Below are 40,568 nucleotides of genomic sequence, written 5' to 3'. Positions count from 1 at the left end.
CTTTGACTCCCTCATGCGTTGGTTCGAATCCAGCTACCCCAGTTCTTAGGTAATAGATCTGATAAAATAATAAAATGTCTTCTGGTGTTTTATTTCTTTATAGGATGAAAATCGTTAACGATAGATCAATGTCATTTGCGGGTGCTTAGGAAAATAAATAAGTAGTATGTCAAGCGAAAGCTTGATTGTTGGAGGATTTTTTTAGATGAATGAATTTGAAGATTTGCTAAACAGTGTTAGCCAAGTTGAGCCAGGTGACGTCGTTACTGCTGAAGTATTGACTGTTGACGCTAACCAAGCTAATGTTGCAATCGCTGGAACTGGTGTTGAAGGTGTTTTGACTCTTCGTGAGTTGACAAACGACCGCGACGCTGATATCAACGACCTTGTAAAACCAGGTGAAACACTTGAATTGCTTGTTCTTCGTCAAGTAGTGGGTAAAGATACAGACACAGTAACTTACCTGGTATCTAAAAAACGTTTGGAAGCTCGCAAAGCTTGGGACAAATTGGTTGGTCGTGAAGAAGAAGTTGTCACTGTTAAGGGCACTCGTGCTGTTAAAGGTGGACTTTCAGTTGAGTTTGAAGGACTTCGTGGATTTATCCCTGCTTCAATGCTTGATACTCGTTTCGTTCGCAACACTGAGCGTTTTGTAGGTCAAGAGTTTGATGCTAAAATCAAAGAAGTAGATCCAAAAGAAAACCGCTTCATCCTTTCACGTCGTGAAGTTGTAGAAGCTGAAGCTGCAGCAGCGCGTGCTGAAGTCTTTGGTAAGTTGAATGTTGGCGATGTTGTAACTGGTAAAGTTGCTCGCATCACTAGCTTCGGTGCTTTCATCGACCTTGGCGGAGTTGACGGATTGGTTCACTTGACTGAATTGTCACATGAACGCAACGTATCACCTAAGTCTGTTGTATCAGTTGGTGATGAAATCGAAGTGAAAGTTCTTGACTTGAACGAAGAAGAAGGACGCGTGTCCCTCTCTCTTAAAGCAACAACACCTGGGCCATGGGATGGCGTTGAGCAAAAACTTGCTGCAGGCGATGTGATTGAAGGAACTGTAAAACGTTTGACTGATTTCGGTGCTTTCGTTGAAGTATTGCCAGGTATCGATGGATTGGTTCACATCTCACAAATTTCACACAAACGTGTTGAAAGCCCTAAGGATGCCCTTAAGGTTGGTCAAGAAGTAACTGTTAAGGTTCTTGAAGTGAATGCTGCTGATGAGCGTGTATCACTTTCTATCAAGGCTCTTGAAGAACGTCCAGCTCAAGAAGAAGGACAAAAAGATGAGAAACGCCAATCACGTCCTCGTCGTCCAAAACGTCAAGAAAAACGTGACTTTGAACTTCCAGAAACTCAAACTGGATTCTCAATGGCTGATTTGTTTGGCGATATTGAATTGTAATTAGTTAAAAGAAGTTGAGAAATCTCAACTTCTTTTTCTGATTTTCACTTGTATTTTCAGAGAAAATCAGTTATAATGAATTAGTTGCCACCCTTAGTGTAATGGATATCACGCAAGATTCCGGTTCTTGAGATGGGAGTTCGATTCTCTCAGGGTGGATGACTTAAAATTGGACTCTTCGGAGTCTTTTTTGCTCTTTCTTGGAGGAACATGCAATGACAGTAAAATTAATCGCCCATATCTTGATCGAGAAAGACGGGAAGTATTTGCTTATCAAACGCTCGAAAATAAAGCGAGGTCGTCCTAATGTCTATCCATATTATTGGGACATTCCTGGTGGGAGTGTAGGAGAGAATGAACTGCCTAGAGAGGCAGCTCTACGTGAGGCTATGGAGGAGGTTAATCAAAAGATTCGGATTGATAAGATTATACATGAAGATAGCCAGTTTGATTCTGAAAATAATACTGTTTTTACACGCTTAGTTTATGCAGGTAGGATTACGGAGCAGCGTGATATTATATTAGTTCCAGAAGAGCACACAGACTTTGTCTGGATTACTTCTTTAAAAGACTTAGAGAAAGAGCTCATCATACCTTATTTGATAGATATTTTTGCTGACAAATCTGTATAAAGCAACAAAAAACATCCCCTTTTATCAGGAGATGTTTTTTATAATTAGTTTTTAGATGCTTCTTGGAATTCTGGATTCTTCCATGCTTCATCAATAATTGCTTGCAATTCTTTAGCAGAAGCTTGCATTTTTTGAGTCTCAGCATCGTTCAGTGGGATGTTTACTGGACGTACGATACCGTGAGCACCAACGATAGCAGGTTGACCAATGAAGACATTTTCAACACCGTATTGTCCTTCTTGGAAGACTGATAATGGCAATACAGCATTTTCATCGTCAAGGATAGCTTTTGTGATACGAGCTAAAGCAACCGCGATACCGTAGTAAGTAGCACCTTTTTTGTTGATGATTGAGTATGCTGCGTCACGAACGGAGATGAAAAGATCAACCAAGTCTTGTTCGTTCAAGTCACGGTTAGCTTGTAACCATTGCTCCAATTTCACACCTGCAACGTTAGCGTGTGACCAAACAGCAAACTCAGAGTCACCGTGCTCACCCATGATGTAGGCATGGACAGAACGAGCATCGATACCAATCTTTTCAGCAAGAGCTTGACGGAAGCGAGCTGAGTCAAGTGAAGTACCTGAACCAATAACGCGCTCTTTAGGGAAACCAGAGAATTTCCAAGTTGAGTAAGTCAAAACGTCAACGGGGTTAGCAGCAACAAGGAAGATACCGTTAAAGCCTGATTCTACGACTTGAGTAACGATAGATTTGTTGATAGCCAAGTTTTTGCCAACAAGGTCAAGGCGAGTTTCACCTGGTTTTTGAGGTGCACCTGCAGTGATAACAACGAGGTCAGCATCCGCACAGTCTGCATAAGTAGCTGCATAGATTTTTTTAGGTGAAGTGAAAGCAAGGGCGTGGCTAAGGTCTTCAGCATCACCGACAGCCTTTTCAAATAATTGAGGGATTTCAATGATACCAAGTTCTTGAGCAATACCTTGGTTTACAAGAGCAAATGCGTAAGATGAACCTACAGCACCGTCACCAACAAGGATGACTTTTTTATGTTGTTTAGTAGCAGTCATTTCTAAACATCTCCTTATTTTTTTAGGGAATATTTCCCGTACACATTCATTCTACCACTTTTGACATATTTTGTCACGGTCAACTTGTATATCTAGTGATGTAAACGTTTTTACAAACGGTTCAAAATACTGAAAAATTAAAGAAAATGTGGTATAATAAAGGGTAGTTTAATATGAAAGAAAGGCATTTTTTAATGCAAGACAGAAACTTAGTAAATGTTAATCTGACTAGTGAAATGAAGACTAGTTTCATTGATTACGCGATGAGCGTTATCGTGGCTCGGGCACTTCCAGATGTTCGTGATGGTCTAAAGCCCGTTCACCGTCGGATTCTCTATGGTATGAATGAGCTGGGCGTGACACCTGAGAAGCCTCACAAGAAATCAGCTCGTATCACAGGGGATGTCATGGGTAAGTATCACCCGCATGGTGACTCTTCTATTTATGAAGCGATGGTGCGGATGGCTCAATGGTGGAGCTATCGCTATATGCTCGTAGATGGCCATGGGAACTTCGGTTCTATGGACGGAGATGGGGCTGCTGCTCAACGTTATACAGAAGCACGTATGAGCAAGATTGCTCTGGAGATGCTTCGTGATATTAATAAAAACACTGTTGATTATATTGACAACTATGATGCTAGCGAGAGAGAGCCCGTAGTTCTTCCTGCTCGCTTCCCTAACTTGCTTGTAAACGGTGCGACAGGGATTGCGGTTGGGATGGCGACAAATATTCCACCTCATAATCTTGGTGAGTCTATTGATGCAGTTAAGCTTGTCATGGACAATCCAGAGGCAACAACTCGCGATATCATGGAAGTCCTGCCTGGACCAGATTTTCCGACAGGAGCACTGGTTATGGGCAAGTCCGGTATTCACCGGGCTTATGAAACTGGAAAGGGTTCGATTGTTCTTCGTTCTCGCACTGAAATTGAAGAGATGAAAAATGGCCGAGAGCGAATTGTCGTAACCGAGTTTCCATACATGGTTAATAAGACTAAGGTCCATGAGCATATTGTTCGCCTAGTGCAGGAAAAACGCATTGACGGTATCACAGCTGTTCGTGATGAGTCCAACCGTGAAGGGGTCCGTTTTGTCATTGAGGTTCGTCGTGATGCCTCTGCACATGTCATTCTAAATAACCTTTTCAAGCTGACTCAGATGCAGACCAATTTCAGCTTCAATATGCTAGCTATTCAAAATGGTGTGCCTAAGATTCTGTCTCTTCGTGAGATTTTGTTATCCTACATTGAACACCAAAAAGAAGTGGTGACTCGACGGACGGCCTTTGATAAAGAAAAGGCGGAAGCGCGAGCTCACATCTTGGCTGGTTTGCTGATTGCGTTGGATCACATTGATGAAGTGATTCGCATTATCCGTAATAGCGAGACGGACGCAGAAGCCCAAGCTGAATTGATGGCTAAGTTTGAGCTGTCTGAGCGCCAGAGTCAGGCTATCCTCGATATGCGTCTGCGTCGTCTGACTGGTTTGGAACGTGATAAGATTCAGTCAGAGTATGACGAGCTGATTGCCTTGATTGCAGACTTGGCTGATATTTTGGCTAAGCCAGAGCGCGTTATCGCTATTATCAAGGAAGAGTTAGACGAGGTCAAACGTAAATTTGCGGATGACCGCCGAACTGAGCTGATGGTTGGAGAAGTTCTTTCTCTTGAAGATGAAGATTTGATTGAGGAAGCGGATGTTTTGATTACCCTGTCTAATAAAGGCTATATCAAACGTCTGAATCAGGCTGAATTCACTGCTCAAAAACGTGGTGGCCGCGGTGTTCAAGGAACTGGTGTCAAAGACGATGACTTCGTCAAAGAGCTTGTTTCAACGAGTACCCACGATAGACTGCTCTTCTTTACAAATAAAGGCCGAGTCTATCGTCTCAAAGGATATGAAATCCCTGAGTATGGTCGGACAGCCAAGGGCTTGCCAGTAGTCAATCTCTTGAAACTGGATGAAGGAGAGACTATTCAGACTATTATTAATGTCCAGCAAGACCGCAGTGATGATTCTTATCTCTTCTTTACTACCCGTCATGGGGTGGTCAAACGGACCAGTGTGACAGAATTTGCTAATATTCGTCAGAACGGTCTCAAGGCTTTGAATTTGAAGGATGAAGACGAGTTAATCAATGTCTTTCTGACGGACGGTGCTGCAGACGTTATCATTGGTACTAAGTTTGGTTATTCTGTCCGCTTCAATGAGACAGCTGTCCGGAGCATGAGCCGTATAGCGACTGGTGTTCGCGGAGTCAATCTTCGAGAGGGTGACCAGGTCGTTGGAGCTGGAGTGATTTCCGAGGGAGACGAAGTGCTTGTCATCACCGAAAAAGGCTATGGTAAGCGAACTCTTGCTAGTGAGTATCCAACCAAGGGCCGTGGTGGTAAAGGGATTAAAACAGCCAATATCACTGATAAGAACGGACCTCTTGCTGGTCTGATGACTGTTACTGGCGAGGAAGATTTGATGATTATCACTAATACAGGTGTCATCATTCGGACAAGTGTGGCGAATATTTCTCAGACAGGCCGCTCAACCATGGGAGTTAAGGTCATGCGTCTGGACCAAAATGCACAGATTGTCACCTTTACAAGCGTCGAAGCAGACGATAAAGAAGATGTAGCAGAGGAAGAAAACGAATCGTAAAAGAGGACCTCTATATGGTACAAGGAAAAAGAAGTCGAAAAAGAAAACAAAAAAGCAAAAGAAATATTTTTATCAATATTGTTGCGTCATTATTAATTATTGTGGCTCTTGGCTTAATCTTTAATGCGCAAATTCGAAACATGATTATGGTTTGGCATACCAACCAATATCAGGTCAGCAAGGTTTCCAAAGACTCTATTAATAAAAATAAAAATGCTGAGACTAGCTTTGATTTTAATAAGGTAGAGTCGCTTTCTACAGAAGCAGTTATCAATGCTCAGTGGAAAGCTCAGCAACTGCCTGTTATCGGAGGCATCTCTATTCCAGAAGTATCCATGAATTTGCCAATCTTCAAAGGACTGGATAATGCTGGATTGTATTATGGTGCTGGTACGATGAAAGAGACCCAGCAGATGGGGCAGGGGAATTATGCCTTGGCTAGCCACCATGTCTTTGGCATCACAGGGGCTAGCAACATGCTCTTTTCCCCACTGGATCGTGCTAAGGCTGGCATGAAGATCTATATCACTGATAAAGAGCATGTCTATACTTATGTAATCACTAGTGTTGAAACGGTAACTCCAGATCGAACGGATTTGATTGAGGATACCGAAGGCGTTACAGAGATTACTTTGGTTACTTGTGAGGATGCTGCGGCAACCAATCGAACGATTGTCAAGGGAACCTTAGAAGGCTCTGTCGAGTATGACAAGGCTCCTAAGGAAGTTCTTGAATCTTTCAGTAAGTCCTATAATCAAATGCAGATTTAAAGGCGAAAACTAAAAAAATTCACTCCAAAGGTTAGGAAGAACTCTAATTTTTGGAGTTTTTTTATATCAATTCTTGCTGATTTTGACTCTTTTTCCGAATAATAAGGTAAGGAGGTTTCTATGTATAGCATTTCATTTCAAGATGATATTAGCATGATGCCACGGGAGCGTTTGATGAGAGAAGGGGCTGAAAAACTCAGTAACCAAGAGCTTCTATCAATTTTCCTCAGGACAGGTAACAAAAAAGAAACTGTTTTTCAAGTTTCTCAAAGAATTTTATCATCAATTTCCAGTTTGAACGATCTCAAGTATTTAACTTTGCAGGAATTGCAGACTATTTCTGGAATCGGTCCGATTAAGGCTGTGGAGCTACAGGCCATTATCGAATTAGGTCGTCGGATTAATCGAGCAGAGGTTCTGCAGAAAGAACAGATTATGGGCAGTCAAAAATTAGCCCAGAAGATGCAGCAGGAATTGGGAGATATGAGGCAGGAGTGCTTGGTTGCTATTTATCTTAATAGTCAAAATCAAATTCTGCACCAGCAGACTATTTTTATGGGGACTGTCAGCAGAAGCATTGCTGAGCCGAGAGAAATTCTCCACTACGCTCTTAAGCATCTGGCGACATCTATCATACTGGTACACAATCATCCATCAGGTTCAGTCGTTCCTAGTAGAAACGACGATGAGGTGACCCAGCATATGAAAGAAGCATGTGAGATGATGGGCTTGGTCCTTTTGGATCATTTGATTGTGTCCAAGTCCAACTACTATAGCTATCGAGAGGAGACAGATATGATATAATTTGGTTTACTTGAATATAAAAAAACTTCTATTCGTGTAGAACAGAAGTTTATCTAGGAATAGAGGTTTTTAAAGAATATTGACAACATAATCAAACAGAGCTAGGTCTCCTTCTCTGGAGCCAAACAAGAACTCTGGGTGCCATTGGACACCAAGGAATGGACTGCCGTCAGTAGAAGTTATTGCTTCAATAATTTTATCTCTAGGATCATAGGCAATGACTTCTAGGCCAGCCGCTAAATCCTTGATACTCTGATGGTGGAAGGAGTTGATTTCAGATGCTGGTCCATAGATTTCGTGCAGAATAGAACCGTTCTTGGTCACCATGCTTTGAGTCGTGTACTCAGCAGAGCTATCTTGCCAATGATCTTCAATATCTTGATGAAGAGTACCTCCTAGGGCTACATTATAAAGTTGGGTTCCGCGGCAGACGGTGAAAATTGGTTTATTTTGACGGCGAGCTTCTTTGATTAAAGCTAATTCAAAAATATCCCGTTTGAGTAGATAATCATCGCTGTCAATGGTTTTCTCTTCACCATAGAATTGAGGGCATACATTCTGACCGCCTGTGATGATTAATTTGTCGACAATGGAAACATACTGTTTAGCCATTTCTTCATCACCGATTGGCAAAATCATTGGAATTCCGCCAACTTCTTTAACTCCCTCAACGAATCCTGTCGCCGTATAGCTCATATGGATGAAGTGATCGTCTGGAATTTCTCTTTCATTTCCGGTTATTCCAATGATAGGTTTACTCATAGAGTGTTTAATACCTCTTTCAAATTAATAATCATTTTTTCTCATGAAGTAGAGCAGCGTCTGCAGTTCGCTAGTCAGGTCAACATACTGAACGACCACATCCTTAGGCAGGGATAGGTTTACAGGTGAGAAACAGAGAATGCCCTTGACACCAGCCTGAACTAAGATAGATGCGACTTCTTGAGCTTTCACGCTAGGTACAGTTAGGATGGCAGTTTGCACATTTCCTGACTGTATTTTTTCTTTAATTTGGGAAATTCCATAGATAGGAATCCCATCGCTGGTTGTGCTGCCAACTTCTGGATGGTCATCTATGTCAAAAGCCATTACAACCTTCATTTTATTGCGCTCATGAAAACGATAGTGCAACAGAGCCCGCCCCATATTACCAACACCAACAATCATGACATTGGTAATAGCATTGTCGTTCAAGAGATTAGCAAAAAAGTTCATCAATTTCTTGACATCATAACCAAATCCTCTGCGTCCAAGTTCACCGAAATAAGAAAAATCTCGTCTGACAGTAGCAGAGTCAATACCAATGGCTTCTGCAATTTGCTTGGAGTTTGCTTTTTCAATCTTCTCAGCATTAAACCGTTTAAAAATACGATAGTAGAGCGATAGCCTTTTAGCAGTAGCTCGGGGAATTGTAGTATTTTTTTCAGTTTTCACAAAATCACAACCTTTCTAATTCTATTTTATAGGAAGTTTGTGAAAAAATCAACTAATTAAGAGTGTTTGATTCATTAAAAAAGAAAAGAGTGGAAGTTTTGGTTATGTTGTAACTGCGAAGGATTAGTCCTGGTAGGGAGTCAAGTCTAACTGGTACATCTGGCGGTATAAGTCGCCGATTAACCCTGTAAATGGCAGCTGGTGTCCATTATAAGTGATGGAAAGTACTTTGAGAGAGTCAGGAACTGTGACGCAGCCAGAGAAGGCGAGAAGAAATTCGTCGAAGTCTTCATAGGTAAGTGTCCGTTTCACCTTATATGAGTCCAAATAGGTCAGTTCAACCATTGTTAATCCTTTCTTTGGGTTCGGTTGATCTTTTCTTCAAGTGTTCTAAGTAGAAGTCAAGCTCGTTTAAATTTTGAAGTGTCAAAACCAAAAAAGCAAAATTGCGAGAATCTTGCTTATTGTGGTGTCTTTTCAAAAATATTTCTTTCAACCAAGCTATCCATCAAGAAATAAAATTTTTGCTGGATAATGTGATGGTCTTCTGATTTGAAAATATTGACCAAGCGCAGGCCTGATTTGTCAGTGATATTGATTTTGAAACCATTCAAATCTTTATTGACGATGATTTTCAGCAGAAAACCATTTCCGCTGTTGGGGACAGATTCCAGCAGACGAGAGAGTTCATAGTTGCCAACCTTACTTTCCGCGAAAGTATTGTCGCGCAAGGTAAATTTCTTGACATTTGGGTGAAGTGAATAGGTATATTCACAGTTTGCTAAGCTAACAGATGTTTGAAAGGCCATCTTATCCTCCTAAAATTTCTTTTAATTTCTTTGTAAATGATTGAATATCTTGCAGAGTCGTCTGGTCCGAAGTACTGATCCGAATGGACTCATGCAAGCGGTCGGAATCCTTGCCATACATAGCCTGCAGGACATGACTGGGTTGTATAGCTCCGGCTGTGCACGCTGAGCCTGTTGAAATGGAAAATCCGTTTAAATCCATTTGAAGTAGAAGTAGATCATTCTTCTGATTGGAAAATCCCAAATTGATGACGTAAGGCAAGCTGGGCTGACTTTCATTTAAGTAAAAGTCAATGTCCGATAAGTCAGCAAGTAAGCTGTCTTTTAAGTCTTGCGCATGCGCTAGTTTTTCCTCAAGATGTTCCGTGCTATCTGACAGAGCCGCAGCCATACCTGTGATAGAGATTAGATTTTCAGTTCCGGCCCGGTGTTTTTCTTCCTGGTCGCCACCGTGCATGAAATTGTCAAAATCCATCTTCTTGGCATAAAGGAATCCAACGCCTTTGGGACCATGAAATTTATGCGCTGAAGCAGATAGAAAGTCAATCCCTAGCTCTTCAGGGTAGATGGGAAGTTTACCAATTGCTTGGACAGCATCAACGTGAAAAACAGCAGGATGTTCTTGCAGTAATTCACCAATTTCCTTAATGGGGAGCATGGCACCCGTCTCGTTATTAACCGCCATGACGGACACAAGAATAGTATCAGGCCTAAGAGCCTTCTTAATATCCTCCGCTCGAATCTGACCATCCACCGGCTGAACAAAAGTAGCTTCGAAGCCGAATTTATCAACTAAGTATTCTACCACTTCTAAGACAGCATGGTGTTCAATAGCAGTGGTCACAATATGCTTTCCTCGGTTCTGGTGACGAAGGGCATAGCCTTTGATAGCAGTATTATTGCTTTCAGTGCCGCCTGAAGTAAAAAGAATCTTATTGCTTTGAGTATGCAGGGCTTGAGCAATATCTTCACGCGCCTGCCTAAGGAGTTTACTAGCTTCTCGACCATGGCTATGCGTACTGGAAGGATTTCCGAAGACAGTCATAGTTTTGGTCATTGCTTGGATTGCAGCAGGCGACAAAGCAGTTGTAGCGGCATTATCTAAATAAATCACTCCGGTTACCTTATTTCTTTTGATAGGCAAAGAGTGGGCTGACTGGTTTTCTTTCTTGGATGCGGACAATGGCATCACCAATCAGTTCACTTGCTGTAATGTAGTGGAGATTCTTAGGTGTTTTTTCTTTGGTATCAACAGAGTCAGTTACAAGAATTTCCCTGATAGGAGAATTATCTAGCAATTCCGCAGCTTTATCCGCAAAGAGACCATGACTGGATACAGCATAGATTTCGACTGCGCCTTCGCGACAGACAATTTTAGCTGCTTCAGAGAAAGTCCGACCGGTATTTAAAATGTCGTCAATCAGAATAGCTTTCTTGCCCTCGACATCTCCAATGATATATCCCTCAGAGCGACCCGCCTCATCTTCGCCATAATCAATGATAGCGATAGGAGCATCCAGATATTCAGCCAGATTGCGGGCGCGTTTTACACCAGAGTTTTTAGGGCTGACGACAACGACATCATCGCCAGTAAGCCCCATGTTGCAGTAGTGTTTGGCAAAGAGTGGGATAGTGAAGAGGTTATCAACTGGGATATCAAAGAATCCTTGGACCTGCACGGCATGAAGATCCAGAGAAATCACACGATCTACTCCAGCTCCGACAAGCATGTTGGCAACCAGTTTAGCTGTGATTGGCTCGCGAGGGGCAGCAGTCCGATCCTGACGGGCATAACCAAAATAAGGCATCACAACATTAATCGTGTTGGCACTTGCACGCTTGCAGGCATCCACCATAATCAAGAGTTCCATCAAGTGATTATTGACAGGGAAGCTAGTAGACTGAATGATGTATATATCATAGCCACGGACACTTTCTTCAATGTTAATCTGAATCTCGCCGTCCGAGAATTGGCGGGAGGAAAGTTTTCCCAAAGGAACCCCAGCAGCCTCAGCGATTTTTTCAGCTATGGAATGATTGGAGTTGAGGGAAAAAAGCTTCATATTTTTTTTATCTGACATGAGTTGGACCGTCCTCTTTTTGTGTCATTTCTATAATCTAATGCTCCATGAAATTTAGATTTCAATAGTCTTTAGATTGCTACCTTTTATTTTACCAAAAAAATTAGATTATTTCAGCTATTTTGTGGTCGTTGATTTACAAGTTTTCAGAAAATCTTGCTATCTTGCTCTTACTAGGTTTGTAGTCGATGCAGTGCTGTTTTAGGAAGTTGAGGAAATTTTCTTTTCCTTTTTCGAAATCTTCAACTTCGACTTCGAGTTCGAAGTCTGTTTTGCCCAAGTAGTGACTCTCATCCAGAGCAAGCAGACCGATTTCGTCTTCTTTTTCATAGCGGATAGTCTCTAGAGAGCCAAGAATCTTCAAGTCTTGGATAGGAATTTCTTTTTGAAGCAGTGTTTCTAAAATCTCTCCCGTAGGAAATTCATTGTTCTGCAAAATGTTTTTGGTTTCTTCTGGTGTCAAATTCTGATTGAGTTCTAAGGATCCGACTTCTTGAGGAATCTTGAGCGTCAGCTCAGCTTCGCGATGGTTAAAAGTTCGTACTCGAAAAGCCATGTGGGCGTGTCGGATACTCTGCTGGTCTGACTCGATGTAGTGGTTGGTCTGGCTAATAGGCGAAATATCAGCAAATAATTGGAGCAGACGGTCGTGCTCTTCCTTGGTCAGCATGGTTTTGAATTCAATTTCTAAGTGATTCATTTTCATATCCTTTTCTTTTTTTTGAAAGCGATTTATGTTATAATAACAGTTGTGTTTATTTTATACAAAAAATAATGATATGACAAGGTAAGTGTATGACAATAGAATGGGAAGAGTTTTTAGACCCCTATATTCAAGCTGTTGGAGAGCTGAAAATTAAGTTGCGTGGAGTGCGAAAGCAATACCGCAAGCAGCAACGTCATTCTCCGATTGAGTTTGTGACCGGACGTGTCAAGCCGATTGAGAGCATTAAAGAAAAGATGGTTCTGCGAGGTATTCGCGAGGAAAATATCGAGCAGGAGATGCAGGATATCGCTGGCTTACGGGTCATGGTCCAGTTTGTCGATGATGTGGATGAAGTTTTAGAAGTCCTGCGAAACAGGACAGATATGCGCATTGTTCAGGAGCGGGATTATATTAAAAACAAAAAAGCCAGTGGCTATCGGAGCTATCATGTGATTATAGAGTATCCGGTCGATACAATTAATGGTCATAGGCTTATTCTGGCTGAAATTCAGATTCGCACACTTTCGATGAATTTTTGGGCTACGATTGAGCATTCTTTGAATTACAAGTATAAAGGAGAATTTCCCGAGGAAATCAAATGCCGCTTGGAAACGACAGCTAATCTTGCCTATCAGCTGGATGAGGAGATGGGAGAAATCCGTGATGCTATCCAGGAGGCGCAGGCTCTCTTTGATCCTCTTCACCGCAAGTTAAATGACGGTGTGGGAAATAGTGATGATACAGATGAAGAATACAGATAAAAAAATAGCGATTATCCGCAATCGGAAAAGACAGAGTGAACAAGTCTATCAGGATTTGAAGCAGAAGCTGAAACAGAACGGCTTTATTTTAACTCCTAAGAATCCCGACATTGTGATTTCGGTGGGTGGTGACGGCATGTTGCTGTCGGCTTTTCATATGTATGAAGAACAGCTGGATCGGGTCCGCTTTGTCGGTGTGCATACAGGGCATCTCGGCTTTTATACAGACTATCGTGATTTTGAACTAGATAAGCTGGTAGAAAATCTCAAATTAGATACTGGTGCTCAGGTTTCTTATCCAATTTTAAATGTAAAAATCACTTTTGAAAATGGTGATACACGCACTATTCGTGCTTTGAACGAAGCAACAATCAAGCGTTCGGATCGGACTATGGTAGCTGATGTCATTATCAATCGGGTTCATTTCGAGCGTTTCCGAGGAGATGGGATTTCCGTCTCTACTCCGACGGGCAGTACTGCCTATAACAAATCTCTAGGTGGAGCGGTATTGCATCCGACAATCGAAGCCTTGCAGGTGACAGAAATTGCCAGTCTCAACAATCGGGTTTATCGGACATTGGGTTCGTCTGTCATTGTTCCCAAAAAGGATAAGATTGAGCTGGTACCGACCCGCAGTGACTATCACACTATTGCGGTTGATAATCAGACTTTCTCTTTCAAAAACATCGTCCGTATTGAGTATCAGATTGACAATCACAAGATACATTTTGTGGCTTCACCAAGCCATACCAGCTTTTGGAATCGTGTCAGAGACTCCTTTATTGGAGAGTGCCAGGAATGAGGTTTGAGTTTATTGCTGATGAGCATGTCAAGGTAAAGACCTTTTTGAAGCGACATGAAATTTCCAAAGGCCTCTTGGCTAAGATAAAATTTTCCGGCGGAAACATTCTTGTCAACCATCAGCCTCAGAATGCTATTTATCTCTTGGATGTTGGCGATAAAGTGACGATTGACATCCCTTCTGAAAAAGGATTTGAGAGTCTGAAAGCTGTTGATAAGGACTTGTCTGTCGTCTATGAGGATGAGCATTTCATGGTTTTAGATAAGCCGGCAGGAGTGGCCAGTATTCCCAGTGTCAATCATTCCAATACTATGGCAAATTTCGTCAAGGCTTACTATATTCGTCAGGGCTATGAAAACCAGCAGGTGCATATCGTGACTCGCCTGGATAAGGATACAAGCGGTCTCATGCTTTTCGCTAAGCATGGTTATGCTCACGCCAGGTTGGACAAGCAGCTGCAGAAGAAGCTGATAGAAAAGCGCTATTACGCTCTGATTCAGGGGACAGGTGACTTAGAAGAGCAAGGTGAGATTATTGCTCCGATTGGGCGGAATCCTAAAAGTATCATTACGAGGCGCGTGACAGAGGATGGTAAGTACGCCCATACCAGTTATAAGATTATAGAGCAGTTCGGAGATGTCTATCTGGTCGATATCCATCTGCATACTGGGCGGACTCATCAAATTCGCGTTCATTTTTCACACATTGGCTTTCCGCTTTTGGGTGACGACCTTTATGGTGGGAGTTTGGAACACGGAATAGAGCGTCAGGCTTTACATTGTCATTCTTTGAAATTTTATAATCCTTTTAGTGGTCAGGAAGTTGAGCGTGCCAGTCCTTTGCCAGAAGATTTTAAACAAGTTATTGAGAAATTAAAAGAATAAGAGATAAAGGAGTTTTAAGAAACATGAAAATTTTTGATTCAATTCGTGAAGCCTTGAAAGATAAGGAAGTAAAGATCGTCTTGCCAGAGGGTGAAGAGCCACGGATTTTGCAAGCAACTAAACGTTTGGTGAAAGAAACTGATATTACACCAGTTCTTTTGGGTAATCCTGATAAAATCCGTATTTATCTAGAAATTGAGGGAGTAAAAGAAGGATATCAGGTTATTGATCCTTCAAACTGTTCTTGCTTTGAGGAATTGGTAGAAGCATTCGTTGAGCGTCGTAAAGGGAAAATCACTGCGGATGAAGCACGTCAGTTGCTCAAAGAAGATGTCAACTACTTTGGGGTTATGTTGGTTTATCTTGGTAAGGTTCAAGGGATGGTGTCTGGCGCGATTCACTCCACAGCAGCGACTGTTCGGCCGGCTCTTCAAATCATCAAGACCCTGCCTTGGGTTTCTCGTACTTCAGGGGCCTTCCTCATGGTGCGTGATGATGAACGCTACATTTTCAGTGACTGTGCCATTAATATCGATCCAGACGCCAATATTTTGGCGGAGATTGCTGTTAACTCAGCTTTGACAGCACAAATTTTCGGTATCGATCCAAAAGTTGCTATGCTCAGCTATTCGACCAAGGGCTCTGGTTTCGGTGAAAAGGTTGATAAGGTAGTGGAGGCAACTAAGCTAGCTCGGGAAATGCGTCCAGACTTGGTTATCGATGGTGAATTGCAGTTTGATGCAGCTTTCGTTCCTGCAACAGCAGAGCTGAAAGCACCTGGCAGCCCGGTGGCTGGTCAAGCGACTGTCTTTGTCTTTCCAAGTATCGAAGCTGGAAATATCAGCTACAAAATGGCAGAGCGTTTGGGTGGCTTTTCAGCGGTAGGTCCTATCCTGCAAGGACTAAACCACCCAGTTAATGACCTTTCTCGAGGCTGTAATGCGGATGACGTATACAAGCTGACTTTGATTACAGCCAGTCAGGCAGTAGGTCATTATTAAACGATTGAAAGCGATTGGAGGGCGTAAGCTCTCCTATTTTTCTTGCCTTATGCTATACTAGATTTATGTTAGATTTGAAAGAATACGGAATTGAGATGTGGGAGGCAAATAAAATCGCCTCTTTTCGCGAGAAATTATTAACTTGGTATGATGAAAACAAACGTGACCTGCCTTGGCGCAGAACAAATAATCCTTATCATATCTGGGTTTCTGAGATTATGCTGCAGCAGACTAGAGTTGATACGGTGATTCCTTACTATGAGCGTTTTCTTGACTGGTTTCCGACTGTAGCTGATTTAGCGAAGGCACCAGAGGATAGACTGCTCAAGGCTTGGGAAGGGTTGGGTTATTATTCTCGGGTGAGAAATATGCAAAAAGCAGCCCAGCAGATAACGACGGATTTTGCTGGAAAATTTCCTGATAGCTATGAAGTAATTGCTAGTCTCAAAGGGATTGGACCTTATACAGCTGGTGCCATTGCTAGTATTGCATTTGGACTAGCTGAGCCTGCGGTAGATGGCAATGTCATGCGGGTGTTGAGTCGATTATTTGAAGTTGATTTAGATATTGGCCAACCTAGCAATCGTAAGGTCTTTCAGGCTATGATGGAGATTCTGATTGATCCAGATAGACCTGGAGATTTTAATCAAGCGCTGATGGATTTAGGATCAGATATTGAAGCTCCTGTTAACCCTCATCCGGAAGACAGTCCTGTAAAAGAGTTCAGCGCAGCCTATTTACACGGAACAATGGATAAATATCCAATTAAAGCCCCTAAAAAGAAGCCAGTTCCAGTCTATCTGCAAGGCTTGATTATCGAAAACGAACAGGGACAATTCTTGCTTGAAAAGAATGAGGCTGCTGGCTTGTTATCAGGTTTTTGGCATTTTCCCTTGATTGAAATCGAGGAATTTCAAACTGAAAATCAGATGTCCCTCTTTGAGGTGGCAGAAAATCAGTCAAGTCTGGATTTATCTCCTCAAGAAAGCTTTGAGCAGGATTATGATTTGATTGTTGATTGGCAGCAGCAGTCCTTTTCAAAAGTGAAACATGTTTTCAGCCATCGTAAGTGGCATATTCAGCTGGTTTATGGCCGAGTTAAAGATAGTCAGCACGCAGCTGAGGGAGAGGTCTTGTGGCTTCATCCAGAAGACTTTGGCAATTACCCCTTTGCCAAAGCCCAGCAGAAGATGTGGGAGGCTTTTCAGGAAGCTAGAAATAAATAAAAAAATCTGAGACTCGCGAGTCTCAGATTTTTGAGTTGAATCAATTTTATAAGTTTGCAAAAGCTTTAATTTCATCTGCAGTCATAGAAGAATCACAACGAACAGATACTTGGCCGTCTTGAACATGAACAAAACCAGGAACTGTCGGAATGCTGTATTCAGAGCGGAAGGCTTGCAGTTTCTCTAATTCGCTAGCTTCTTCGCTATTGATAAAGAAAATATACGCCTTGGTATCAGCGACCACGCCAGCAAGAGTAGCAGCGAATTTACGACAGTAAGGGCAAGTTTTGCGACCGACGAAGAAAGTTGCTGTCTCTTTGTCAGCAATTGCTTGACGAGCACGATCAACAGTTGTGACTTCTAAGTCTTTAATATTTTGAGCAAATTGTTCCATAAATAATCCTCATTTCTTTTGATAAAACTAGTATGCCATAAAAAGCAGAAAAATGCTTGATTTGGAAACGAAAAACCAGAGAATGTGAAATTCATCCTCTGGTTGATTGGTTGATAGTGTTATTTTACTTGATAAAAGCATTAATCTCTGCTTCAATAGCAGCAATTTTTGATTGAGCGTCTTCATTGCTGTCACCGACAACGGCAATATAGAACTTGATTTTTGGTTCTGTTCCAGATGGACGGACAGCAATCCATGAGCCATCAGCCAAAGTGTATTTCAGCACATCGCTTGGAGGAGTTGTCAGAGCTGTAACAGTACCGTCTGCGGCGGTAGAAGTCTGCGCCTTAAAGTCTTCTGTAACAGAAATAGCAGTAGCGTTGAATTCTTTCGGAGCATTGTCACGGAACTTAGCCATGATAGCCTTGATTTGCTCAGCTCCATCAACACCAGACAAGGTCACAGAGATAGTCTTTTCAGCAAAGTAACCATATTCTTTGTAGATTTCTTCAATACCGTCAGCCAGGGTCAAGCCACGTGAGCGGTAGTAGGCAGCTAGCTCAGCCACAACCAAAACAGCTTGGATAGCATCTTTATCACGTACAAATGGCTTAATCAGATAGCCGAAGCTTTCTTCAAATCCCATCATGTAGGTGTGGTTGTGCTTTTCTTCGAATTCTTGAATCTTTTCAGCGATGAATTTGAAACCAGTCAAGACATTGAACATGGTTGCACCGTAGCTTTCAGCAATCTTAGTCACCAAGTCAGTAGAAACGATAGACTTGCAGAGAGCTGCGTTAGCTGGCAGAGTTCCAGCACTCTTATGAGCTTCCAAGATGTACTTAGCCATGATAGCTCCGATTTGGTTACCAGAAAGGTTGAGGTAGCTGCCGTCTTTTTGCAGAACTTCTACACCGACACGGTCAGCATCTGGGTCTGTTGCGACCAAGACATCTGCACCAACCTTGCGACCTAATTCCTCCGCTAAAGCAAAAGCTGCTTGGCTTTCAGGGTTTGGAGACTTAACAGTAGAGAAGTCAGGATCAGCTACAGCTTGAGCTTCAACAACTTCTACAGAATCAAATCCAGCTTGAGCCAAAGCGCGACGAGCCAGCATTTCACCAGTACCGTGCAATGGAGTATAGACAATTTTCATGTCCTTGCCGTATTCATCAATCAGTTTTTGGTTGATATTGACATCTTTAACTTCCTTGAGGTATTCAGCATCAATAGCATCGCCAATCACTTCAATCAAGCCAGAAGCTTTTTCAGCTTCAACATCAGCGACCTCAATAGCAAAAGGATTTTCAATCGCACGGATGTAGTCAGTCAATGCATCTGCATCATGCGGAGGCATTTGCCCGCCGTCTTCACCATATACTTTATAGCCGTTAAATGGAGCAGGGTTGTGGCTGGCTGTAATCATGATACCAGCAAACGTTCCTAAATGACGTACCGCAAATGAAAGTTCTGGAGTTGGGCGCAGACTTTCAAAAACATAGGATTTGATGCCGTGTTTAGCTAAAACAGCAGCAGATTCAAAGGCAAATTCTGGTGAGAAATGACGGGAGTCGTAAGCAATTGCAACACCGCGTTTTTTGAACTCATCACCTTTTTCTTCAATCAAGCGAGCCAAACCTTCGGTTGCCTGACGGACAACATAAATATTAATACGGTTGGTACCAGCGCCAATCAAACCACGCATACCAGCAGTACCAAACTCAAGATTGGTGTAAAAGGCATCTTCCTTAGTTTTTTCGTCCATACTATTCAAGTCTTGGCGAAGATAGTCAGGAAGTTCAGCATAATCAAGCCATTTTTTGAAGTTATCTTGATAAGTCATAGGTGGAGTCTCCTTTATTTTTGAAATGAAGAGTTGGAAATTTTAGTAAAAAATCCTGCTCTTAAATTTTCTTAATCGCTTACATTGTAGCATATTTTCATTAATTTTGAAAGAGGTTACCTAGAAAACGATGAAATACTTTTCAAGACATTGTTTCAAGGATTTCAGAATGGTATTTCAGAATTGCGAGATTAAAAAAAGACCAAAGCATTGCTTGGTCCAGAAAACTAACTTATCATCATTTTTTGGCTTTTTCAAGTGCAGGAATGATAGTTGCTGTCAAAATCGCAGAAATGATTAACTCGGCAATGGAATTTGCTGATAGAATCACAGCCAGAAGTGCTTTGATATCTCCTTGATATACATTTGCAAAGAGAAAGAAGATACCGCCCAAGACGAAGATGGTATTGGTGGCAGAACCGACGGAACCTGCTACAATCAAGCCGACCTTATTTTTCATTGCTTTATATACGAAATAAGGAGTGATACCGATGAGAATGCGAGGCACCATGGCAACAAGAAGCGAAGAAAGGCTTCCATTTGGCACAAAAGGGCTAAAGAGATAACTGGTTGGTAGCAGCACTAAGGTATTGGTAATAACGCTGATACACCCCATAAGGCCGCCTAGGACAGCTCCGACTTTAGGACCATAGAGGATACTGGCGATAATCACTGGGATGTGAATAATCGTAGGTTTAATCGGTACTGGCAGGAGGTTGAAAATGACTGAGCTGAGCAGGTGAAGTACCAGCATAATGGCAAAGAAAATAGCAATTTGAGCAATTTTAGATTGTTTTTTCATAAATAAGTTCCTTTACTGTATCAATAATTGTATCAATTTCAGCTAGAGCACCTGTCCCCTGATCGCCACAGGCTAGAACAGCTTCGCGCGGTTGGATAATCATCCATCCAAAACGCTGTAGACGCTCCAAATTGTGCTGAGTTAGTGGATTTTCAAACATCTTAGTGTTCATAGCTGGAGCCAAAACTCTCTTCGTATGAGGCGGCAGAGCCAGAGCAGTAGCTGTAACCATATTATCAGCTAAACCGTTGGCTAGTTTAGCGATGGTATTGGCTGTTGCTGGCGCTAGCAAAAAGAGGTCAGACTCTTTAGCGATGTCAATGTGATTGACCTTGCTAGAATCAGGTTCTTGCATAATATCAATTGCGACTGGTCTTTGCGACAAAACTTGCAGAGTCAGTGGTGTGATAAATTCTGTCGCTGCCTCTGTCATGAGGACAGCAACTTCAAAGTTCTCTTTCTTTAGACGGCTAGTGATGTCAGCAGCCTTGTAAGCTGATATGCTGCCACTGACGGCTAAGGTAATCTGTGTCATCATTTACCTCCTTATGGACTATGGATATGCAGGTAGAGGAGCTGAGCAATTTCTTCTTTGGATTGAGCTCGGGTTACAGTATCATTTCCGACAAGATAGGCTTTGTGCTCCTTATTAGAAATCTCTGTCAAATCATTGGCGACAATGATTTCTGCCTGATTTTTTATGAGACTGGCTCGTGCGGTCTCGAGTAACTCTTCCTTAGAAACGTCAACTAGAAGTTTGAAGCCAATCAAACGAATGTTTGGATTCCATTTTTTTACCAAGCTGATGATTTTTGGTGTCTGTTTGAGAAAAAGAACTTGAACATCATCCTGAGAAGAAATCTTGCTTTCTGAGTTAGTCTTATTCAGAAATTCAGTTATATCAGAGCTAGCAGCCACAGCTTCCAAACCAGTCATGTAGACGGGTGTGTAGTCTGAGACAGCCATTGCATGAATCAATGCATCATGTGTGTGAACGAGCGGCTCCAAGTTTTCAAGCAGTTCTGCAACATTTTCAATCTGGATAATGGTAAGATTGGGGTGAGCAGCAGGGAGAACAGCCGTGGGAGTCGTCACCAGAGTCACCTGATCGCCCTTGTCTAGGAAAGTTTCAGTTATGATTTTGCCAAGCCAGCCTGTCGAATGATTGGTAATAGAGCGGACACGGTCGATTTTCTCGCTGGTCCCGCCAGAAGTAATCAATATGTTCATAGCCTTATTTTACAAGAAAAAAGAAATTTAGTAAAATAATTCTAATTACAGAGTGTCACAGCGGAGAAGTGACTCTAAAATCTTATAGTTTAGAGGACAAAAATTTCCAAGTTCTTCGTTTTTCCCGAACATTAAAATGTTTTTAGAGCTTAATCATGTTGATTTTGCTCTTTTTTGTTATAATCTTTATATTAATTGATAGAGGAGTTCTTGATGAAAACAGATATTGAAATTGCTCAAAGTGTTGAATTGCAGTCTATTGTGGATGTGGTGAAAAAAGTCGGCATCGACTATGACGACTTAGAACTATATGGTAAGTACAAGGCCAAGCTCAGTTTTGATAAGATTCGTGAGGTTGAAAAAAATCCTGTTGGCAAGCTGATTTTGGTAACGGCGATTAATCCGACACCTGCTGGGGAAGGTAAGTCTACCATTACCATTGGACTAGCTGACGCTCTCAACAAAATTGGCAAGAAAACCATGATTGCTATCCGCGAACCGTCTCTGGGGCCAGTGATGGGGATTAAAGGAGGAGCAGCTGGTGGTGGTCACGCGCAGGTCCTACCGATGGAAGATATTAACTTGCATTTTACTGGTGATATGCATGCCATCACGACAGCCAATAATGCCCTGTCAGCTCTTATCGATAATCATCTTCATCAGGGAAATGCACTGGGAATCGATCAACGCCGTATTATCTGGAAGCGGGTGGTTGACCTAAATGACCGAGCTCTTCGCCATGTGACCGTTGGCTTAGGAAGTCCAGTTAATGGTATTCCGCGAGAAGATGGTTTTGACATTACGGTTGCATCTGAAATTATGGCGATTCTTTGCCTAGCTACGGATATTGAAGATTTGAAAAAGCGCTTGGCTAACATTGTCATCGGTTATCGCTATGACCGCTCACCAGTCTATGTTCGTGACCTTGAGGTAGAAGGAGCCTTGGCTTTAGTCTTGAAAGATGCGATTAAGCCAAATCTAGTTCAGACTATTTACGGGACACCAGCCTTTGTTCATGGCGGTCCTTTTGCCAATATCGCCCACGGATGTAATTCTGTCTTAGCGACTAGCACAGCGCTGCGCTTGGCTGATTATACGGTGACTGAAGCAGGGTTTGGTGCGGACCTTGGTGCTGAGAAATTCTTAGATATTAAAACTCCAAACTTACCGACTTCTCCAGATGCAGTCGTAATCGTTGCAACCTTGCGCGCCCTCAAGATGAATGGTGGAGTAGCTAAGGATGCACTTACAGAAGAGAATATTGAGGCGGTACGAGCTGGCTTTGCCAATCTCAAACGTCACGTTGAAAATATCCGCAAGTTCGGTATCCCAGTAGTAGTGGCCATCAATGAATTTGTATCTGACACGGAAGCTGAAATTGCTGCTCTTAAGGAACTTTGTGCAGAAATTAAGGTACCCGTTGAGCTTGCTAGTGTATGGGCTGATGGCGCTCAAGGTGGTGTAGCTCTAGCTGAAACTGTTGTCAAAACTATTGACGAAAAACCAGCGCATTACACTCGCCTCTATGACAATGACCTCTCTATTGAAGAAAAAATAGAGAAAATTGTCACAGAAATCTATCGTGGTTCAAAGGTGAACTTTGAGAAAAAAGCGCAGACTCAGATTAGCGAAATTGTCAAAAACGGTTGGGACAAGCTGCCAATCTGCATGGCCAAAACACAGTATAGTTTTTCAGACAATCCTGCTGCTCTGGGTGCGCCAGAAAACTTTGAAATCACCATTCGTGAATTGGTTCCAAAACTTGGAGCAGGCTTTATTGTGGCTTTGACAGGAGATGTCATGACCATGCCAGGATTGCCAAAACGTCCTGCAGCACTCAATATGGATGTGGCGACAGATGGCACAGCGATTGGTCTATTTTGATCTTGGTTTAAAAGGCTCTTTACGAGCCTTTTTTGGTATAATAGTGGAAATACTGAGAATAGACTACGGAGTCAACATGAACATTAGATTAGCAAACCCATCAGACGCTGCGAGCTTGCTTGCTATTTATGCGCCTTATGTAGAGAATACAGCCATCACTTTTGAATATGAAGTACCGACTATTGAGGATTTTGCAAATAGGATTGAGAAAACATTGGAAAATTATCCTTATCTGGTAGCGGAGGAAGATGGTTTAATTTTAGGCTATGCCTATGCTTCGACTTATTATGCGCGTGCAGCCTATGATTGGGCGGTGGAATTATCCGTCTATGTCAGTCAAGATGCTAGAGGAAAAGGAGTCGGCAGTAAGCTTTACGATGCTTTGGAAGAAATGTTAGAGCAGATGGGTTATATCCATTTTCTAGCCTGTATTTCTTTGCCAAACGAGGCTAGTCTGGCTTTGCATAGAAAAAGAGGCTATCAGCAGGTGGCGCATTTCCCTAAAATTGGCTATAAATTCAACCGTTGGCATGACATTGTTTGGCTGCAGAAATCCTTGGACAAGGTGGCTGAACCCATCAAACTTTTAAAAGAAATGGAGTGGAAATGATGAAAAAGAAACATTTATTAATAACTCTTCTAAGCGTTACCCTTTTGACTTTGAGCGGCTGTCAGGCCGTTGAAAATTGGTTTAAAAATGCTAAGGAGGAATGGATTGGTTTAGAGATGACAGTTCGAACCTATGATGAAAATTCTCAGCTCATTGACCAGATGTCGGGCAAGTCCTTATCCATCTCGCGTAACGAGGAGTTTGACTCAGTTGATGTGGAAGGAATTTCCAAGGAAGATTCATCTGTGCTCAAAATCACCTTGGGTAAGTATGAGATTGACCATGTGGGCTCTTCCTTGATTGCAGAAGAAAAGGGCTTGAAAGATGTCTTTACCCATTATCAGAAGACTGCAGATGTTGAGGAAAAAAGCCATTCAGTTCCCGTTTTAAATCGCATGATTTCAGCCTTTAAAAACGACTTTACCGGAAAGAAAAAGGTCATTTTGATTCGCTCTCAAAACGGCACTCCGTTGGCTGCCTATGCTGGCGACCGTGTCTCTCTTGATAAGTCAGATGCTCCTAAAACTTCTGAATTGCTGATTGATGGCAAGCGTCTTGTGATTTATCGCTGTGACTACACTATTTATGACCGTGAATTGCTGGAGTAAGCTATGAATGTAGAGGAATTGGTAAAAGAGTTAAAGACTGTAGCTAACCCTGATAATGCAGTGGCTATGAAAGCCTATATGAAAAATAAATTTGAGTTTCTAGGAGTCAAGACTCCGGCTAGACGGAAACTCGCAAAGGCTTTTTTCAAACAGCAGACTGACTCTGTTATTGACTGGGATTTTATAAATGAATCTTGGAGTAATCCCTATCGAGAATTACAGTATGCTGTGCTAGATTATCTGGAAAGTCGCAAGAAACTATTGATTCCATCTGACTTGCCACGTTTGAAAAAGTTGGCCCAAACAAAATCTTGGTGGGATACCATTGACTTTTTGGACCGCTTGGTAGGATCCATCATTGCCAGATTTCCAGAAACCAAAGAGATTATTTTAGCTTGGAGTCGTGATGAGGATATCTGGCTGCGGCGCTTGGCAATTGATCATCAGCTATTGCGGAAAGAGGAAACAGACACGGAGCTCTTGGAGAAGATTTTAGTGAATAATCTAGGCCAAACAGAATTCTTTATTAACAAGGCCATCGGCTGGGCGCTGAGAGATTATTCCAAAACCAATCCAGATTGGGTCAGGGATTTTATCGAGCGGCATCAGGCAGAAATGGCTGCACTTAGTATTCGAGAGGGAAGTAAGTATTTATAAAAATTCTAATAATCTGTCTGTCTTGACATTTTTTGTGTGATAGCTTATGATAGATAAGTGCGATGAGTCGATATGCAGTTTTTCTGCAAATTGAAGCATGGGAGGTCATAAACGCAGGAGCGGACCTTGATCAGTTGTGTGAACCTGCTGATCACACGAAAGTGCCCTTATCCCCAGTCTACGGATTGGGGATTTTCTATTGCTCTTGACGAAACGAGTCCGCAGGAGGAAATTGAGTCATAGAGCAGTGGATGCAGTTTTGTTCGCGAGGACAAAATCTGTAAACCTTGAAAGCTTTCTTAGACAGGCAAGATCGTTAGTCGCAGCCGAGCTTAGAGACATTGATGCTGAGACAGACTGTGTCGTGAGTGCTATTGCTCTTGACTAAACGAGTCCGCAGGAAGAAGTTGATTGTAGAGCAGTGTGTAAATGCAGTTTATCTAAAATATCAAACATTTATTCTTTAGAACCATTTGCATTTTTCCCTAAAAATAGTATAATACTAACAATACAAAATTTTTTGAAAATTCAGAGAGGTTATCGCATGGGATATACAGTTGCTGTAGTAGGTGCCACAGGCGCCGTTGGATCTCAAATGATTAAAATGCTGGAAGAGTCTAGCCTTCCAATTGATAAAATACGCTATCTGGCGTCTGCTCGTTCAGCTGGTAAAGTTCTCCAGTTCAAGGGACAAGACATTACTATTGAAGAGACGACTGAGACGGCTTTTGAAGGTGTAGATATTGCTCTCTTTTCAGCTGGTGGTTCTACCTCAGCAAAATTCGCTCCTTACGCAGTCAAAGCTGGATCGGTAGTGGTCGATAATACCTCTTATTTCCGTCAAAATCCTGATGTTCCTTTGGTTGTTCCAGAAGTCAACGCCCATGCCTTAGATCAGCACAAGGGAATTATCGCTTGCCCTAACTGCTCGACAATTCAGATGATGGTGGCTTTAGAGCCTGTTCGTCAGCAATGGGGGCTGGAGCGCATCATTGTGTCTACCTATCAAGCTGTTTCTGGTGCAGGTATGGGTGCCATTCTTGAAACCCAAGCTCAATTGCGCTCTGTTCTCAATGATGGTGTAAATCCTAAGGACACGGAAGCCAATATCCTCCCATGTGGCGGTGATAAAAAACATTATCCTATTGCTTTTAATGCCTTACCTCAGATTGATGTCTTTACAGATAACGACTACACTTATGAAGAGATGAAGATGACCAAGGAAACTAAGAAAATCATGGAAGATGATTCTATTGCTGTTTCTGCGACTTGTGTCCGTCTTCCTATCTTGTCTGCTCACTCAGAGTCTGTCTACATCGAGACTAAGGAAGTTGCACCTATTGACCAGGTAAAAGCAGCAATCGTAGCTTTCCCAGGTGCAGTTCTGGAAGATGATGTAGCTCATCAGGTTTATCCGCAAGCAATCAATGCGGTTGGTAAGAAAGAAACCTTTGTTGGCCGGATTCGTAAAGATCTAGATGCGGAAAAGGGAATCCACATGTGGGTGGTTTCAGACAATCTTCTTAAGGGGGCGGCTTGGAATTCTGTTCAAATCGCAGAGACACTGCATGAGCGTGGTTTAGTTCGTCCGACAGCAGAAGTTGTTTTTGAATTAAAATAAAGTGACCAAGGAAACTTGACAGCACAGGGTTGAATAATCGTTCTTTCAACCCTCTTTTCGTATAATAAAGAGAGGTAAGTTTATGGCGTATGCGGATCTGAAAAACTGTAAAATCATCACAGCTTTTATTACTCCTTTTCATGAAGATGGTTCCATCAATTTTGAAGCTATTCCAGACTTGATTGAGCACCTTTTGGCTCATCATACGGATGGGATTTTACTTGCTGGAACAACTGCTGAAAGTCCAACTCTAACTCACGATGAAGAGTTGGAATTATTTGCGGCAGTTCAAAAAGTTGTCAAGGGGCGTGTTCCTTTGATAGCCGGTGTCGGTACCAATGAAACGCGCGACTCTATCGAATTCGTCAAAGAAGTAGATGCATTTGGTGGTTTTGCAGCTGGTTTGGCCATCGTACCCTATTACAACAAACCTTCTCAGGAAGGGATGTATCAGCACTTTAAAGCCATTGCGGATGCTTCAAACCTGCCCATCATTATCTACAATATACCTGGCCGGGTAGTAGTTGAGATGACACCTGAGACTATGCTGAGATTAGCAGAACATCCAAACATTATCGGCGTTAAAGAATGTACCAGTCTGGCGAATATGGCCTATCTGATTGAGCATCGTCCAGAGGAGTTTCTGATTTACACTGGTGAGGATGGCGATGCCTTTCATGCTATGAATCTGGGAGCTGATGGAGTTATTTCAGTTGCTTCTCACACAAATGGTGATGAAATGTTTGAAATGCTGGATGCTATTGAGCACAATGACATCAAAAAAGCAGCAGCTATCCAACGGAAATTCATCCCTAAAGTCAATGCTCTTTTCTCTTACCCAAGCCCTGCCCCTGTCAAGGCAGTCCTTAATTACTTAGGATTTGCAGCTGGTCCAACCCGCTTACCGCTTGTGCCTGCGCCTGAAGAAGATGCCAAACGTATTATCAAGGTCGTGGTTGATGGCGACTACCAAGCAACCAAAGAGACGGTTAAAGGTGTCCTGAGACCGGATTATTGATTGATAAGATTGAAAAAAATATTTCTAGAAAGGATTGCCCAGAGCGGTCCTTTTTTATATGGTCTTTTAAGGATAAAAAAATGGAAGCATCCTTTGAAAAATATTGGAAAAAATTATATAATGTAAAAGTATGGTCTAGCTTTGGAATTTCTTTTTGAGCAGACTATAGATAACTAGATTGGCAGCAGTCATGTTAGAGACATACATTAGATTAGAAATATATAATATAAAAGGAGTTTTTTATGCAAGTTATTAAACGGAGCGGTGAGGTTGTAGAATTTGACCCAGATAAAATTTATCAAGCAGTTTTAAAGGCGGCGCAGACTGTCTATGTGTTGACAGATGATTTGCGTCAGAATTTAGCGCAGGTTACAAAGAAAGTCGTTCTGGATTTGGAAGAAGCTAAGGTTGAACGTGCGACGATCAGCATGATTCAGTCCATGGTTGAAAGCCGCCTCTTGGGTGCAGGTTATATTACCATTGCAGAGCATTATATTTCCTATCGCCTGCAACGCGATTTAGAGCGCAATGGCTATGGAGATCATATAGCTGTGCATCTGCATTTTGAACAGGTAAGATAAAGTTAGAAAGCCCGCTGGGGCTTTTTTTGCTCTTGAGGTAGAGAGTATCACTTTAGAATTCACCCGCTTAAATCCTAGAAATATGTTAAAATAGTTAAAGATATAAAATTTTATCAATGATATTCGTTGAAAGGATAAATTATGGCAACGATTCAATGGTTTCCGGGGCATATGTCTAAGGCACGGAGACAGGTACAGGAAAATATTAAGTTTGTTGATTTTGTGACGATACTGGTTGATGCGCGACTTCCTTTATCCAGTCAGAATCCCATGCTGACTAAGATTGTGGGTTATAAACCCAAGCTTTTGATTTTAAACAAAGCTGATTTGGCAGACCCTGTTCGTATTAAGGAATGGCAGAGCTTTTTTGAAAGTCAAGGGATTCCGACTTTATCTATTAATTCCAAAGAGCAATCTGCTGTTAAAAAAGTAACAGATGCGGCTAAGAAACTTATGGCTGATAAATTAGCTCGTCAGAAAGAGAGAGGGATTCGCATCGAAACCCTGCGTACCATGATAATCGGTATTCCCAATGCCGGAAAATCAACCCTCATGAATCGCTTAGCTGGTAAGAAAATCGCTGTTGTAGGGAATAAGCCAGGTGTGACAAAAGGTCAGCAATGGCTCAAGTCAAATAAAGACTTGGAAATCTTAGATACACCAGGGATTCTCTGGCCTAAGTTTGAAGATGAGACGGTTGCTCTCAAGCTTGCCCTGACTGGAGCTATTAAGGATAATCTGCTACCGATGGATGAGGTGACGATTTTTGGCCTCGATTATTTCAAGGAGCATTATCCTGAGGAGCTGACAGCACGTTTCAAGCAGCTGGATCTAAATCAGGAAGCACCTGACATGATTATGGACATGACCAAAAAACTCGGCTTCCGCGATGACTATGATCGTTTTTACAGCCTATTTGTCAAAGATGTCCGCGATGGCAAGTTAGGTCGTTATTGTCTGGATATGGTTGGTGAACTAGATGGCAACGATTAAAGAAATCCAGCAACGTTTAGAGTTGGTGACAGATTTGGTTGACCCTTTTCTTGCTGAAGCAGCGAATGATTCGCGCAGTGGAGTTCAAAAGGCGATTGAAAAGCGCAAAAGAGCCATTCAAGCAGAGTTAGATGAGGACTTGCGTCTGGAGCAGATGCTACGGTATGAAAAAGAGCTTTATCAAGCAGGCTATCAGGCAATCGCTGGGATTGATGAGGTTGGTCGTGGTCCTCTAGCTGGACCAGTTGTCGCTGCAGCTGTTATCTTACCTCCAGGATGTAAGATTAAGGGGCTCAACGACAGTAAAAAGATTCCCAAGAAAAAGCACCAAGAAATCTATCAAGCAGTCATGGATAAAGCTTTGGCAGTCGGTATTGGCCTGATGGACAACGAGATTATTGACCAAGTCAATATCTACGAAGCGACCAATCTTGCTATGAAAGAAGCTTTGTCTAAGTTGAGTCTCAAGCCAGACTATTTACTAATTGATGCCATGAAACTGGATGTTGAGATTCCGCAAGAGTCCATCATCAAAGGTGATGCTAACTCTCTGTCTATCGCAGCGGCCAGTATCGTAGCTAAGGTTGCTCGGGATAAGCTGATGACAGACTATGATAAGGAATTTCCTGGCTATGATTTTGCGCAAAATGCCGGTTATGGGACTAAAAGTCATTTGCAAGGATTGGAACGAAACGGCGTAACTCCTATTCATCGCAAGACATTTGAACCCGTAAAATCAATGTGTGAATAAACATGAAAAGGAGGATGCCATGCGAAGCGAATACGAAAAAATGATTGCTGGAGAGATTTACCGACCACAAGATGAAGATTTAAGAAAAATTAGAGCCCGATCCAAAGAATTTCAATATCGTTTTAACCAAGAGCAAGACAGCGACAAGAGAAGTACTATTATCAAAGAATGGTTTGGCAGCACAGGGGAGAATCTTGCTATGAAGCCAGATTTGGTTTGCGACTACGGAATTAACATTCATTTAGGAGAAAATTTTTGTTCTAACTGGAACCTGACTATGCTGGACGTTTGCCCGATTCGCATCGGAGACAATGCTATGCTAGGTCCTAATTGCCAGTTTCTGACACCTCTTCATCCGCTTGATCCAGTGGAAAGAAATTCCGGTATTGAGTACGGAGCACCAATCACTATTGGAGATAATTTCTGGGCTGGCGGAGGTGTGACTATTCTGCCAGGCGTGACACTAGGAGATAATGTGGTAGTCGGAGCAGGTGCGGTTGTGACCAAGTCTTTTGGCGACAATATAGTCTTGGCTGGTAATCCTGCTAAGATTATTAAGGAAATCCCTGTTCATAAAGAATAAAAGATGGGTTAAAGGCAATAGGCAAGAAAACCAGCTATTGACAACATCAAATTAAAAAAATTGTAAAGAAGGAACTGTACTGCAGTCCTTTTTTTGAACTTTTTTACGAATAAGAAAGTGAGGTGAAAAAATGAATAATTTTGAGATTTATAAAATGAAAAAAGCTGGCTTGACCAATCATCAGGTTTTAAATGTTTTGAGATATGCCGAGAGCAGAGATGGCAAGCTTTCTCTGCGAGATAAGGCTGTCGTATCTGAGTGCCGCAATCCCGCTCTCTTTATAGAGAAATACAAGAGGCTTGATTTACCGGCTTTGAAGGAAGAATTTGAACTTTTCCCTTCCTTTTCTATCTTGGATGATATTTACCCTTGGGATTTATGCGAGATTTACGATGCTCCGACTTTGTTATTTTATCAGGGAAATCTAAATCTACTAGAATTGCCCAAGGCTGCGGTGGTTGGCAGTCGAGACAGCAGTAAGCAAGGAAATGCCTCTGTACAAAAGATTGTCAAGGAGCTAAATAATGAATTGGTTATCGTCAGTGGCCTGGCTCGTGGAATAGATACGGCGGCTCATATGGCTGCCCTGCAAAACGGAGGTAAGACCATTGCTGTCATTGGGACGGGATTAGATGTCTTTTATCCCAAGGCCAACAAAAAATTACAAGCTTACATTGGCAAAAATCATTTATTACTGACAGAGTATGGTCCAGGTGAACAGCCCTTGAAATTTCATTTTCCAGAGCGGAATCGTATCATCGCTGGTCTCTGTCGAGGCGTCATCGTGGCAGAAGCTAAGATGCGCTCAGGCAGTCTGATTACCTGTGAGCGAGCGATGGAAGAAGGGCGGGATGTCTTTGCCATTCCAGGGTCTATTTTAGACGGAAAATCTGACGGTTGCCATCATTTGATCCAAGAGGGCGCAAAGTGCATCACATCAGGCTCTGACGTCCTTTCTGAGTTTGACTTTTAAAACAAGTTTTCCTATAAGAAAAGTTAGCAGTTGACATCTATCAAAAAATAGTTTAAACTCTATGAGATTTATTTCTTATAGAAGGTGTCTAAATTGGTAACAAAAACAAAGAAAAAGTCTACGACCAAGAAAAATCTTGTAATCGTAGAGTCGCCTGCTAAGGCAAAAACAATAGAAAAATATCTGGGACGAAACTACAAGGTTCTAGCCAGTGTCGGGCATATTCGTGATCTGAAAAAGTCTACTATGTCCATTGATTTTGAGAACAACTATGAGCCGCAATACATCAATATTCGTGGTAAAGGTCCCTTGATTAATGACTTGAAAAAAGAAGCTAAGAAAGCTAAACAAGTCTTTCTGGCAAGTGACCCGGACCGCGAAGGAGAAGCTATTTCTTGGCATCTGGCCCATATTCTTAATCTGGATGAGAAAGAGAAAAACCGTGTCGTCTTCAATGAAATCACCAAAGATGCGGTCAAGAATGCTTTTAAAGAGCCTCGCCAGATTGATATGGATTTGGTTGATGCACAGCAGGCTCGCCGAGTTCTGGACCGCTTGGTTGGTTATTCCATTTCTCCTATTCTTTGGAAGAAAGTCAAAAAGGGCCTGTCAGCTGGTCGAGTGCAGTCTGTCGCGCTCAAGCTGATTATCGACCGGGAAAATGAAATCAATGCCTTCAAACCAGAAGAATACTGGACAATTGACGGAACCTTCAAGAAAGGAACCCGTCAGTTCCAGGCCAGCTTTTACGGCATGAATGGTAAAAAGATGAAGCTGACCAACAACGATGAGGTCAAAGAAATCCTGTCTCACCTCAAGGGTGATGACTTTACAGTCGACAGTGTCGAAAAGAAAGAGCGTCGACGCAATGCTCCGCTGCCCTACACGACTTCCTCTATGCAGCAGGATGCTGCTAATAAGATTAATTTCCGGACTCGTAAGACCATGATGGTGGCTCAGCAGCTCTATGAGGGGATTAATATTGGTTCTGGTGTACAAGGTCTGATTACGTATATGCGTACCGACTCGACTCGTATCAGCCCAGTAGCGCAGAATGAAGCAGCAAACTTTATCACGGATAAATTTGGCGCCAAATATTCCAAACATGGCAGCAAGGCCAAGAACGCTTCTGGCGCTCAAGATGCCCACGAAGCCATTCGTCCTTCCAGCGTTTTCAATACTCCAGAAAGCATCGCAAAGTATCTGGATAAGGATCAGCTTAAGCTCTATACGCTGATTTGGAACCGTTTTGTAGCCAGTCAAATGACAGCAGCAGTCTTTGATACTATGAATGTTAAGCTGGGGCAAAATGGTGTCCAATTTGCTGCCAACGGCAGTCAGGTCAAGTTTGATGGCTATCTGGCTATTTACAACGACTCTGACAAGAATAAAATGCTGCCGGATATGGAAAAGGGTGATAAAGTCAAGCGTGTCAATACCAATCCAGAACAGCACTTTACCCAGCCACCTGCACGTTATTCTGAAGCGACTCTCATCAAGACTTTAGAAGAAAATGGTGTTGGTCGTCCGTCTACCTATGCACCGACCATTGAAACTATTCAGAAACGCTATTACGTTAAGCTGGTTTCCAAGCGCTTTGAGCCGACGGAACTAGGGGAGATTGTCAATTCTCTGATTGTCGAATTCTTCCCAGGCATCGTAAATGTGAAATTTACAGCCGAAATGGAAGCAAAGCTGGACGATGTAGAAGTTGGCAAAGAGCAGTGGCAGAGAGTCATCGATGAGTTTTACCAGCCTTTTGAAAAGGAAGTAGCTAAAGCCGAGACTGAAATGGAGAAAATCCAAATCAAGGATGAGCCAGCCGGTTTTGACTGTGAGGTCTGTGGTAGTCCGATGGTCATCAAGTTGGGTAGATTTGGCAAGTTCTACGCCTGCAGCAATTTCCCAGACTGCCGTCACACTCAGGCTATTGTCAAGGAAATCGGTGTGACCTGCCCGCAGTGTCAGAAAGGTCAAGTTATCGAGCGTAAGACTAAGCGAAATCGCATTTTCTACGGCTGTGATCGTTATCCTGACTGTGATTTCACATCTTGGGACAAGCCGGTTGGCCGGAACTGTCCAAAATGTGACCATTATCTGATTGAAAAGAAAGTTCGTGGTGGCGGCAAGCAAGTGGTCTGCAGCAATGGCGATTACGAAGAAGAAAAAGTGAAATAGTTATTTTTACATAATTTATATTACGTTAAATATTTTTCTGAAGAAGAGGTGCAGTTTTATGACAGATAAATTTGCAGAATTTCTAAAAATCGCGTCTCAACTGAACAAGATGGGAATTGTTCCACTGCTGATGGGCTCCTTGGGGCTGGAGCAGGTTACTGGTCAGGACTGGCAGGCGCGGGATATTGATATTCATGTTCATGGTGATGAACGTGGCTGGGAAGCACCAGATGAAGAACGTATTTATGATATGGACAAGATTGAGCCTATGATGGAGCGCTTGGGCTATCGCTTAGTCGATCTGCATGAGCATGAATTTCAAAAAGAAGGCTTATCTATTGAATTTGGAGCCATGGAAACCTTGGAGGCATTCGCTGGTGTGCCGCTAGAGAAGTTGACTCGAAAAGAAGTTGAAGATATTGAGTTTCTACTGCCGAATGCAGAGCAATTCTTAGCTATCTACCGTGCCTCTTCCCAAGATTCTTACCGAAATGAAAATAACAATCATAAGGATTTTGCTAAGATTGCTTACTTGGAGAAAATGACAAAATGATAGACATTCAGGAATTCTCCTGTCTGTCTTTTTTACTATCTTTTTGTTATAATGGTCAGAGTGAAAATCTAGAAATATCCAAGGGAGAGTATCATGTCATCATCCTATATCAATGTTATCGGTGCTGGTCTGGCTGGCAGTGAAGCAGCTTACCAGATTGCCAAGCGTGGCATCCCAGTCAAACTCTATGAAATGCGGGGTGTTAAGTCAACGCCTCAACACAAAACTACAGACTTTGCAGAACTGGTCTGCTCTAACTCTCTGCGAGGAGATGCACTGACCAATGCAGTCGGTCTGCTAAAGGAAGAAATGCGACGGTTGGACTCAGTCATTTTAAAGTCAGCAGAAGCGACTCGGGTGCCAGCAGGCGGTGCTCTAGCGGTTGATAGAGAAGGCTTTTCGCAGATGGTGACGGAACTAGTGACCAATCATCCATTGATTGAGGTCATTCGTGAAGAAATCACAGAAATTCCGGAGGATGCCATCACAATTATTGCGACAGGACCCTTGACCAGCGATACTTTGGCAGAAAAAATCCACGCGCTCAATGGAGGCGACGGTTTTTATTTCTACGACGCAGCAGCGCCAATCATTGACGTCAATACTATTGATATGACCAAGGTCTATCTCAAATCCCGCTATGATAAGGGCGAAGCTGCCTATCTCAACGCGCCAATGACTAAGCAAGAATTTATGGATTTCCATGATACTTTGGTCAATGCTGAGGAAGCACCGCTCAATTCCTTTGAGAAGGAAAAATACTTTGAAGGCTGCATGCCTATTGAAGTCATGGCTAAGCGAGGGATTAAAACCATGCTTTATGGACCGATGAAGCCGGTTGGTTTAGAATATCCCGATGACTACCAAGGACCTCGAGATGGTGAATATAAGACGCCATACGCTGTAGTGCAGCTTCGTCAGGACAATGCAGCAGGCAGTCTTTACAACATTGTCGGCTTCCAGACTCATCTCAAATGGGGCGAGCAAAAGCGGGTCTTTCAGATGATTCCTGGTCTTGAGAATGCAGAATTTGTCCGCTATGGTGTTATGCATCGAAATTCCTATATGGACTCTCCAAATCTGCTGGAACAGACTTTCCGCTCTAAGAAACAGCCAAATCTTTTCTTTGCAGGTCAAATGACTGGAGTTGAAGGCTATGTCGAGTCAGCGGCTTCTGGTCTAGTTGCTGGTATCAATGCCGCTCGACTCTTCAAAGGAGAAGAAGCACTTGTTTTTCCAGAAACAACAGCTATCGGCAGCCTGCCGCATTATGTTACCCATGCTGACAGCAAGCATTTCCAACCTATGAATGTCAATTTTGGCATTATCAAAGAGCTGGACGGCCCTCGGATTCGTGACAAGAAAGGGCGTTATGAGAAGATTGCTGAACGCGCCTTGCAGGATTTACAGCCTTATTTGGATAAATAATCTATTTTCTATCATTATCTAATAAAAATCATCAAAAAGTTAGGAAATCCCTAACTTTTTTGCTTAATTTGTGATATAATAAATAAAAATTTTGAAAATAGAAAGTTTTCTGAAAATGAATAAATCCTATTTTTATCTTGAAATGAAAACACATGAATTAGTCGTTCCTTATACTAAGCAAAAACGCCGTGTCCGCGTATTGCTTCCAAAGAACTATAGCCAGGATACAAATAAGACCTATCCGGTCGTTTATTTTCATGACGGACAAAATGTTCTTTATAGCAAAGAGTCTTTCAGCGGCCATTCGTGGAAGGTGATTCCGACAATCAAACGCAATCCTGATATTGAAAAAATGATTGTCGTGGCTATTGATAACGATGGTCAACGGCGGATGAATGAATACGCAGCTTGGAAGTTCCAAGAGTCCAATATTCCCGGCATTCAGTTTGGCGGCAAGGGAACGGAGTATGCGGAGTTTGTCATGGAAGTCGTCAAGCCTTTTATTGACCAGCATTATCGGACCAAGTCTGATCGGTTGCATACGGCTATGATCGGCTCTTCTCTTGGGGGAAATATCAGCCAGTTTATCGGTGTTGAATACCAAGATCAGATTGGCTGTCTGGGCATCTTTTCGTCTGCAAATTGGCTGCATCAGGAAGCCTTTGACCGTTATATTGAGAGAAAAAAACTTCAGGTAGACCAGCGAGTTTTCATTTATGTTGGGACGGAAGAGGCTGATGATACAGATAAGACATTGATGGCGGGCAATATCAAGCAGGCCTATATTGATTCATCGCTCAGCTATTTCCGGCAGTTACTTGTATCTGGGGTAGATTTGTCCAATATTCAGATTAAGATCCAGTCTGGAGCTATTCACAACGAGGTCGCTTGGGCGGAGCACTTGCCGGACTGTTTCCGTTTTATCAGCGAAAAATGGTAATCTAGTTAATCTGTTAGAAAGAGGTAGAAACTATGCATGTAGAATTTTTAAGTCATTGGAGCGGTAATCTAGGCCGTGAAATGTATGTCAATCGCTATGGCCACGCTGGGCTCCCGATTATAGTCTTTGCATCATCAGGCGGCAGCCATAATGAGTATGCTGACTTTGGTATGATTGAGGCCTGCGCAGGTTTTATTGAGGCTGGTAAGGTCCAGTTTTTCACTCTCAGCAGTGTTGATAGTGAGAGCTGGTTGGCGGACTGGAAGCATCCTCACGACCGAGCAGAAATGCATCGTGCATATGAGCGTTATGTCATCGAAGAGGCGATTCCTTTTGTCAAGCATAAGACAGGATGGTTTGACCCTATGATGACGACAGGCTGCTCCATGGGAGCTTATCATGCTGTTAATTTCTTCCTGCAGCATCCAGATGTTTTCAATAAAGTGATTGCCCTCAGTGGTGTCTATGATGCACGTTTCTTTGTTGGTGACAATTTGAATGACGAAGTCATTTATCAAAACTCTCCAGCAGACTATATCTGGAATCAAAATGATGGCTGGTTTATTGACCGCTATCGACAGGCCGATATTATCGTTTGTACTGGCTTGGGTGACTGGGAGCAGGATGGCCTGCCTTCCTTCTACACGCTGAAAGAAGCTTTTGAGCATAAGAATATTCCAGCTTGGTTTGCCGAATGGGGTCATGATGTTTCCCATGACTGGATTTGGTGGCGTAAGCAAATGCCTTATTTCCTTAATGAACTCAATCTTTAAAGGAGGTTTCCTATGAATTATATTGTTATTTCTCCCTACTATCCGCAAAATTTTCAGCAGTTTACTGTAGAACTGGCTAACAAAGGAATCACTGTTCTGGGAATTGGTCAGGAGCCTTATGACCAACTAGACCAGCCTTTGAAGGATTCATTGACTGAATATTTCAGAGTAGAAAATCTTGAAAATCTTGACGAAGTTAAAAGAGCGGTGGCCTTTCTTTTCTACAAGCATGGGCCTATCGATCGGATTGAGTCTCATAACGAATACTGGCTTGAACTGGACGCTGAGTTGCGTGAGCAATTCAATGTTTTTGGAGCAAAACCAAAAGATTTGAAAAAGACCAAGTTCAAATCAGAGATGAAGAAACTCTTTAAAAAAGCAGGTGTTCCAGTCGTACCTGGTCAGATTGTCAATACAGAAGCTGGAGCTGATTTGGCTGTCAAGAAACTTGGCCTGCCTTTGATTGCTAAGCCTGATAATGGAGTGGGAGCAGCTGCGACCTTTAAATTGGAAACAGCAGATGATGTCGAACGATTCAAGCAAGAATGGGATCATCAGACCGCTTATTTCTTTGAAAAGTTTGTCCAGTCTGGCGAAATCTGTACTTTTGATGGTTTGGTAGATAAGGACGGTCAGATCGTCTTTGCAACCACCTTTGACTATGCGCATACACCGCTGGATTTGATGATCTATAAGATGGATAATTCTTACTACGTCCTCAAGGATATGGATCCAAAACTGCGCGCTTATGGAGAAGCGATTGTTAAAATTTTCGGCATGAAAGAACGTTTTTTCCATATTGAGTTCTTCCGCGAGGGTGATGATTATGTAGCCATTGAGTACAATAACCGTCCAGCAGGTGGCTTTACCATTGATGTCTATAATTTCGCTCACTCAATCGATCTTTACAGAGGCTATGCAGCGATTGTAGCAGGAGAGCCTTTCCCAGCTGCTCACATGGAGCCCTTGTTCTGTCTGGCAACCTCACGCCGTGCATCAACAAACTATGCTTACCCTGAAGCTGACTTGCTGGAGAAATATAGAGATAACTTCAAGGTTAAAAAAGACATGCCAGCTGCATTTGCGGAGCTGCAAGGTGACTACCTTTATATGCTGACAACACCAAGCCGCGAGCAGATGGAGCAGATGATTGCAGATTTTGCTAAACAGGCAGATTAATCAGAAGCATGCTCTGCTATTATTTTCGTATAACAGTTTCAAAATAGTAAAAACTACTCTAGCACAAAAAGTTTGTGAAATTTCTATTTTGAGCTCTGGAACCAGTTTATCCAATGGATTGACTGGTTTTTCTTTGTGAAATATAAGTGAGCAAAAGTTTTGACAGTGCTTACAGCTTTAGATAGAATTAAATAGAAGAATTATGCTTAGAAAGGCAAAAAAATGGCAACTTTAGATAAAAATCTTTTGTTAGAGATGTTCCGTAAGATGGAAGAAATCCGTCGTATGGACTTAAAAATTGCTCAACTTGTAAAAAAAGGAAAGGTTCCTGGAATGACTCACTTCTCAGTGGGTGAGGAAGCAGCCAATGTCGGTGCTATGCTGGCCTTAAATGAGGATGATTTACTGACTTCTAATCACCGGGGACACGGTCAAGCTATCGCCAAAGGAATCAACCTCAACGAAATGATGGCGGAAATCCTAGGGAAATACACCGGGACCTGTAAAGGAAAAGGCGGCTCTATGCACATTGCTGACCTAGATGCCGGAAACCTTGGTGCTAATGGTATCGTAGGTGGCGGCATGGGAATTGCTGTCGGAGCAGCTCTGACCCAGCAAATGCAGAAGACAGGCAAGATTGTTGTCTGCTTCTTTGGTGACGGTGCTACCAACGAAGGTGTCTTCCACGAAGCAGTCAACATGGCTTCTATCTGGAATCTGCCCGTTATTTTCTATTGTATCAATAATGGCTATGGTATTTCTGCCGACATCAAGAAAATGACCAATGTAGAGCACATCCACGAGCGCAGTGCAGCTTATGGTATTCCAGGTATGTTCATCGAAGATGGCAATAATGTTCTGGATGTCTATGAAGGTTTCCAAAAGGCTGTGGAGCATGTTCGCAGTGGTAAAGGACCTGTCTTAATTGAGAGCGTGACCTATCGTTGGTTGGGACATTCATCTTCTGACCCAGGTAAATACCGTACTCGTGAAGAAGTGGAAGAATGGAAGAAAAAAGATCCAATTGAAAATCTTCGTAAGTACTTGCTGGAAAACAAGATTGCAAGCGAGGAAGAGCTGGAAGTTATCCAAGCTGGAGTCAAAGAAACAGTAGAAGCATCTGTGAAGTTCGCAGAAGAGAGCCCATTTCCGCCGCTTGAATCTGCCTTTGAAGATATTTACGCAGACTAAAGAGAGGAGAAAAAGAAAATGGAAACTAAAACTATGTCTTTCCGTGACACCATTATCCTCGCTATGTCTGAGGAAATGCGTCGTGATGAAAATGTACTCTTGATGGGAGAAGATGTCGGAGTCTTTGGTGGAGATTTCGGAACATCTGTTGGTATGCTGGAAGAGTTCGGGCCAGAGCGTGTACGTGACTGTCCGATTTCTGAAGCAGCTATTTCTGGTGCAGCAGCTGGAGCAGCTATGACAGGGCTGCGTCCAATCGTAGACATGACCTTTATGGACTTCTCTGTAATCGCCATGGATGCTATTGTTAACCAAGCCGCTAAAACGCGCTATATGTTTGGTGGAAAAGGACAAGTCCCAATGACTGTCCGCTGTGCAGCAGGCAATGGAGTTGGTTCTGCCGCTCAGCACTCGCAGTCTTTGGAATCTTGGTTTACCCACATTCCAGGGCTTAAGGTAGTCGCTCCAGGAACTCCGGCAGATATGAAGGGCCTTCTTAAAGCATCTATCCGAGACAACAACCCGGTCATTATCCTAGAATACAAGTCTGAATTTAACCAAAAAGGCGAGGTGCCACTAGATCCTGAGTATGTAATCCCACTCGGTGTAGGTGAAATCAAAAAAGAAGGTACCGATGTAACAGTTGTTACTTACGGAAAAATGCTTCGCCGTGTCATGCAGGCAGCGGAAGAATTGGCAGAAGAAGGCATCTCTGTAGAAGTGGTCGACCCACGTACATTGGTGCCGCTTGATAAGGATATTATCATCAATTCTG

42 protein-coding genes and 1 tRNA gene (1 of these 43 cut by a window edge) are annotated in these 40,568 nt (G+C 42.5%); 30 read left to right on the top strand and 13 right to left on the bottom strand.

All coding sequences use genetic code 11. From position 1 onward, the window contains the following. Window positions 1–205: 205 nt before the first annotated feature. From rpsA to RP262_RS01615, 3 genes are all read left to right on the top strand, one after another. Window positions 206–1,408 carry a 30S ribosomal protein S1 gene (rpsA, locus tag RP262_RS01625; protein ID WP_002909688.1) on the top strand — a complete coding sequence of 401 codons (1,203 nt, stop codon included), beginning with the start codon at window positions 206–208 and terminating at the stop codon, window positions 1,406–1,408. An 87-nt stretch (window positions 1,409–1,495) separates the two neighbouring features. Continuing rightward, a tRNA-Arg gene (locus RP262_RS01620) sits at window positions 1,496–1,567 on the top strand. Window positions 1,568–1,623: 56 nt separating this feature from the next. Next, window positions 1,624–2,040 (top strand): NUDIX hydrolase, encoded by a 417-nt coding sequence (locus RP262_RS01615; protein ID WP_311154080.1) that lies wholly within the window; start codon window positions 1,624–1,626, stop codon window positions 2,038–2,040. Window positions 2,041–2,084: 44 nt separating this feature from the next. On the opposite strand, the gene RP262_RS01610 is transcribed toward RP262_RS01615, so the two are convergent. Then, on the bottom strand, window positions 2,085–3,071 hold the full coding sequence (locus RP262_RS01610) for an L-lactate dehydrogenase (RefSeq protein ID WP_002895436.1): 987 nt from the start codon (window positions 3,069–3,071) through the stop codon (window positions 2,085–2,087). 194 nt (window positions 3,072–3,265) lie between these two features. Here RP262_RS01610 and gyrA point away from each other — a divergent pair, with 194 nt between their 5' ends. From gyrA to radC, 3 genes are all read left to right on the top strand, one after another. Then, window positions 3,266–5,725: a DNA gyrase subunit A gene (gene gyrA, locus RP262_RS01605; RefSeq protein WP_311154079.1), complete on the top strand. Its 2,460-nt coding sequence runs from the start codon at window positions 3,266–3,268 to the stop codon at window positions 5,723–5,725. A gap of 14 nt (window positions 5,726–5,739) precedes the next feature. Beyond that, complete coding sequence (locus RP262_RS01600; protein ID WP_004186825.1) at window positions 5,740–6,495, top strand: class A sortase; 756 nt, start codon at window positions 5,740–5,742, stop codon at window positions 6,493–6,495. A gap of 120 nt (window positions 6,496–6,615) precedes the next feature. Beyond that, a complete protein-coding gene (gene radC / locus RP262_RS01595; RefSeq protein ID WP_002900302.1) occupies window positions 6,616–7,299 on the top strand; it encodes a DNA repair protein RadC in 684 nt (227 codons plus the stop codon). A 69-nt stretch (window positions 7,300–7,368) separates the two neighbouring features. Here the strand turns inward: radC and RP262_RS01590 are convergent, their stop codons facing one another. The 7 genes from RP262_RS01590 to RP262_RS01560 form a co-directional block, all read right to left on the bottom strand. Continuing rightward, a complete protein-coding gene (locus RP262_RS01590) occupies window positions 7,369–8,061 on the bottom strand; it encodes a gamma-glutamyl-gamma-aminobutyrate hydrolase family protein (RefSeq protein ID WP_002900303.1) in 693 nt (230 codons plus the stop codon). A 24-nt stretch (window positions 8,062–8,085) separates the two neighbouring features. Beyond that, window positions 8,086–8,733, bottom strand: coding sequence for a redox-sensing transcriptional repressor Rex (locus RP262_RS01585; protein ID WP_311154078.1), 648 nt, complete (start codon window positions 8,731–8,733; stop codon window positions 8,086–8,088). 123 nt (window positions 8,734–8,856) lie between these two features. Beyond that, window positions 8,857–9,078, bottom strand: a complete 222-nt coding sequence (locus RP262_RS01580) for a DUF4649 family protein (RefSeq protein ID WP_049541261.1) — start codon at window positions 9,076–9,078, stop codon at window positions 8,857–8,859. Window positions 9,079–9,194: 116 nt separating this feature from the next. After that, window positions 9,195–9,542 carry a DUF1831 domain-containing protein gene (locus tag RP262_RS01575; protein ID WP_002902952.1) on the bottom strand — a complete coding sequence of 116 codons (348 nt, stop codon included), beginning with the start codon at window positions 9,540–9,542 and terminating at the stop codon, window positions 9,195–9,197. 1 nt (window position 9,543) lies between these two features. Beyond that, window positions 9,544–10,656, bottom strand: coding sequence for a cysteine desulfurase family protein (locus RP262_RS01570; protein ID WP_311154077.1), 1,113 nt, complete (start codon window positions 10,654–10,656; stop codon window positions 9,544–9,546). A gap of 10 nt (window positions 10,657–10,666) precedes the next feature. Continuing rightward, entirely contained in the window at window positions 10,667–11,623 is a 957-nt protein-coding gene (locus RP262_RS01565; RefSeq protein WP_002897526.1) for a ribose-phosphate diphosphokinase, read from the bottom strand. 136 nt (window positions 11,624–11,759) lie between these two features. Beyond that, complete coding sequence (locus RP262_RS01560) at window positions 11,760–12,323, bottom strand: CYTH domain-containing protein (protein WP_311154076.1); 564 nt, start codon at window positions 12,321–12,323, stop codon at window positions 11,760–11,762. A gap of 95 nt (window positions 12,324–12,418) precedes the next feature. Between RP262_RS01560 and RP262_RS01555 the strand changes: the two genes are divergently transcribed. The 5 genes from RP262_RS01555 to mutY all read left to right on the top strand — a co-directional run bounded on the left by RP262_RS01555 (window position 12,419) and on the right by mutY (window position 17,003). Beyond that, window positions 12,419–13,090 carry a GTP pyrophosphokinase family protein gene (locus RP262_RS01555; RefSeq protein ID WP_125407102.1) on the top strand — a complete coding sequence of 224 codons (672 nt, stop codon included), beginning with the start codon at window positions 12,419–12,421 and terminating at the stop codon, window positions 13,088–13,090. Then, entirely contained in the window at window positions 13,074–13,892 is an 819-nt protein-coding gene (locus RP262_RS01550; RefSeq protein ID WP_284431856.1) for an NAD kinase, read from the top strand. Before RP262_RS01555 ends, RP262_RS01550 begins: the two co-directional genes overlap by 17 nt. Further along, window positions 13,889–14,776 (top strand): RluA family pseudouridine synthase, encoded by an 888-nt coding sequence (locus RP262_RS01545; RefSeq protein ID WP_161543141.1) that lies wholly within the window; start codon window positions 13,889–13,891, stop codon window positions 14,774–14,776. Before RP262_RS01550 ends, RP262_RS01545 begins: the two co-directional genes overlap by 4 nt. A 23-nt stretch (window positions 14,777–14,799) precedes the next feature. Next, window positions 14,800–15,777, top strand: coding sequence for a phosphate acetyltransferase (gene pta, locus RP262_RS01540; RefSeq protein WP_002909705.1), 978 nt, complete (start codon window positions 14,800–14,802; stop codon window positions 15,775–15,777). Window positions 15,778–15,842: 65 nt separating this feature from the next. Then, complete coding sequence (gene mutY, locus RP262_RS01535; protein ID WP_311154075.1) at window positions 15,843–17,003, top strand: A/G-specific adenine glycosylase; 1,161 nt, start codon at window positions 15,843–15,845, stop codon at window positions 17,001–17,003. A 46-nt stretch (window positions 17,004–17,049) separates the two neighbouring features. Here the strand turns inward: mutY and RP262_RS01530 are convergent, their stop codons facing one another. The 5 genes from RP262_RS01530 to RP262_RS01510 all read right to left on the bottom strand — a co-directional run bounded on the left by RP262_RS01530 (window position 17,050) and on the right by RP262_RS01510 (window position 21,272). Continuing rightward, window positions 17,050–17,397: a thiol reductase thioredoxin gene (locus tag RP262_RS01530; protein ID WP_002897535.1), complete on the bottom strand. Its 348-nt coding sequence runs from the start codon at window positions 17,395–17,397 to the stop codon at window positions 17,050–17,052. A 124-nt stretch (window positions 17,398–17,521) separates the two neighbouring features. Continuing rightward, window positions 17,522–19,240: a phospho-sugar mutase gene (locus tag RP262_RS01525; RefSeq protein WP_311154074.1), complete on the bottom strand. Its 1,719-nt coding sequence runs from the start codon at window positions 19,238–19,240 to the stop codon at window positions 17,522–17,524. 238 nt (window positions 19,241–19,478) lie between these two features. Next, entirely contained in the window at window positions 19,479–20,042 is a 564-nt protein-coding gene (locus RP262_RS01520) for an ECF transporter S component (protein WP_125378440.1), read from the bottom strand. Beyond that, the gene (gene coaC, locus RP262_RS01515) at window positions 20,026–20,577 is read right to left on the bottom strand and encodes a phosphopantothenoylcysteine decarboxylase (RefSeq protein ID WP_311154073.1); all 552 of its coding nucleotides are present in this window, start codon (window positions 20,575–20,577) and stop codon (window positions 20,026–20,028) included. The genes RP262_RS01520 and coaC overlap by 17 nt, the downstream gene beginning before the upstream one ends. 11 nt (window positions 20,578–20,588) lie before the next feature. Further along, a complete protein-coding gene (locus RP262_RS01510) occupies window positions 20,589–21,272 on the bottom strand; it encodes a phosphopantothenate--cysteine ligase (protein WP_311154072.1) in 684 nt (227 codons plus the stop codon). 213 nt (window positions 21,273–21,485) lie between these two features. On the opposite strand from RP262_RS01510, the gene RP262_RS01505 reads away from it, so the two are divergent. The 19 genes from RP262_RS01505 to RP262_RS01415 form a co-directional block, all read left to right on the top strand. Continuing rightward, window positions 21,486–23,156, top strand: a complete 1,671-nt coding sequence (locus tag RP262_RS01505; protein WP_311154071.1) for a formate--tetrahydrofolate ligase — start codon at window positions 21,486–21,488, stop codon at window positions 23,154–23,156. Between the two features lie 76 nt (window positions 23,157–23,232). Then, window positions 23,233–23,766: an N-acetyltransferase family protein gene (locus RP262_RS01500; RefSeq protein WP_311154070.1), complete on the top strand. Its 534-nt coding sequence runs from the start codon at window positions 23,233–23,235 to the stop codon at window positions 23,764–23,766. Further along, on the top strand, window positions 23,763–24,374 hold the full coding sequence (locus RP262_RS01495; protein ID WP_311154069.1) for a DUF5052 family protein: 612 nt from the start codon (window positions 23,763–23,765) through the stop codon (window positions 24,372–24,374). The genes RP262_RS01500 and RP262_RS01495 overlap by 4 nt, the downstream gene beginning before the upstream one ends. 3 nt (window positions 24,375–24,377) lie before the next feature. Continuing rightward, the gene (locus tag RP262_RS01490; RefSeq protein WP_311154068.1) at window positions 24,378–25,031 is read left to right on the top strand and encodes a DNA alkylation repair protein; all 654 of its coding nucleotides are present in this window, start codon (window positions 24,378–24,380) and stop codon (window positions 25,029–25,031) included. Between the two features lie 544 nt (window positions 25,032–25,575). Further along, entirely contained in the window at window positions 25,576–26,652 is a 1,077-nt protein-coding gene (locus RP262_RS01485) for an aspartate-semialdehyde dehydrogenase (RefSeq protein WP_311154067.1), read from the top strand. A gap of 82 nt (window positions 26,653–26,734) precedes the next feature. Then, complete coding sequence (gene dapA / locus RP262_RS01480; protein WP_311154066.1) at window positions 26,735–27,670, top strand: 4-hydroxy-tetrahydrodipicolinate synthase; 936 nt, start codon at window positions 26,735–26,737, stop codon at window positions 27,668–27,670. 242 nt (window positions 27,671–27,912) lie between these two features. Continuing rightward, window positions 27,913–28,251, top strand: a complete 339-nt coding sequence (locus tag RP262_RS01475; RefSeq protein WP_002895476.1) for an ATP cone domain-containing protein — start codon at window positions 27,913–27,915, stop codon at window positions 28,249–28,251. 141 nt (window positions 28,252–28,392) lie between these two features. After that, window positions 28,393–29,244, top strand: a complete 852-nt coding sequence (ylqF, locus tag RP262_RS01470) for a ribosome biogenesis GTPase YlqF (RefSeq protein ID WP_311154065.1) — start codon at window positions 28,393–28,395, stop codon at window positions 29,242–29,244. After that, window positions 29,231–29,995: a ribonuclease HII gene (locus RP262_RS01465; RefSeq protein WP_311154064.1), complete on the top strand. Its 765-nt coding sequence runs from the start codon at window positions 29,231–29,233 to the stop codon at window positions 29,993–29,995. The genes ylqF and RP262_RS01465 overlap by 14 nt, the downstream gene beginning before the upstream one ends. A gap of 19 nt (window positions 29,996–30,014) precedes the next feature. After that, a complete protein-coding gene (locus tag RP262_RS01460; protein WP_311154063.1) occupies window positions 30,015–30,578 on the top strand; it encodes a sugar O-acetyltransferase in 564 nt (187 codons plus the stop codon). Window positions 30,579–30,708: 130 nt separating this feature from the next. Continuing rightward, window positions 30,709–31,551 carry a DNA-processing protein DprA gene (gene dprA, locus RP262_RS01455; protein WP_311154062.1) on the top strand — a complete coding sequence of 281 codons (843 nt, stop codon included), beginning with the start codon at window positions 30,709–30,711 and terminating at the stop codon, window positions 31,549–31,551. A gap of 84 nt (window positions 31,552–31,635) precedes the next feature. Further along, complete coding sequence (gene topA, locus RP262_RS01450) at window positions 31,636–33,729, top strand: type I DNA topoisomerase (RefSeq protein WP_311154061.1); 2,094 nt, start codon at window positions 31,636–31,638, stop codon at window positions 33,727–33,729. A gap of 58 nt (window positions 33,730–33,787) precedes the next feature. Then, window positions 33,788–34,282, top strand: coding sequence for a phosphoribosylanthranilate isomerase (locus RP262_RS01445; RefSeq protein ID WP_311154060.1), 495 nt, complete (start codon window positions 33,788–33,790; stop codon window positions 34,280–34,282). A 93-nt stretch (window positions 34,283–34,375) separates the two neighbouring features. After that, the gene (gene trmFO, locus RP262_RS01440; protein WP_311154059.1) at window positions 34,376–35,710 is read left to right on the top strand and encodes a methylenetetrahydrofolate--tRNA-(uracil(54)-C(5))-methyltransferase (FADH(2)-oxidizing) TrmFO; all 1,335 of its coding nucleotides are present in this window, start codon (window positions 34,376–34,378) and stop codon (window positions 35,708–35,710) included. Between the two features lie 115 nt (window positions 35,711–35,825). Continuing rightward, entirely contained in the window at window positions 35,826–36,650 is an 825-nt protein-coding gene (locus tag RP262_RS01435; RefSeq protein WP_311154058.1) for an alpha/beta hydrolase, read from the top strand. Between the two features lie 32 nt (window positions 36,651–36,682). Next, window positions 36,683–37,423, top strand: coding sequence for an esterase family protein (locus RP262_RS01430; RefSeq protein WP_002915194.1), 741 nt, complete (start codon window positions 36,683–36,685; stop codon window positions 37,421–37,423). A gap of 12 nt (window positions 37,424–37,435) precedes the next feature. Next, window positions 37,436–38,602, top strand: a complete 1,167-nt coding sequence (locus tag RP262_RS01425) for an ATP-grasp domain-containing protein (protein WP_311154057.1) — start codon at window positions 37,436–37,438, stop codon at window positions 38,600–38,602. Window positions 38,603–38,824: 222 nt separating this feature from the next. Then, the gene (locus RP262_RS01420; RefSeq protein WP_311154056.1) at window positions 38,825–39,793 is read left to right on the top strand and encodes a thiamine pyrophosphate-dependent dehydrogenase E1 component subunit alpha; all 969 of its coding nucleotides are present in this window, start codon (window positions 38,825–38,827) and stop codon (window positions 39,791–39,793) included. An 18-nt stretch (window positions 39,794–39,811) separates the two neighbouring features. Continuing rightward, on the top strand, window positions 39,812–40,568 hold the 5' portion of the coding sequence (locus tag RP262_RS01415) for an alpha-ketoacid dehydrogenase subunit beta (protein ID WP_002900354.1). The gene runs 236 nt beyond the window's last position; only the first 757 of its 993 coding nucleotides appear in the window; it begins with the start codon at window positions 39,812–39,814; its stop codon lies beyond the right edge, outside the window.

This window comes from uncultured Streptococcus sp. (assembly GCF_963456385.1).
Classification (GTDB): Bacteria; Bacillota; Bacilli; order Lactobacillales; family Streptococcaceae; genus Streptococcus.
The sequence above is the reverse complement of the archived record's forward strand: the minus strand, read 5'-3'. Positions and strand labels throughout refer to the sequence as shown.

Excerpts from the sequence above, each read along its gene's own strand:
- rpsA (WP_002909688.1), top strand. The coding sequence starts at position 206 with ATGAATGAATTTGAAGATTTGCTAAACAGTGTTAGCCAAGTTGAGCCA.
- RP262_RS01615 (WP_311154080.1), top strand. The coding sequence starts at position 1,624 with ATGACAGTAAAATTAATCGCCCATATCTTGATCGAGAAAGACGGGAAG.
- RP262_RS01610 (WP_002895436.1), bottom strand. The coding sequence starts at position 3,071 with ATGACTGCTACTAAACAACATAAAAAAGTCATCCTTGTTGGTGACGGT.
- gyrA (WP_311154079.1), top strand. The coding sequence starts at position 3,266 with ATGCAAGACAGAAACTTAGTAAATGTTAATCTGACTAGTGAAATGAAG.
- RP262_RS01600 (WP_004186825.1), top strand. The coding sequence starts at position 5,740 with ATGGTACAAGGAAAAAGAAGTCGAAAAAGAAAACAAAAAAGCAAAAGA.
- radC (WP_002900302.1), top strand. The coding sequence starts at position 6,616 with ATGTATAGCATTTCATTTCAAGATGATATTAGCATGATGCCACGGGAG.
- RP262_RS01590 (WP_002900303.1), bottom strand. The coding sequence starts at position 8,061 with ATGAGTAAACCTATCATTGGAATAACCGGAAATGAAAGAGAAATTCCA.
- RP262_RS01580 (WP_049541261.1), bottom strand. The coding sequence starts at position 9,078 with ATGGTTGAACTGACCTATTTGGACTCATATAAGGTGAAACGGACACTT.
- RP262_RS01575 (WP_002902952.1), bottom strand. The coding sequence starts at position 9,542 with ATGGCCTTTCAAACATCTGTTAGCTTAGCAAACTGTGAATATACCTAT.
- RP262_RS01565 (WP_002897526.1), bottom strand. The coding sequence starts at position 11,623 with ATGTCAGATAAAAAAAATATGAAGCTTTTTTCCCTCAACTCCAATCAT.
- RP262_RS01560 (WP_311154076.1), bottom strand. The coding sequence starts at position 12,323 with ATGAATCACTTAGAAATTGAATTCAAAACCATGCTGACCAAGGAAGAG.
- RP262_RS01555 (WP_125407102.1), top strand. The coding sequence starts at position 12,419 with ATGACAATAGAATGGGAAGAGTTTTTAGACCCCTATATTCAAGCTGTT.
- RP262_RS01550 (WP_284431856.1), top strand. The coding sequence starts at position 13,074 with ATGAAGAATACAGATAAAAAAATAGCGATTATCCGCAATCGGAAAAGA.
- RP262_RS01545 (WP_161543141.1), top strand. The coding sequence starts at position 13,889 with ATGAGGTTTGAGTTTATTGCTGATGAGCATGTCAAGGTAAAGACCTTT.
- pta (WP_002909705.1), top strand. The coding sequence starts at position 14,800 with ATGAAAATTTTTGATTCAATTCGTGAAGCCTTGAAAGATAAGGAAGTA.
- mutY (WP_311154075.1), top strand. The coding sequence starts at position 15,843 with ATGTTAGATTTGAAAGAATACGGAATTGAGATGTGGGAGGCAAATAAA.
- RP262_RS01530 (WP_002897535.1), bottom strand. The coding sequence starts at position 17,397 with ATGGAACAATTTGCTCAAAATATTAAAGACTTAGAAGTCACAACTGTT.
- RP262_RS01525 (WP_311154074.1), bottom strand. The coding sequence starts at position 19,240 with ATGACTTATCAAGATAACTTCAAAAAATGGCTTGATTATGCTGAACTT.
- RP262_RS01520 (WP_125378440.1), bottom strand. The coding sequence starts at position 20,042 with ATGAAAAAACAATCTAAAATTGCTCAAATTGCTATTTTCTTTGCCATT.
- coaC (WP_311154073.1), bottom strand. The coding sequence starts at position 20,577 with ATGACACAGATTACCTTAGCCGTCAGTGGCAGCATATCAGCTTACAAG.
- RP262_RS01510 (WP_311154072.1), bottom strand. The coding sequence starts at position 21,272 with ATGAACATATTGATTACTTCTGGCGGGACCAGCGAGAAAATCGACCGT.
- RP262_RS01505 (WP_311154071.1), top strand. The coding sequence starts at position 21,486 with ATGAAAACAGATATTGAAATTGCTCAAAGTGTTGAATTGCAGTCTATT.
- RP262_RS01500 (WP_311154070.1), top strand. The coding sequence starts at position 23,233 with ATGAACATTAGATTAGCAAACCCATCAGACGCTGCGAGCTTGCTTGCT.
- RP262_RS01495 (WP_311154069.1), top strand. The coding sequence starts at position 23,763 with ATGATGAAAAAGAAACATTTATTAATAACTCTTCTAAGCGTTACCCTT.
- RP262_RS01490 (WP_311154068.1), top strand. The coding sequence starts at position 24,378 with ATGAATGTAGAGGAATTGGTAAAAGAGTTAAAGACTGTAGCTAACCCT.
- RP262_RS01485 (WP_311154067.1), top strand. The coding sequence starts at position 25,576 with ATGGGATATACAGTTGCTGTAGTAGGTGCCACAGGCGCCGTTGGATCT.
- dapA (WP_311154066.1), top strand. The coding sequence starts at position 26,735 with ATGGCGTATGCGGATCTGAAAAACTGTAAAATCATCACAGCTTTTATT.
- RP262_RS01475 (WP_002895476.1), top strand. The coding sequence starts at position 27,913 with ATGCAAGTTATTAAACGGAGCGGTGAGGTTGTAGAATTTGACCCAGAT.
- ylqF (WP_311154065.1), top strand. The coding sequence starts at position 28,393 with ATGGCAACGATTCAATGGTTTCCGGGGCATATGTCTAAGGCACGGAGA.
- RP262_RS01465 (WP_311154064.1), top strand. The coding sequence starts at position 29,231 with ATGGCAACGATTAAAGAAATCCAGCAACGTTTAGAGTTGGTGACAGAT.
- RP262_RS01460 (WP_311154063.1), top strand. The coding sequence starts at position 30,015 with ATGCGAAGCGAATACGAAAAAATGATTGCTGGAGAGATTTACCGACCA.
- dprA (WP_311154062.1), top strand. The coding sequence starts at position 30,709 with ATGAATAATTTTGAGATTTATAAAATGAAAAAAGCTGGCTTGACCAAT.
- RP262_RS01445 (WP_311154060.1), top strand. The coding sequence starts at position 33,788 with ATGACAGATAAATTTGCAGAATTTCTAAAAATCGCGTCTCAACTGAAC.
- trmFO (WP_311154059.1), top strand. The coding sequence starts at position 34,376 with ATGTCATCATCCTATATCAATGTTATCGGTGCTGGTCTGGCTGGCAGT.
- RP262_RS01435 (WP_311154058.1), top strand. The coding sequence starts at position 35,826 with ATGAATAAATCCTATTTTTATCTTGAAATGAAAACACATGAATTAGTC.
- RP262_RS01430 (WP_002915194.1), top strand. The coding sequence starts at position 36,683 with ATGCATGTAGAATTTTTAAGTCATTGGAGCGGTAATCTAGGCCGTGAA.
- RP262_RS01425 (WP_311154057.1), top strand. The coding sequence starts at position 37,436 with ATGAATTATATTGTTATTTCTCCCTACTATCCGCAAAATTTTCAGCAG.
- RP262_RS01420 (WP_311154056.1), top strand. The coding sequence starts at position 38,825 with ATGGCAACTTTAGATAAAAATCTTTTGTTAGAGATGTTCCGTAAGATG.